Origin of the sequence: Megamonas hypermegale (assembly GCF_900187035.1) — a bacterium.
In the GTDB taxonomy this organism is placed as follows: domain Bacteria; phylum Bacillota; class Negativicutes; order Selenomonadales; family Selenomonadaceae; genus Megamonas; species Megamonas hypermegale.
Genome location: NZ_LT906446.1, coordinates 749,728 through 807,398, shown reverse-complemented (window position 1 = coordinate 807,398; position 57,671 = coordinate 749,728). Strand labels below are relative to the sequence as shown.

Here is a 57,671-nt window from a genome sequence, read left to right as displayed (position 1 = left end):
TTATCGCAAACGGAAACTTTGATTTCAGTATCATCTGTATTATAAAATTTATCCAGTATGAAATCATTATTTTGATTTAAATAAGTTTCAATTATACAGTTTAATGGGTCTACAATCCAATATTCTTTTACTCCTGCTTTAGCATATATTTCTTTTTTTCTAAATCTATCATTATGAGCGGTAGACGGAGATAATACTTCAACTACTAAATCAGGTGCTCCATAAATTCCATCTTTTTTTCTAATACTAGGATTACAAACAATCATAACATCAGGAATAAATCTATTTTTTTCATCAATAAATACATCTACTCCATCACAATAGGCACGACAAGTTTTACCTTTTAAATATGTCCAAAATAAACCAAATATATTACCTAAAACTATATTATGTTCCAATCTTGGTCTAGGTGACATCATAAAAACTTTACCATTAATAAGTTCAGTTTTTATTTCGTCTTGAGTGTTTTCGTAAACTAAATTATTGTTCATAGTAATTCACTCCTTTTATTATAATTATACTAGTTTATTAGATTAACATATTAAATTTTGTAAAAGAACCTAACCATTAAAAATTAAGGTTAGGCTCTTTTTTTAGGATATGAATAAAATATGATTTTTATAATTTAACTTATAAAGAAATATAATGACCTCTACAGGCTATAATCCATAAGTCTTCACCAACAATATTATAGACTAGGCGATTTTCTTTATCGATACGTCTACTCCAGACATTTTTATATTTTAAAGGTTCTGGTTTTCCTATTCCTTCAGACAATCCATTTCGTTCTATATCTTTAATTAAATCATTTATTTTCTTTAAAGTTTTTTTGTCTTGAAATTGCCAGTACAAATAATCATCCCACGCTCGGTCAGACCAAAGTTTATTCATCTAAATCAACCTCAATTAAGTCATGTTTTTGACCTTTTCCAGCTTCTAATTGTTTTATTCCTCTATCAATCATAGATAAATATTCAGCATTTTGAACAATTTTCATAAGGCGATTATATTTCTCAAGGCTTAAAATTACTACATTTTTTTCAGCTTTACGAGTAACAATAATTGTTTGATTATTATCTGTAGCTTCATCGCAGTAAGTTTTGAGTTTGCTTCTAATTGTAGAATAATTTACAGCTAACATATTAAACACCTCTTTCTATAATTTATTGTACAATATTTAGTACGCTTTTTCAATGAAAATAAATATAAAGATTCTGTTTATGTAATAATTAGATAAAATTTTGATTTTAAAAGTAAAATGATAATGAGATTATAATAATCTCTGTAAAATATATTTTGTTGAAATAATATTTTTTATCGAAAAGTCTTTTGATATGGTGTTTTTTGGGATTTTAAAGAAATTTTACATAGCTTAGAAAAAGTTTTGGCAAGTAAGAAGAAATATGATATGATTATGTTAAGTTTAAATTTAGGAGGACATTCTAATGGATGAATTAAAAAATAATTCCGTTATTGAAGATGATAGCGAAGGCACTGTTGTTGTAATCACTGATGAAGACGGCAACGAATACAACTATGTAGAAGAAATGGTTTTCCCTGCTGGTGAAGATGAATATGCTATTTTAGTAAGTATCGATGGTGATGAATGTGGTTGCGGTTGCGAAGAAGAACATATTCATGACGAAGAATGCGATTGCGATGAAGAAGTTGATGTTATTCTCGCTAAAGTTGTAAAAGATGAAGATGGCGAAGTAGAATACATCGAACCAACTGATGAAGAATTTGAAATAGCTCAAAAAGCATATGAAGAATTAATGGATAAATTAGAAGCTGACGAATAATCTTTTTGTTAATATATGCTGATATAAGAAGGTACCTTTTTGGTATCTTCTTTTTTATGAAATTGATGAGGTGAAAAATGAATACAATTAGTGATTTAAAAAATTCTTTCGTTATTGAACTTTTATTTGAAGATGAAGTAAAAAGACCTACATCAAATGCTGTATTGCGCGTGGCAAAAGAAGTTTTTGGTGATATTGAAGCGGTCAATCGAACAAGTGATTTAACGAGTTTTTCTATAAAAGAATATACAGCTTTTAAAGGTGATGGCAAATTTGAACCTGTTTATTTAGGCATGGGAAAAGTTGTCGATTTTAAACAAGATAGTATTTCTGAATTTGAACGCAGTCAGATTTGGAACGTAGAAAATAGTGAAGAACTTTTATCTAAATGCAAATATTCCATTAAAATATTTGATGCAGGAGCTTCAGGACAAATTCCACAGCAACGCGCTATCATGCTTATGCAGTGGTTAGAAATTGCATTATCTTTATTTCCTACTTGTAAATTAGTATGGGTTAAAACTGCTGGTAAGTTGCAAATTCCACAAGCTATAAAGAAATTCAAACAACAGGGAATTGGTAGATTTATTTTCAGTATGATAAATATACGTTTCTTTAATGTTCCTGATAGCAATGAGTTTATCGTTGATAGCATGGGATTAAATGGCGTTGGTTTAAGTGATGTACAATTTCATTTTAAAGGCGTAAATCCAAATAAAGTTGCCAATCTCGCTTATAGTTTAATCTGGTATTTATTGAGCAGTGAAGAAAATATCATTCGCGATGGAGATACGATTGATGGCATGGATGACAATGGCAAAATGACGAATACTGTGCAATGGAAATGTCGTTATGAAGACTCTATTATCGAGCCACTTCGCTCTGTTCTTGATATTGAAATGGGTAAATTTGCCGCAGGTGATAGAAGCGAATAAAAAGCAGGTTATTTTAACCTGCTTTTATAGTTTTAGCTATAAATTTTTTCAAAATAGATGATTAAAATTATACCTGTATTGATGTAAATTAGCATTTGCTTTATAATTTATTGTAGAAAGAGTGATGATATGCTAAAAAAAGCGGAATTGCCTGAATGTCCTGTAGCTATAACAGTACAATTGATTGGCAGTAAGTGGAAAATTTTAATCATACGCAATTTAATGCAACGACCATGGCGCTTTAATGAATTAAAACGAGATTTAACGGGTATCAGCCAAAAAGTATTGACGGATAGTCTTCGTTCTATGGAATTAGATGGAATTGTCAAGCGCAAAATTTATCCTGAAGTTCCACCACATGTAGAATATTCTTTGAGCGATTTAGGCAAAAGTATGGAACCTATCATTGAAGCTATGGCACAATGGGGCATTAATTATAAAAAAATTTTTAGTAATATGGATACGAGCAAGGACTGAACATTATCGCAGTGTTCAGCCTTTATCTTTTTTTGATATCGTGTTATATTAGTAAATATTTGTTAACTATATGTAATATTAAACAGGGGGTGAATTTATGCAACTTAAAAGACTTGAAGCATACGGTTTTAAGTCTTTTGCCGATAAATTAGAAATAGAATTTGATAAAGGTATAACGGCAATTGTCGGACCAAATGGCAGTGGAAAGAGCAATATAACTGATGCTATTCGCTGGGTACTCGGTGAGCAAAATGTGCGAAATTTGCGTGGCAATAAGGCAGAAGATATCATTTTTACGGGTAGCAGTACAAGGCGACCGCTCGGTGCGGCAGAAGTTTCTATCACATTTGATAATAGTGATGGCAGATTGCCTCTTGATTTCCAGGAAATAATGATAACAAGACGAATTTTTCGTTCTGGTGAAAGCGAATTTTTAATCAATAAAACGAAGTGTAGATTAAAAGATATTTATAATTTATTCGCTGATACGGGACTTGGTAAAAATTCCATGAGCGTTATCAGTCAAAATAAAGTCGATGAAGTTTTAAATACGAAACCAGAAGATAGACGTTATTTCTTTGAAGAATGTGCTGGTATTACAAAATATCGCGACCGCAAGAAAGAAGCTTTGCGCAAACTCGATAATACGCAGAATAATGTTGTGCGTTTAAATGATATAGTCAGCGAAATTGAAAAGCAACTCGGTCCACTTAAAGAACAATCAGAAAAGACACAGCGTTATAATACGATAAATAAAGAATATAAAGATTGTCGTTTAACACAAATCCTCTATAAATATGAAAGCCTTAATAATGAAAATAAAAAGTTTGAAACTGAAATAAACGATTATGAAGCTAAACGCGCTACGCTGGAAGCTAGTGTATCCGTTTCAGAAGCAGAAAAAATAGCTAAGCAAAAAGCAATCACTGATTTAGAAAAGAAGTTGCGCAGTTTGGGTGAAAACAATCAAAAAATTCATGAAGAAATCGAACGCAGTAAAAATCAATCTACATTATTGCAAGAACGCATTCGTCAAAGTTGTCAATCTCAACAGCGTTTGGAAGAGAGACAAACACAAACTTCTGATGATTTGAAAATCGCTAAAGCTGATAGTGAAGAGTTGAAGCGAAAAGTTGCCATTGCTAATAATACGGCTGATAAATTAGAACAGTTGTTGCAAAATGAAAATGCAGAATTGCAAAAATTAGAAGATGCTATAAAAGATAAAGAAAATGAATTAAAAGCAAGGCAAGAACAGGAAAATAAGCATCGCAAACAAATTGAAGAGCAAAATCAAAAATTATTGTTATTGCAACGCGATTTAAGCGATATTGAGCAAAATATTGAAAATCAACATAGCGCACATAAGCATGCAATTAATGAAAAAATAGAAAAAAATACTGCTAAGGAATTGCTTTTAGCTGATATAGATAAGACAAAAGCTAAGTTACAGGCAAAGCAAGATGGAATATCATCCCAGCAAGATAATTTAAAAGAATTGACTGCTGAATGTAAAGAAGCGGAAGGTATAATGGCGGAAATGCGCCAAAATATACGCATGGCAGAAGAAAAAGTTAAGTTCTTCCAAGATATGCAATCTTCATATGAAGGTTTTGGCAAAGCTGTAAAACGCGTGTTAAAGGCTAATGAGCCATGGCGCAAAGGAATTTGCGGTGCTGTAGCTGAACTAATTCATGTAGAAGACCCATTTATCACTGCTATTGAAACAGCTTTGGGCAATGCTATGCAAAATGTCGTTACGAATGATACAGAAACGGCGAAAGCGGCAATCAATTATTTAAAGAAAAATAAATTAGGTCGCGTTACTTTTATGCCACTAACGACAATTCAAGAACATAGAAGTAAACGAACTGAAATCGAAGCTGGCAAATATGGCTTTATCGCTTATGCTGATGAGCTTGTCGATATAGATAGTGAATATAAGGTAATCACTAAATCGCTACTCGGTCGAATTTTAGTAGTTGATGATGTAGATAATGCGTTAAAACTGGCTAAATTGTACGATTATCGCTTGCGTATCGTAACGTTAGAGGGTGAATTATTGCAACCTGGCGGGGCTATTTCTGGTGGGAGTTCTCAAAGCAAAGAAGCAGGATTTTTACATCGTGCAGGAGAACTGGCAGAATTAAAAGATTTTCTCACAAGTGAACGAAAAGATTTAAAAGAACGCAAAGCAAAATATGAAGATGATGAAGCTAAGCGCCAAGCTTTAGCAGAAAATATAAATTCATTGCAAAAAGATTGGCAAGAACTCTCATTATTATTAGCACAGAAAGATGTAGAGTTAAAACAATTAGAGCTTTGGTTTAATGAACAAGAAAATGTTTTGAAATCCATTGATAACCGCATTTCTGCTTTAATAGTTAAAAAGACAGCATTAGAAGTGGATATCGAAAATCAAACGGCAATCATCGCCGAAATGAAACAAACTATTGGCGAAAATAAAGTTTCATACGATGATATTCAAAGCGATATTGAAAGTTTAAAAACGGATACGAAAATCAAGCAACAAAAAATCATGCAAAGACAGATTAGCTGTACAGAAGCTCGACAAGAAGTAATTCGTCATAATGATAAGATAAAAATATTATTAGGGCAATGTGAGCGATATCAGACATTTTTAGAAGATAGCAATAAGGAAATGGCTAGCTTGCAAAAAGTAATTGATGACAGTTTAGCAGAACTTAAACAACTCGAAAATTCAGCTATTAATCTTGAAAAATTAAAAACTGATGGCAAAAATGAATACGATATGCTCTATAAGCGTCAATTAGGCTTTAGAAGTGAATTGTCTGATATGGATGAAGAACGAGCTAAAATTGCTGATAAGGTAAATGTGCTCAAAGATAAAATTCATAAATGTGAAATAAATACGGCGAAATTAGAAACAGAAATCAAACAGTGCATTAATCAATTACAAGAAGAATATTCTCTTTCACCGGAAGAAGCTTTAATTCATCGCTTAGATATTGAAGAAAATGAGCTTAAATCAAAGCTGAAAAAATTAGAAAAAGAATTAAAAGCAATTGGTGCAGTAAATCCAAATGCTATAAATGAATATGAATCTTTGAATGAACGATATACATTTATGACAAAGCAAATTGATGATTTAATCAAGGCTAAAGAAGATTTACTTAAAATCATCGAGCAGATAGATAAGACGATGTCGAGTCAGTTCGGTACTGCTTTTGAGCAGATAAAAATTAATTTTAACAATATATTTAAGCAACTTTTTGGCGGTGGCAGAGCGAATTTAATACTCACGAATAAAGATGATATCTTAAATTCAGGCATTGAAATCGAAGTAGAACCACCTGATAAGAAACCACAAAGTTTGGCTGTTCTCTCTGGCGGTGAAAGAACACTCACTGTTATCGCATTGTTATTTGCATTTTTCACATACAATCCTGCGCCATTTAGCGTATTAGATGAAATTGACGCACCACTTGATGAAGCAAATGTAAAACGTTTCGCTAAGTTTTTGAAAGAATACGCTCAAAATACACAGTTTATTTTGGTTACACACCGCAAAGGAACGATGGAAGCTGCTGATGTCATGTATGGTGTAACCATTGAAGATGCAGGTGTATCAAAATTGATTTCTGTAAGATTAGAAGATTATAAGGAAAGAGGCTAAATCTATGGGATTTTTTAGTAAATTAAAAGAAGGACTCACTAAAACACGTAAAACATTAACTGAAAAAATCGAAAAAGTCATTATCGGTTATGCTGATATAGATGATGATTTATTAGATGATTTGGAAGATGCTTTAATTCAGGCAGATGTAGGTGTTAAAACTTCCCTTAAATTGATGGATGATGTTCGTGCTGGTATTAAGAAAAAAGAAATTAATACACCTGAAGATTTAAAACCGTTTTTAATCAAACGCATTACAGAAATGCTCAATGAAGGTAATGATGAAACTCGCATTGCACAAAGTGGGCCGACTGTAATTCTTGTAATCGGTGTAAACGGTGTAGGCAAGACTACAACAATTGGTAAACTCGGTCAATATTATAAAGAACAGGGAAAATCTGTGATGTTTGCTGCTGCTGATACATTCCGCGCTGCTGCGATTGACCAATTAGAAATCTGGGGACAACGTGTAGGCGTTCCAGTTATCAAACATGAAGAAGGTTCTGACCCAGCGGCTGTAGTATTTGACGCTGTAAAAGCTGCCACAGCTAGAAAAATAGATATGCTCATCATTGATACAGCAGGTCGTTTGCATAATAAAGCAAATTTAATGACGGAATTAAATAAAATTCAGCGTGTAATCAAGCGTGAAATCGCTGATGCACCACATGAAACTTTGCTTGTACTCGATGCTACAACTGGTCAAAATGCTATAAATCAAGCAGAACTTTTCACTAAAGCTGCACCGATTTCTGGTTTGGTTTTGACAAAACTTGATGGCACAGCTAAAGGTGGCGTAGTAATCGGACTTAAAGCTGAATTATCTATGCCTGTAAAATGGATTGGCGTTGGTGAAGGCATTGATGATTTACGTCCATTTATCGCTAATGATTTTGCTGCTGCATTATTCGATATCAAAAAAGAAGATTAATTTGAAATAGGCTATCACTAATATGTGGTAGCCTATTTTTTATATTGTTGTAAAAACAACATACATGATGCTTGATGTTATTTATAATAAAAGTAATATTATATTAAGCGAGGGAATTTTATGTATATATTTGAAGTATTATATAAAGAACATGAAAATATTCATGCTTTTACTGATAAATTAGAACAAATGGCAATTAATTTCATGGAAAAAAATGAGATTTCTTTTGAAGCGTATGAAGAAGCTATTAATTTTATTAAAACGTATGCGGATAAACGTCACCATCAAAAAGAAGAACAAGTATTATTTAAAGCTATGTTAGAAAATCTCGGTGAAATGGCTAATAATTTGATAAATCATGGAATGATAGTTGAACACAATTTAGCTAGATTATATGTATGGGAATTGGAAGAGGCTTTAAAAGCATATAAACAAGCGCCAACCACTGTTTTAAAATTGAAAATTTTAACGACTATTATGTCTTATGTCTATTTGTTACGTCGCCATATTCATAAAGAAAATAATGCTGTATATCCGTATGCAAAGAAAAACTTGCCTAAAGATTTAATTGAAAAATTGGATTTAGAAGCAAAAAAATACGATGGAGTATTGTAAATAAAAAAACTGCAATAAATTAAGGTATTAATCACCTTGTTTATTGCAGTTTTTTATATTGTTAATTATTTTCCCAATAGAGATATACACCGAGTAGTCCTTTTTTCAATGATACCCAAATTGTATTTTCACGGCTATTAACTTCATTGCTGACAGCATACGGAAGATTGTTATTAAGCATCACTTGGTCAAGTGGCCAGTAAACACCGTTTATGCTAACACCGCTACATTCACCGGATAACGGCAATAAAGATATCGCTTTTGGTTGCTTGTTAAAACGCAAAGTAATATTATCTTCATCACGCAAGAAGAACATCACTTCATTTTGGTCAGCAACACAGCCACGAATTTTATCTTTATTAAAGCCTTGTAGACTGAAAACAGCGCTGAAAGCATGGTCAAAACGACCGCCCCAAGCACCTGTCATAATGACAACGGCTTCATTATACTCTGCTTTTATCATTTGCAAGGCTAATTGTGTATCAGTTACATCTTTTTTAGTAGGGACTTTAGTGATTAAAGCACCGTTATCCATAGCCCATTGCCAACCTTCAGAAGATGCACTATCGCCATCGCCGACAAGTTGGCAAGGCACACAACCAGCTTCTTTACAGATATCTACACCGTGGTCTGCACACCATAACGGTCTATTTTTTATGATTTCTTTTAACCAACTTTTTGATGGAGCTTGTCCACCACTAACTAATACAACTTGATTTTTAGGGATTTCGTAATTGAATACAGCTTGAAGCTGTGGTAATTCTAAAATTTTAGTCATTAATTTGAACCTCTTTATAATCATTTGATGTTGTTGTTATAGATTTTTTAAATTCACGCGGTGATTGTTTGAATGCTGTTTTAAAACTGCGACAAAATACAGAGTAATCTTTAAAACCACAATCAAAACAAATCTGCGTCAAGGGTTTACCATTTTTTATATATTCTTTAGCTGCTAAAAGCCGTTTATTTAATATATATTGATGGATACTGTAGCCCGTTTTAGATTTAAAACGACGCATTAAGTAGTATTTGCTGACAAAAAATTGTTTAGCTATCTGTTCAATATTGAGTTCACTGTATAAATTTTGATTGATGAAATTGAGCACCGCTAAAATATTTTCATCATATGAAACAAGATGCTTTGTATTGATATTTTTGTTATCATTGATGATTGCACGATTTAATAATATCATAAATTCTAAAAAGATTATTTTAGTATAAATTTTATTAGCAAAAGCGGTATCTTTAAAAGAAGCTTCTAATTTATTTAATTGCAATAAAATATCATTTGTTTCAATATTATCAAGGTGCATTACATAGGAATGATTTTGTTTAGCATAATTAAAGCAGTGCGCAAGATTGCTATCTGTACTACTTTGTTTTTCTAAAAAACCAGGATTTATATAAATAACAATTCGTTCATATTGCGTATTTTCATCAACAATAGGATAATGAACGCTATTGTGTGGAACGAATATCATATCATATGGAAAAAGTTGATACGATTGTGCTTCAATTACATAAGTAACTTTTCCACTTAAAAATAAGATGATTTTATCAAATTCATGATAATGTGCTTTAAATTTTAATTTTTGTATATCCTTTAAATGAAATATTTTTAAATAAGATGTTAGATATCCCTTTTTTTCATATTGCATAGTACACCTTCTTTAGTATATAAATATAATAATAGATAATCAGATATTTTGCAAAAGATTGTTTTATAAAGGGTTGAATTAATAGGCAAGAGTTATCTTTTCTGTTAAAATAGATATAATATCAAATATAAAAGGAACGAATTATATTGAACGAGGAACGAAAAAACGAATTAAAAGCAGCAATAGAAGCTATATTATTTGTATCAGGTGAAGCAGTGCCAACTACAAAACTTGCTAATACTTTATCGATATCGAGCATTGAACTCGATGAATTAATCGTTTCATTGCAAGAAGATTTACAGAAAGAAAGTAGTGGACTTGCACTTATAAAAATAGCGGGCGGTTATCGTTTATGTACTAAGGCAAAGCTTGCGCCTTATTTACAAAAATTCACCCAGATTGTCGATAAAAAATTATCACAACCATTGCTTGAAACATTATCTATTGTAGCATTTAAACAACCTGTAACAAAACAAGAAATCGAAGAAATACGTGGCGTTAATTCTGATAAAATTTTGCGCCGTTTAGTAGAACGCGATTTAATTCAAGAAATCGGACGAAAAAAAGTTATCGGCAGACCAATTTTATATGGAACGACAAATTTATTTTTGCAATGTTTCGGATTAAACGATTTAAAAGATTTGCCAGAATTGCCAAGTACAAGCTATGCAGAACGTGAAAAAATTTATCAAGAATCAAATCTATTTTCAAATATGGAAATCGAAGACAAAGAGAAAGAAAGCACTGAGGAGTAAGCTCTCAGTGTTTTTAACTTTGCATAATGAAAAGTTTATAATAATTAAATTCATTTATAAGTAATAGCTTTTAATAGTAATAAATAATGTATTCAAAAACATTTTTTTCTTGACAATATCTAATATAAACTTTATAATGGAGACACTTGAGACGAGCTCCGGTATCTCTACGGGGACCGGCGCGGGAAAAAAGATTTCTCCATTAAATTGGAGGAGGCTTTTTTTTTGAAAAATTTTAAAACTATTGATGAACAAATTCAAATTCTTCTTGAACGTGGTTTAATAATTAACGATATAGAAAAAGCTAAGCTGTATTTGCTTTCTCAAAATTACTACAACATTATCAATGGTTATGCCAGTTATTTTCCTCGTGATGGTGAATATGCTACAGTGCATAATAGACTTCGTAAAGAATTTAATCACTTAGATAATAGATTAAAGAGTATTTCCATTAATGATATTCTTGATAAACTGAGATTTCCTTTGGATTGGCATAAAAAAACGAATAAGATAACATATTAATAAATAAAAGGAGCAAAATACCTCAATAAAGGTTTTTGCTCCTTTTATTTATTGTACACGTTTAAACATTTTTTCTAAATCGTAAGTGCTGAATTTTATAATGGTTGGTCTGCCATGTGGACAGGTATAAGGTAAAGTCGTATGTGCCAATTCGTTTAAAATAATTTTCATTTGGGTGATATTCAATATATCGCCAGCTTTAATAGCGGCTTTGCATGCAGTCATGGCTAAGCAAGAATGACGAATTTCTTGCGGTGTAGGTGCGTGAAGTTGCATCAATGAATGAAGTATCTCGCGAAAAATCGATTCTGCATCGCTTTCTTTGATATCAGCTGGTATTTCTTTTAATCTGATTTGATTTTGTCCAGCGAGTTCTACATTAAAGCCAAGTTCGTATAATGTCTGTTGATATTTTTCAACTAAATCAATTTCTTGACTGCCTACATCTAAGAATAAATGAACTAATAACGGTTGAACTGCTATCTTATCCGTTTGTTTAGCGAATTTATCATATAAAATGCGTTCATGTGCCGCATGCTGGTCAATTATATACATACCACCATTTGGTCCCTGTGCCACGATGAAACAAGCATCTATTTGACCTATTGGGATTAAATTGCTTGCTTCTTTGACATCTACTTCACAAGAATTTGATTTCATTTGTGGTGTATTATTATCAGGTTCAGCAGAAAAATCAAATGAAGCTTTATCCTCTTTTACTTGATTAAAAGTATTTTCTTTTGTTGAAGTAGTTATCGATGGATGTAGTATTTCTTGTGCCTTGTGAAAATCCTGCATAGATTGTTTTGGTTTTGATGAAAATTCACTTGATGTAGAATGATTTGCTGTAAATAAAGGTGTTTGTTTTGGAGTGATTTTTGGTGGAATTGATGGTTTTTCCTCTATATGCAGTGCTTTATCTGCAATCGGTACAGCAAAATCGCTTAATTGTTGATTATTGCTAGGTTTAATCGCTTCTAAAATAGCCGTATACACAGCTTTAAATAAACGGCTTTCATCTTCAAATTTCACTTCTGCTTTTTGCGGATGAACATTTATATCTATTGTACGTTTATCCAATTCGATATTTAATACAACAAATGGATAACCAGATTTCGGCAAAAGTGAATGATAGGCGTTGTCAATCGCTTTATAAATAACACGGCTGGTGATAATACGCCCATTTACAATTAGAGTTTGCCATGAGCGAGAACTGCGAATGATAGCTGGTTTAGTTATAAATCCAGTTATTTTTATGTCTTCATCAATGTATTCTACTGGTAACAATTCTTCGCTAACTTTTGCGCCATAAATACATTCAATAGCATCGTACAGTGAATTATTGCCAGGTGTAGTTATTGTCATTTTATTGTTGTTAATCAATTTAAAAGCGATATGTGGTTTAGAAAATGCTAATTTAATGATGAAGTCATTTATTTTATTAGCTTCTGTTGTAGTCGTTTTGAGAAATTTTTTACGTGCTGGTACATTAAAGAATAAATCTTCTACTTTTATCGTTGTACCGATATTGCAACCAACATCCTCAATTTCATCAGTACGACCACCATTCACTTTTATCACTGTACCTAAATCGGCATCTTTGGGACGAGTCATCAAACAAAAACGAGATACAGCGGCAATAGATGGAAGCGCTTCGCCACGAAAACCTAATGTATTTATCTCCATCAAGTCATCTACTTGCTGAATTTTGCTCGTAGCATGGCGTAAAATGCAAAGGCGTGCGTTTTTATTGTCCATACCTATACCGTTATCTGTAACACGCATAAAAGAAGTGCCACCTGCCATTATTTCTATTTCAATTTTATCGGCTTGGGCATCTATGGAATTTTCTACTAATTCTTTAATAACTGAAGCTGGTCTCTCAACGACTTCACCAGCAGCTATTTTATCAACTGTAACATCGTCTAAAATATGAATTGTCATAGATTATCCTCTTGTTTCGCTTGTTGCTGAAGTTCATATAATTTATTCATAGCATCAAGCGGTGTCATACTCATTAAATCCAATTCTTTTAATTGAACAGAAATACTAACACCAAATAATGTAGGCATTTCTGCTACCTGTAAAAATTTCAATTTATTTTGATGTGTTTCTTTATCAGCTTTAGGCTGTGCATATTCTATCGTTTCAGGTTCAGATTTTTCTATAGTGACTTTTGGTGCGACTTCGACTTCATTTGTATTATCTACATTTGAAGTTTTATTTATATTTGTATCATTTTGTTCTAAATCAGCTAAAATATGTTCAGCTCTTTTTATCACATTGTTAGGTAAACCAGCCAATTTTGCTACATGAATGCCGTATGATTTATCGGCGCTGCCTCGAATAATGCGGCGCAAGAAAGTAACTTCTGTGCCTTTTTCTTTTACTGCTATGCAGTAATTTTTTACATGTACATCATCTTCAAGGTCAGTCAATTCATGGTAATGTGTAGCAAATAATGTTTTAGCACCGATATTATCGCGAATGTGTTCAATGACAGCTCGCGCAATACTCATGCCATCATATGTGCTCGTACCGCGTCCGATTTCATCTAAAATGACAAGACTATCTTTAGTCGCGTATTTTAAGATATGCGCTACTTCATTCATCTCTACCATAAAAGTGCTTTGACCGCTGACTAAGTCATCACTAGCACCAATACGGGTAAAAATTTTATCTACAGGGCAAATTTCAGCTTCTCTTGCTGGAATGAATGAGCCGATTTGTGCCATCAAAGTGAGAAGTGCTGTCTGGCGCATATAAGTTGATTTACCAGCCATATTTGGCCCAGTGATAATCATGATTTCATTTTGTGCATTATCAAGGCAAGTATCGTTTGGTACGAATAAATCACGTGATAAAATTCGCTCTACGAGTGGATGGCGTCCATCTTTGATATTTATAACGCCACCGTCCACTAATTTGGGTCGAATGTAATTATATTCTGTAGCTGCTTGTGCTAAGCTCACTAGTACATCTAAAATAGCTATTTCATGTGCTGTATCTTGAATGGAGCTGATTTTTGTCTTTAAAACTTCTCTAATCTGTGTAAATAAATTGTATTCTATCTGTACAATTTTTTCTTGTGCACCGAGAATTTTTGTTTCAAATTCTTTTAATTGCGGTGTGATATATCGTTCAGCATTAGCTAATGTCTGCTTACGGGTATAATAATCTGGAACTTTTTCTGTTGAGCTATGGCGGACTTCAATGTAGTAGCCAAAAACTTTATTATAGCCAATCTTTAATGATTTTATGCCAGTTTTAGTTTTTTCGTCCTCTTCCATTTGCTGTAATAAACGTTTGCTATTGCGAGCAATATTGCGGTATTCATCAAGTTCAGCATTGTAACCGTCTTTTATAAAACCACCTTCACGAATGGAAAATCCTGGGTCTTCTACAATAGCTCTATCAATCAATTGTACTAAATCATCATAGAGAAAAATCTTACTATCGATTTTTTGCAACAATGAAGCTGATAATTTTGTTAATTGTTCTTTTACAGCAGGAAGCACACGCAATGAACTTTTTAGTGCATTCATATCACGAGCGTTAGCACTGCCAATTTCCATGCGTGTCAAAAGGCGTTCAAAATCATATATGTCTTTCATTATTTCACGCAAATTATTGCGAGCTGAAAATTCATTTACGAGATTTTCTACAGCATCAAGACGAGCGTTTATGCGTTTTTTGCTGAGCAGTGGATATTCAAGCCATTTACGAAGCAAACGGTTTCCCATAGCTGTTCTAGTAAAATCAAGCACATCGTAAAGAGTATCTTTTTTACCACCATCACGCAAATTGCGAGTTATCTCTAAATTGCGCAAGGTATACGTATCGATAAATAGAGATTTAGAAGCATCTAAATATGTCAAACGGTTTAAATGGCTTAAATCCGTCTTTACTGTATCATGTACATAATCTAAAAGCGTAGCTACAGCTTTTTTTACCATCTCATTTTCAGGACGATTTTGAGCATCAAAATGCTGAATTATGCGGTCATCAATATTATTGGATACGCTATCTAATTCATTTACAAGACAATTTGACAAGCGCAAATCTAAGAAATCGTGCAACTGTTTTTCATATGAAAATGGTTTTATAAGTAAAAGTTCAGGCATCATTAAACGGTAGAGTTCATCTAATAATAATTGACAACGGTCTGCTCCATCGTATATGCCATAAAAACATTCACCAGTAGTGATATCCGCTCCAGCTAATACAATTTGCTGATTTTCTTCATATATTAAAGTGATGTAGTTATTTTTATTGCCACTCAAAGCTGATTCACTCATGACTGTGCCTGGTGTAACGATTTTTATAACTTCGCGTTTTGTGAGTCCTTTAGCTTTAGGGTCACCGATTTGTTCGCAGATTGCCACTTTATAGCCACGATTTACGAGCTTATTTATATACGGTTCAGCAGAATGGTAAGGCACTCCACACATTGGAATGCCTTCACCTGCTGTACTTCTTTTTGTCAAAGTAAGTTCTAACTCTTTGGAAACGAGCAACGCATCATCCATGAACATTTCATAAAAATCGCCTAAGCGAAAAAATAAAATTTGGTCTGGATGAGCATTTTTTACAGCTTGATACTGTTGCATCATTGGAGTGAGTTTCAAAATTTACGCCTCCAATTCGCCTTTTAATACCCAAGTCTGCGGATGAGTTATTTTTACTTTTACTAAATCGCCCACTTTTTCATCTTTATGTTGCCATAAAACGATTTTATTTGTACGTGTATGGCCAGTGTAAACTGTTTTATCAGTTTTACTTGGACCTTCTACCATTACTTCTACAGTTTGATTTAATAGTTTTTCATTTATTTCAAGGCTGATTTCATTTTGTAAATCCATCAATTTATGCAAACGGTCTTTTTTAATCGCTTCGGGAACTTGATTTTTCATTGTAGCTGCTGGAGTACCAGAACGTTTAGAATAAACGAAAGTGTATGCTGCATCATAGCGAATTTCTCTTAAGAATTCGAGCATTTGCGAAAAGTCTTCATCTGTTTCACCTGGGAAACCTACAATTAAATCAGTGGTGAAACTAGCGTTTGGAAAATCACGACGAATTTTAGCGATGAGTTCTTTATAATAAGCAGTAGTATAACCGCGGTTCATTGCTTTAAGCATTTTATCTGTACCATATTGTACCGGCAAATGGAAATGTTCACAAACGTGTTTGCTATTTTTTATTGCTGCAATTACTTTATCAGTTAAATCGCGAGGATGAGAAGTCATATAACGAATGCGTTCAATGCCTTCAATTTTATCTACCATAGTTAAAAGGTCGGCAAAATCAGCATCATTTCTATCTTTACCGTATGAATTTACATTTTGTCCAAGCAGTGTTACTTCTTTTACACCGCTTTGTACCATTTTTGTGATTTCAGCTACAATTTCTTCTGGTGCACGGCTACGTTCACGACCGCGAACGTATGGCACGATACAATAAGTGCAGAAATTATTGCAACCGTACATGATAGGCACATACGCGAATAATGAATCATTTTTTGCTGGTTCAACATTTGGTGGCATATCATAATCACCAGCTAATTTAACGATATGACCGCGAGATGTGTAAATTTCTTCTAATACAGCTGGTAAATCATACATTTTATTTGTACCTAACACGAAATCGACATGTGGTGCTTTTTTAAAAATTTTGTCGCCATCTTTTTGTGCCATGCAACCAGTTATGCCAAGTATTAAATTTGGATTTTGTTGTTTTAAATGTTTTATTTCACCGATTTTACCATAAATTTTCTTTTCAGCATTTTCACGCACACAACAAGTATTTATTATGATAATATCTGCATCTTCCATCTTATCTGCTGGTTTATAGCCCATACGTTCTAATTGTCCAGCAAAGCGTTCACCATCAGAAAAATTCATCTGACAGCCATAAGGTAATATTTTATATAGTAATTGTTTATTATCTAGCAAAAGATACATCCTTTCTATAAATAATCTAAAACAAATTTAAATAACTAAGATAAGAATAGCCACCAGCTAATTATTACTGGTGGCTATCTCCACAATAAAACAATTATATCATTTTCTAAAATGGACTTCAATACTTAGTCATTAAGAAGCTTTTTGGTATAATTTTACAAATAAAATGTATTAGTATCATTTAAATTAATTATCTATTGTTAAATCAAAAATCATAAATAAATTTATTTTATAAAAATCAGTTCCTTTAAAATGGATATTTTTATATATTTATACTACAAATGTATATTCTTAAAAGAAAAAATATAGATAAAAATTTATTTTGAATATTTCATTGACAAGATGTATGACTTTGGTATAATTATACGATAAAGATGTTAGAGTGATATATTGAATGATGAAATGTGTATTAGGAGTGATTTATTAGATGAAAAAAAATATGAAAAAAGATATTTTGGTTATGGGTTTTGCCATGTTTGCCATATTTTTTGGCTCAGGCAATTTGATTTTTCCGCCGATTATTGGTTTAGCATCAGGTGAACAAGTTGGTTGGACAATAATTGGACTTGCACTTACAGGTATTTTATTTCCAATGATGGCATTGGCATCTGTAGGAAATGTTGGCTATGGCTTGCATGATATGATGAAACATGTCAATAGTTGGTGGCATTATTTATACATGGGTTTAGGTTTATTAGTCGTTATCTTCGGTACAATTCCAAGATGTGGCGGTGTTGCATTTGAATCTGGCATGCAGGGAATTTTTGGCGAATTACCACTTAGTGCAAGAATAATTTTTTTAGCTGTATTTTTTGCTGTATCGTATTATTTTGCTATGAACCGTTCTACTGTTATTGATAAAGTTGGTAATTATTTAACACCATTATTGTTAATAACATTATTGGCGATTATCGTTTTAGCCGTTGTAAGTCCTATCGATACATTACATAGCAGTTCAATTTCAACAGCAAAAGACTCTTTCTTAAATGGATTTTTTACAGGATATAATACTGGTGATGTTGGTACAGGCATATTATGCGCTGGTATGTTTATTGCTGCTTTTCGCGAAAAAGGCTATCGCACTAAACAAGAATACAATAAAATGATGCTCGGTATTATTATTGTAGGTTTTATTTTATTGTTCATCGTTTATGCAGGATTGGCATATTTAGGAGCTCAAGGCGTAAATTATTATGGTTTAGATGTAAATGCTACATTCTTATTAACTGATTTAGTAAAAAATTTGGCTGGCTATGAAGGTAGCTGTATTTTATCTATCGCTGTTATTTTAGCTTGTTTAACTACTGCTATTGGCATGATTGCAACTACTGGTCAATGGATAGAAGGATGGTCTAACGGTAAAATTTCTTATAAAATGGCTTCATTGATGATTACGCTTGCTATTTTCATGATATCTTGCCTTGGTGTAACTAATATTCTCAAAATTTCTGGTCCTATTTTCATGATATTGTTCCCAATGTCTGTTGTATTGACTTTCTTGGGATTGGGTAAAAAATGGGTACCGAATGATGGAGCTTGGAAAGGTGCTGTATGGGTAGCATTTATAATGTCTTTATTTGATGCTTTAAATTTAGCTGTTACAACAGGCTTATTAAATATAGATATTTCTGGATTAATAAGCGTTATCAATCAAATTCCATTAGCAAAACAAGGCTTTGCTTGGCTAATCCCAACTATTTTAGGCTATATCATCGGTGCTAGTGTTTATAAACTCAAGAAAAAAGAAAGCATCGCTTATGAAGTATGGAACAATTAAATTCAATTAAATCTGTGGAGAATATTTTATGAAGCAAAATAATATTATTTATGAAAATGGAAAGATTTTCACATCAGATGAAGCCAATCTTCATGCTGACAGTATGGTTGTAGAAAACGGATATATAAAGTGGATAGGAAAAAAAGAAGATAGACCGAATTTTGATTATCCTGTAGTAGATTTAAACAATGCTTGTGTATTACCAGGTTTTGTAGATGCACATATGCATCCTGTAATGCTTGCTGATTTTAGCAAAGAAATATCTGCTCTACCTCCAAAAGTAAATTCAATAGCTGATTTAATCAAAGAAATAAAATTAAAAGCCAATCAAATGAAAAAAGATAAAAAAGACGGCTGGATTTTGGGCTGGGGCTATGATGAAGGGAAATTTGCTGAAAAACGCTCGATAACTCGCTGGGATTTAGATGAAGGAACGACAGATTTTCCAGTATCCATTATTCGCACATGCGCGCATATAAGATGTGTAAATAGTAAGGCATTAGCTTTAGCGGGAATAACGAAAGATACGAAAGACCCCGAAGGCGGTCATATTGAGAAAGATGAATTTGGCGAACCTACTGGCATTTTAGAAGAAAATGCTAGAAATTTAGTTTTGCCTTATATCCCTGAATTAAATGAAGCTGAACAAGTCCAAAATTTAGTGGATTTAGGGGATTTATTGACTTCACAAGGCATTGTTGCCGTCTGTGATATGGGCAATTTGGATAAATACGATAATTACAATTATTATAAAGAAGCTATCGCTAAAGGTTTTAAGCAAGAAGTTGCCATGTATTATATGTGGGATTTCTTCATGAATGATAAAAATTTTGCAATCAGCAAAGAAAAACAAAATAATGATAATCAAGTATTCGTAGCTGGTTTAAAATTAATCAGTGATGGCAGTGTATCTGGTAAAACTGCTTGGATGGATAAACCTTACTTAAATAGCGATAGTTGTGGTATCAGTGTATGTTCTGATGAACAATTGGAAACGGCAATCGATTTTTGCAAACAAAATAAATGTCAATTATCTGTACATGCTATGGGAACAAGTGCTATAAAACGCATAGTAGATAGAGTTTATGCTGAAAAAGATTGGTTAAATGAAACTAGACCATATGTGAGAGTAGAACATATCACTTTGCCTAGCCAAGATAGTATCAATAAAGCTGTAGAAAAAAATATCGGTTTTGTAACGCAACCTATTTTCTTATATGCTGAAATAGAAAGTTATCTGCAAAATCTCGGCGAAGACACCATGAAAAAATGTTATCCAATAAAATCTTTGCTAGAACAAAACGTAAATTTATGTTTTTCAACTGATGCACCTGCCACATCTTGGGCTATACCATCAGACCCATTTAGCTGTATAAAAGGTGCTGTCACTAGAAAAGCATATGATGGCACTGATTGCGGAGCTAATCAAATTATTGATATGGAAACGGCAATAATCTTATACACAAAAAAATCAGCTCAAATAGCAGGTTTTAAAAATCTTGGTCAATTAAAAACAGGATATAAAGCTGATTTTATAACATTAGATAGAGATATCTTCGCTATTGCACCTGAAGATGTGGATAAAGTGCAAGTCGATAAAACGTATATCAATGGTGAATGTGTTTTTACTAAATAAATGTTTATTTAATAAATAATAAGAAAGAATTTCATGGTATCTTAATATCATGGAGTTCTTTTTTTGTTAGATTAATATAATTGATATATTTGTAAAAATTAGCTTATTTTTGGCAAAAGTATAGAAAATAACTACAGCTTGCTATATAATATTAGAAATACGGTTTTTATTTTTAACTATTTAAAATAAATTTATTACGTATTGTATATTAAGATATAGAAGGATTTATAATATTTTTTATTATAAATTTGAAAGGAAGTTCTTTATGAATTCAAAAAATGAAAATTTAGCCATGTTATGTGATTTCTATGAATTTACAATGGGAAATGGTTATCTGAAAAATAATTTACATAATAAAAATGTGTATTTTGATGTATTTTTTCGTAACATTCCAGATGATGGTGGTTTTGCAATTGCAGCAGGTCTTCAACAAGTAATCGAATACATTGAAGATTTGCACTTCAACGAAGAAGATATTGAATATTTCCGTTCTAAAAATCTCTTTAGCGATGATTTTATCGATTATTTAAAAAACTTTCATTTCACAGGTGATATTTACGCTGTACCAGAAGGAACTTGTATTTTCCCTCGTGAACCAATCATGACAATTAAAGCTCCTGCTATTGAAGCCCAGATTTTAGAAACTTTTGTACTTTTAGCATTAAATCACCAATCTTTGATTGCCACAAAAGCAAACCGCATTGTGCGCGCTGCACAAGGTAGAGCCGTATTAGAATTCGGTTCTCGCCGTGCTCAAGGTGCTGATGGTGCTGTAAAAGGTGCTAGAGCTGCATATATCGGTGGTTGCGCTGGAACTGCTTGCACACTTACAGATGAACTTTACGGCGTTCCTGCTGGCGGCACTATGGCACATGCTTGGGTTCAAATGTTTGATAGTGAATATGAAGCATTTAAAGCATATTGTGAAATTTATCCACACAATGCTGTATTGCTCGTTGATACGTATAATACTTTAAAAAGCGGTGTACCAAATGCTATCCGTGTATTTAAAGAAATGCTCGTTCCTCAGGGAATTACTAATTTTGCTATTCGCCTTGATTCTGGCGATATTTCCTATTTATCTAAACAAGCTCGTAAAATGCTCGACGATGCAGGACTTACAACTTGCAAAATCGTAGCTTCTAATGCACTTGATGAACATTTAATCCGTGATTTAATAATGCAAGGTGCACAAGTTGATACTTTTGGTGTCGGCGAACGCATGATTACATCTAAATCTGCGCCTGTTTTTGGCGGTGTATATAAATTAGTTGCTGTTGAAGATGAACAAGGCAATATCATTCCAAAAATCAAACTCAGCGAAAATACTGCAAAAATCACTAATCCACATTTCAAAAAAGTTTATCGTTTATACGATAATGAAACTGGCAAAGCTATTGCAGATGAAATTTGCTTACATGATGAAGTCATCGATAATACAAAACCACATGTTATCTTTGACCCAATGGCTACTTGGAAACAAAAAACTCTCACTAATTTTACAGTTAGAGAACTTCAAGTACCTATTTTCAAAAATGGTAAACGCGTATACGATAGTCCATCTATCGATAAAATCCGTGACTATTGCAAACGCGAAGTTAACTCTTTATGGGATGAAGTTAAACGTTTTGAAAATCCTCATCGCTACTATGTTGATTTATCTCAAAAATTATGGGATATCAAAAAAGAATTATGCGTTGCAAACTCTATGAAATAATCTTTTAATAAATAAAGGCATTTACTTTTATGTAAATGCCTTTTTATTTTATCGGGAATTTATTTTCTGCTAATTATCAATCCAATTAAAATTAATATCGTGCCAATTATTTGACCTGTGACTAATGTTTCATCGAGTAAAATATAAGCAAACCATAAAGAACAAACTGGTAATAAATATTGATAAAGTGCTGTTCTAGTTGAACCTATTTGACCAACTGCATATACCCAAATGATGTTGCATAGCCAAAGTGCAAATATGCCTGAATAAAAAACACTTATCCATGCTGAATTAGATAATGAACTAAAATCTATAGTTCGCATTTCTGGAATAGCTAAAATAAAGAATACTACGGCAGATATACTTATTAAATAACTTACTATTTGGCAACTAGAATAATTATTTAATAAATCTTTAGCATAAATTGTATAATAAGCATTAGAAAATTGACCGAAAACAACAATGAGTGTACCTATTAAATGATAATTAGAAAAGCTTATTTCTTTATTGGAACTAAAAATAATACTTAAAACTCCACTAAAAGATAAAATAATTCCTATGGTCATCATTTTAGAAAGTGGTATTTTCTTAAAAATGCGATTTAACAAAACTACAGCAAGAGGCATAATAGCAGAAGCTAGTGAAGCATTTCCTGCTGTTGTTTTAGATAATCCATATGTCAAACATATTTGTGTAAAGCAAAAACCGCATAAACTCAATAATATTAATGCTTTTAAATCATGCCAAGGCATCTTTTTATATGTGTGGGTTTTATAAAGCCATAACCAACAAAGAATACTAGCAATACTAAGACGTAAAGCATTATAAGTAAATGTACCAATTTCTGATATACCTATTTTTATCACTGAATTATTTGATGACCAAATTAAAACGACAACTAACATACTTATTTCTAAAAAATATTTACGAATATATTCAAATTTTCTCAAAACAAATAACCTTCTTTTGCTTATATATAAAAGCTATAAATTGGCTTTTATTATATACTCATGATATTATTTGTCAATAATTAAATGAGGTAATTATTGTTTTTAACTAATTTTGCATAAAAATACTATAAGGTAAAAATTTTATCGGGGTTTTATGTATTTTTATAACACAATTATTTAATATAATACACAATATAGTCTTACCTGTAATTTCATTAAGCATTAAGAGCATTTATTTTATTGATATTTAGTTTACTCACTAAATGAGTAGAAATATCCTAGTAATAAAATTTTATTTAATAGACTTAGAATGATGAAATTATATTTTGAGTGCTATAAAAGTGCTATTGATTTAATCTTTTTTGACTTTTCAATAATCATTCTCACTTTTTTGATAAACAAAATCCTTTTATTTCAAGGGTTTTTAAGCTTTTTAAAATAATTAATCAAAAAATCAAAAAAAGGCTTGATTTTTTTTTTGAAATTAACTACAATAATAACTGTGAGTTGGCACTCATCAATATAGAGTGCTAACAAAATAAAAATATGTATGAAATACTATTATATATAGGAGGAATATACAATGATTAAGCCATTAGGCGACAGAGTTGTTATTAAAGTTTCTGAAGGCGATGTTAAAACCGCAAGCGGTATCGTTTTACCTGACACTGCTAAAGAAAAACCACAAGAAGGCGTAGTAGTTGCTGTAAGCGAAGGCAAATACGTTGATGGCAAAAAAGTTGCTTTAGACGTAAAAGTAGATGACAAAGTTATCTTCTCTAAATACGCTGGTACTGATGTAAAAGTTGATGGAACAGATTATTTAATCGTTAGAGATAGCGATATCTTAGCTGTAATTGAATAATTTGCAGAAACTAAATAAACTTAACTTTAAATGTATATCCTAGGAGGTTCTTTTTAAATGGCTAAACAAGTATTATTTGGCGAAGAAGCTCGTCAGGCTCTTGGTAAAGGCGTTGACGCACTCGCTAATGCTGTAAAAGTTACACTTGGCCCAAAAGGCAGAAATGTTGTTTTAGATAAAAAATTTGGTGCTCCAACAATCACTAACGATGGTGTTACAATCGCTCGTGATATTGAACTTGAAGATCCATTCGAAAATATGGGCGCTCAGCTCGTAAAAGAAGTTGCTACTAAAACTAACGATATCGCTGGTGATGGTACAACTACTGCTACATTACTTGCTCAGGCTATGATTCATGAAGGCATGAGAAACGTAGCTGCTGGTGCTAACCCAATGATTATTAAAAAAGGTATCGAACAGGCTGTTGCAACTTTAGTTGAAGAAATCAAGGCCAAAGCTGTAAAAGTTGAAAGCAAAGAAGCTATTGCACAAGTTGCTTCCGTATCTTCCGCTGATGAAGAAACTGGTAAACTTATTGCTGATGCTATGGAAAAAGTTGGTAAAGACGGTGTTATCACTGTTGAAGAATCCAAAGGTATGCAAACTAACCTTTCCGTTGTAGAAGGTATGCAGTTTGACCGCGGATACATTTCTCCATACATGGTTACTGATACTGATAAAATGGAAGCTGTTATGGATGATCCATATATCCTTATCACTGACCGCAAAATTTCCGCAATCGCTGACATTCTCCCTATCCTTGAAAAAGTTGTTAAACAGGGTAAAGAACTCGTTATCATTGCAGAAGATATCGACGGCGAAGCTCTTGCAACTCTCGTTGTAAACAAACTTCGTGGTACTTTCAAAGCTCTTGCTGTTAAAGCTCCTGGCTTTGGTGACCGTCGTAAAGCTATGCTCGAAGATATCGCTATCTTAACTGGTGGTCAAGTAATCAGTGAAGAACTCGGCCGTAAACTCGATAGCGTTGAACTTTCTGACCTCGGTCATGCTCGTCAAGTTCGTGCTTCTAAAGAAGAAACTACAATCGTTGATGGTTATGGCGATAAAGCTGAAATCGCTGCTCGTGCAGAACAGATTAAAAAACAAATCGCTGAAACTACTTCCGATTTCGATAAAGAAAAATTACAAGAACGTCTTGCTAAACTCGCTGGCGGCGTAGCTGTAATTGAAATTGGTGCTGCAACTGAAGTTGAAATGAAAGATAAAAAACTTCGTATCGAAGATGCTTTAAATGCAACTCGTGCAGCTGTTGAAGAAGGTATCGTTGCAGGTGGCGGTACTACATTCATCGACATCCAACCAGCTCTTGAAAAACTCGAAGCTGAAGGCGATGTTAAAACTGGTATTGAAATTGTAAAACGTGCAATTGAAGAACCAGTTCGCCAGATTGCTAACAATGCTGGTCTTGAAGGTTCCGTTGTTGTAGAACATGTTAAATCTGCTGGTGCAGGCGTTGGTTACAATGCTCTTATCGGCAAATATGAAGACATGATTGCTGCTGGTATTGTTGACCCTGCCAAAGTAACTCGTAGCGCTCTTCAGAATGCTGCAAGTATTGCTGCTATGGTTCTCACTACAGAAACAATCGTTGCTGATAAACCAGAAAAAGCTGAAGTTCCAGCTGCTGGTGCAGGTATGGGCGGCGGAATGCCTGGTATGATGTAATTTAAAACATCTTATCAAAAATCTAAATAAACAAATTAAGCCTAGTGAATTTTCACTAGGCTTTTTTTATAAAATCTTAAGCTTTATTTTTAGAACTAAAAATTACAGTTCCAATAACACCTGCTATAACTCCTCCGACTGCTACTCCTATAGTTTTTAAATTATCCGACAAAGTATCTATAATACTATTTTCTTCAAAACTTCTTTTTTTATAATGTTTTTTACAATAAGTTGCTTCCATCCATTGAATAAAATTAAATAAATATTTCATGCAAGTATTAGCTACATTTTTATCAATGTTAATTCCATTTTCATGTGTCGCTATATTTCCTTTTTTACGAATGTAATGAAGTTCATTAGTTAATTTTGTACTAATAATACATGAAAATTTTTTATTAGACATTAAATCATACAAATTATTTTGAGAAATATTTTCAGAAATAAGCTTTATATCAGTATGATATACCCATCTAATAGCCATCTCTAATGCTGTTCTGATTTCTTTTACACAAGATACAGGTGTATCTGTTCTCCAACGTTTTTCTGCTTCGATACAGATAGAAGCAAAATTTTTAAATTCGGGTATTTCTTCCAAATAATTAAAATTTGCCATGAATATTGTCTTTCCTTTCAAAATATGTAATTTATCATAAAATTTTCATAGAACTTTAAGTTATATTATATACAATTTTTGTACATTATAAAATATAGAAAAGGAGATGATTTTATGATATTTATTTCTATGCTATTTCTAGGTGCTTTAATTGGTTTTGTCGGTGCTGGTGGTGCAGGTGTCACGATTACTTTGTTAACTGTTGTATTTGATGTACCAATTCATACAGCATTAGGAGTAGCACTTGCTTCAATGGTATTTACTATGATTTCTGGTGTAATCAGTCATCTGCGTGAACATGAAGTTGTTGTAAAAACTGGACTTGTAATTGGCTTAGGCGGTATCGTCGGTGCTTTTTTAGGTGCGGAATTCTCTGATAAAATCCCAGAAGACATTCTTAGCATTTGCACTGCAACGATGATTATTTTATCTGCTATTATTTTATATGTTAAGGTTTATCAAGCTGATTTTATGGATAAACATATACATATTCGTCCTGAACAGTTAGCAGGTAAAAAGTTTTATATTTACGGCATTATAACGGGTATTATAAATGGATTCTTATCTGGTGCTTTTGGCATTGGTGCAGCCGCATTTATTCAAATTACATTGCTTGTGATTTTTGGCGTTCCACTTTTGAAGTCCATTGGAACGTGCATGCTAATCATTCTACCTATATCAGCATCAGGTGGACTCGGTTACCTTGTAAACGGAAATCTTGATTTTCCAATTTTTATTCAAACTTTATTAGGTTTAATGATTGGCGCATTTATCGGTTCGAAATGTACTCATCTTGCACCACGTCCATTTTTAAAATTCTGCATAGTGGCAATGCCTGCAATCGGTGGATTAATTTTATTGTTGTTTCATTAAAAATAGAAATTTAATATTGAAAATATATACGAAAAAACCAGCTTGTTAAAATTATAAGCTGGTTTTTTATAGGAATATTGTTGAATTTAAATCCGCCAAAAGTGTTTTAAAAATATAAAAGAAAGATACAGAATATAAATTGTTATAATAAATCAATAAAAATCTATGATTTGAATATATTGACTTGAAGCCGACTTCAAATGGTATTATGAAATCAAGCATGACAATCTAAGGAGTTGATATTATGACTATAAAAGAAGTAAGTGAAAAATACGATATCTCCGCTGATACAATCAGATATTATGAACGCATTGGTCTTTTACCGCCAATTCCGCGCAAATCAAATGGCATTCGCGATTTCGATGAAGTTTCTTGTAATTGGATTGAATTTGTAAAATGCATGCGAAGCGCTGGCGTGGAAATAGAGGCACTCATCGATTATATCAAATTATTCTATCAAGAAGGCACAGCCGAAGCGCGCAAAGAAATATTAAAAGAACAACGTGACCGCCTGCAAAAGAAAATAGATGTGATGAATTTAGTCATTGAACGTCTTAATAAAAAAGTAGACCGCTATGAAGAAATCATCATACCAGCTGAAAAGAAATTAAAAGAACAAACCATTAAAACAAATGATAATATTGATTGCTAAACGGATTAAAATCATGTATAATTATTACAATAATTTATAAACTTATATTAAAAGAAAGAGATGATTTATGGAACCCGATAGGAAACAGACAGATGACGATAATATTATAAAGGAGTATCACGAGGAAATTATCACTAAAGCTTGGTCTAAAAGATTAAAAACCATTGTAGCGATAACAACTCTGATTTTAGCTGTAGTTGGCACGCTCGCTTCATTTAAAGCTGCAAGCCTTGGCAATCAGGTGGTAATCAGTCAAAATGAGGCATTCAACTACTGGTCACATTATCAAGCAAAAACGATAAAAAAGACTACGCTAGAAGCTGAACTTTATAATATTGAAATTGAATTGGCAAAAACTGATTTGACAGATAATCCTAAATTACAAGAAGAGCTCTATGCCAAAAAAGAAGCTTACAAGCAGAAAATTGCTCAATATAAAGCAGAAGAATACACATTATCACAAATGGCAAAATCAGCTGAACAAAAACATCTCGCTACGAAAGAGATATCAGCAAATTTTGGTAATGCTTTAATCTTTTTACAAATAGGCATTTTATTATCTTCGCTCACGGCAATCAGCAAGATAAAATACTATTGGTATATAGGTGCTGTAACTGGATTTATCGGCTTTAGCATCTTTATCGGTTCATATTATAAATATTTGACATTATGATAAAAGGCAGGTACAAAAAGTACCTGCCTTTTATTTCTAATAAATATATAGTGTATAATAATATTAGCTTATCACGGAAAATCAATTTAAATATATAGGAGATTATCATGTTTAATAAAAAACAACTACAAGTCATAAATGAACTCGATAAAAATATTTTGTTATGCGCTGGAGCTGGCACCGGTAAGACAAATGTTTTATCATACCGCGTTGTCAATATATTACAAAAACAAAAAGCAAAACCAAGCGAAATTCTCTGTCTTACATTCACTAATAAAGCTTGTCGAGAACTGAAAAATCGCATCAGCTCTCAATTAGATTTTGAAACGGCAAAAGATATCACAATACGTACTATTCATGGCTTTGCTTATCAAATCATCACGATTTCAGCCAAAGCTAAGCATAAAACATTCCAGGAATTTGTCATTTTTGATGATGAAGACCAAAAAGCTTTAATCCGCCAAATTTTACAAAAATATCCTAAAGGAAAAGCCTTGGATATCCAATATATAGTAAATTGCATTGAACAGCTAAAACAAGAACGTGCCTTACAGCATCTACATAATGATATTCAAGCAGATTACACTTCATTATATCAGCGTCATTTGCAATTCAATAAAACATTCAATCAACAAAAAAGCGATAGTCTAACGAAGTTCTTCCAATTTGATGGCATAAATATAATTGTAGCTTATGAGCATGCTCTGCAACAGATGAACGGACTTGATTACAAAGACTTAATCGCTAATGCTTATCGATTATTGCAAGATGAAGCAACACGTGAAAAATGGCATGAAAAATACAAATACATCATGATTGATGAAATGCAAGACACAAGCATTTTTGAATACACCATGCTACATTATTTATTTGCCAATCGCAATATCATGCTTTGCGGTGATGAATTTCAGACGATTTACGAATGGCGTGGTTCTAATCCAGAACGCATTTTAAATGATTTTTGCAAAAACTATAAACCAATCATCATAAATTTCACGGAAAATTATCGTTCGACAAAATTATTATTAGAAATGGCTTACAATACATTACAAAATCTATTTCAAAAAGATGTGATAGAACATTCCTATGCTAAGAATATGATTTCAAAAAGCAGTGAAACAGGACATAAAATCCACTTTCAGCAATTTAAAAACACATATGAAGAAGCGCGCTGGATTTTCAATAATATAATACAATTACTGCCTCAAATAGAAAGTTTATCTGAAATAGCCATACTCGTCCGCCAAAACAAATACTTATACACCTTGGCAAATCATTTAACAGTATTAGCGAATAACTACAATCAAAAGTATCAAAAAAATATATTGGATTTCATTCAAATCGACAGTATAAAGTTCTTTAAACGACAAGAAATAAAAGATGTCATATCCATTTTAAAATATCTCATCAATGCTGATGATTATTTAAGCTTGCAACGCATATTGATTAACCTCATTCCGAATATCGGCATAGGAACAATCAGACAAATCAATTCAGAAGAATATTTAAATGCAGGGCTTCGCCTATCTGATTTTATTAACGCTAATTTCACCAATGAATATTACGAACCATTTGCCGATTTAATACAAGCTTATTTCACTAAAGACATCATCGTTTTCGATATAGAAGGTACGGGAACGGATATCTTCACAGATAATATAATTCAGTTATCTGCTGTACGCATTCATAAAGGTAAAAGAATAGATAGCTTTAACGAATACTTAAAATCAGAAAAAAGCGTAGGTGATTCAGAAAAAGTTCACCATATTTCAGACGATTATCTCGCTAAAAACGGTAAAAATCCTCAAAAAGTATTGATGAAATTCACCGAATTTATAAAAGATGCCATAATCACAGGTCATAATATACGCGGCTATGATATGGATATCTTAAACCAAAATTTGATACGCCGCGGACTGAGCCCAATAAATTTTGAACATATAAATTTTGATACGCTCGATTTAGCACGCCGTTTTTATCCTAATTTGCCTAATCATAAATTAGAACACCTAAGCAATTTATTTAATTTAGACACAAAATCAAATCACGATTCATTTGATGATGTACTAGCAACTTGGGATTTACTGCATAAAATGCTAGAAGAAAAAATCATTCCAACATCTAAAAAACGCCAAGAACTTTTGAGTAAACAAAAACAAAAATTCATAAAACCAGCTGAGCTTTTAATCAATTTACGTCAAAAAATAACGGCAGATATCTCTTTAAAAGATTTAATAGTACAGATTGTAAAAGATTTTGATTTAACGAGAATTTACCGAGCTGAAACGATAGATGGAAGAAACCGTATTGAAAACTTGCGTACACTATATAGAATTGCTAAAAAGGAATTATCCAATCAATCAGGCATAAACGGCATAAAGGAATTACTACAATACGCTACATTATCCAGCAGTGATTTAGATGCACTTACTGTTGAAAAACCTAAAATTCCAATCATAACGGTACATCAAGCAAAAGGATTGGAATTCAAATATGAATTTCTCGCTGGTATGAATGATGATATATTCCCATCATATTTCAGCACACAAAATGGTTATATCACAGAAGAAGAAAAGCGTTTATTTTATGTAGCTATAACTCGTGCTAAAAAGAGATTATATATATCGTGCTCAGGCAAAAAAAGTCGTTTACTCACTAATATTCCAGAACAATTTATTGATAATACTACAACAAAGTTTTAGTTAGACGAAAAGACCAATATATTAAATATTGGTCTTTTTTGCATAATATATATAAATTTTTTGAAAAATATATACAAAATAAACAAAACGATTTATAATTTATAAAGTGAATATTTTTTGTATTTTATAAATTTAATATATATTATATTTGGAGGATTATTTTATGAAAGTATTGATTATTGGTGGTGTTGCCGCAGGAACAAAAACAGCGGCTAAATTAAAACGTGCCGACCGCAGTGTTGATGTTACACTTATCGCTAAGGACAAGGATATCTCATATGCTAGCTGTGGATTACCTTATTATGTAGGTGGCATAATTGAAGATAAATCTGGTCTTATCGTGAACACTCCGCAGAAATATGCAGCTATGACAGGCGTAAATGTCGTAACTGGCATAGAAGCTTTTAAATTAGATAGTGAAAATAAAACCGTTTTAGCTAAAGATGTTGATACGGGTGAAGTAAGTTCATACACTTATGATAAACTTGTAATCGCTACAGGTGCTTCACCAGTTGTTCCGCCAATCACTGGTATAGATAAAGCTGGTGTATTTAAATTACGCTTACCTGACGATGCAGTAAATATGCGCGATTATTTGAAAAATAGCAATGTAAAAAAAGCTGTCGTTGTAGGTGGTGGCTTCATCGGTTTAGAAGCAGCTGAAAACTTGCAAGTACAAGGCGTTGAAGTAACTGTCATTGACTTTGCTTCACAAATCATGCCAAATGTAATCGACCCTGAAATCGCCGCTTTCGTACAGAAACATCTGCAAAAACAAGGTATTCGTATAATGACTGGTGTTGCAGGTCAAGAAATTCTCGGCGATAGTGCTGTACAGGGAATTAAAACAACGGCTGGCGAATTATCCGCTGATTTAATCGTATTATCTGTAGGCGTGCGCCCAAATACTGCATTTTTACAAGATACTGGTATTGAAATGTTTAAAGGCACTATACTTGTAAATGATAAATTACAGACAAGCTTAAACGATGTATATTCTGTAGGCGATTGCGCTATGGTAACAAATCGCTTAACGCATGCACGCCAATGGTCACCTATGGGTTCTAGTGCTAACCTTGAAGGTCGTTTGCTCGGTCAAATTTTAACTAATATAGATAAAGAATATCCTGGTGTACTCGGTACCGGTATCGTAAAATTGCCGAATATCAACTGCGCTCGCACTGGTCTTGGTGAAAAACAAGCGCGCGATGCAGGTTATGATGTAGAAACTCTAATGGCAGTTGTCGAAGATAAACCAAATTATTATCCTGATGCTGATGCTTTTATCACAAAACTAATTGCAGATAAGAAAACACATAAAATTCTCGGACTTCAAGTAATCGGTCAAGGTGCGGTCGACAAAATGGCAGATATTGCCGTTACTGCTATTTCACTCGGTGCAACATTAGAACAATGTGAATGTATGGATTTTTGCTATGCACCGCCATTTTCTACAGCAATTCACCCATTTGTACAAACAGTGCATATCATGCTCAATAAATTAAACGGTTATTTAACCAGCATTACGCCAGCTGAATACTTAGCAGGCAAAGCTGACGGTTATCGCGTAATTGATGCCAGCTTAAAACCTAGCATTCGCGGTGCTCTTTATGTTGACCTTGCTAAAGTAAACGGCCCAATCGAAGGCTTAAATAAAGATGATAAATTATTACTCGTTTGCGCTAAAGGTAAACGCGCATACTTTTTACAAAATCGCTTGAAACATTTTGGCTACACTAATACATTAGCATTAGAAGCTGGGCTTACTTTCAGTGATGTAAAAGTAAAGACAACAGCTAAATTGACACCTGAAGAAATAAAAGCTGTAAAAGCATTAGGATTTTTACAAGATAAAACAACTGGTGATAAATTCAATGGTCGTGTAATCACAAGAAACGGTAAAATCACCGCCAATGAAAGCAAAGTAATCGCTGAAGCAGCAGAAAAATTCGGCAGTGGCGAAATCACTATGACAACTCGTTTAACAGTAGAAATTCAAGGTGTTCCATATGAAAATATCGAACCACTTCGCGAATACTTAATGCAAAATGCAGGACTTGAAACAGGTGGAACAGGTTCTAAAGTTCGCCCAGTCGTTTCCTGTAAAGGTACAACTTGCCAATACGGTTTAATCGATACTTTTGCATTATCTGAAGAAATCCATCGCCGTTTCTATAAAGGTTATCGCGATGTAAAATTACCGCATAAATTTAAAATTGCAGTTGGCGGTTGCCCAAATAACTGTGTAAAACCAAACTTAAATGATATCGGTATCATCGGTCAGCGTATTCCGCAGATTGATTATGCAAAATGTCGCGGTTGTAAAGTATGTATGGCTGTAAATTCTTGTCCAATTAAAACTTTGCAATTAGTAGATGGCAAAATAAATATTGATGATAAACATTGCAATCATTGTGGACTTTGCGTAAATAAATGCCCATTCCATTGCTTTGATAACGCTTCTGATGGATATCGCATCTATATTGGCGGTCGTTGGGGCAAACGCGTTAAAGAAGGTAGAGCACTCAGCAAAATTTTCACATCTAAAGAAGAAGTATTGAGCGTAGTAGAAAAAGCTATCTTGTTATTCCGTGAACAAGGTATAACAGGCGAACGCTTCTCTGATACAATTGATAGAATTGGCTTTGAAAATGTTGAAGCACAACTTTTAGCTAATGATTTACTTGCTCGTAAACAAGAAAACCTTGCAGCACAAAAACATCTCGTTGGTGGAGCTACTTGCTAATAATACTAAAAACCCCATGAAAATATAAATTCATGGGGTTTTCTATTTATAGATACCAAAATAATTATATCAATTAAAAATTAACTTCCGAATTGGACAAATTAACTATAGTTATGTATAATCGCTAAGAGATATAATTTTAAAGAGGTGTTTATAATGTTTAAATCCACGAAAAAACAAATTGCAATCATCTTATTAGCTTTAATCACTTTATTAGTTACAATGTCCACTGTTTTAGCTAATACATATATCGGTTCAGCTAAATCCGATAAATTTCATTATCCTAGCTGTAGATATGTAAGACAGATTTACGATGAAAACAAAATTTACTTTGGTAGTAGAGAAGAAGCATTGAATAGTGGCTATATTCCTTGCAAAGTATGCCGTCCATAAATCAAAACCACCACTTAAATTGGTGGTTCTATTTTATTAGTACTGAATAGGATAAATAAATTGTTTGCGTAATAAATTATAATATATGTTATAATATAAAAAATATTTTATTTAAAACAAATATTAATAATAGGAATGATTATTTTGAATTCAATAATAGATAAATTAATTACAAAAAGTCAAGAAGCTTTTATATTAGCAATAGAACTGTATAATAAACCTACAATAAAATATCGTGTCGAAGGTTTTAGCTTTTTTATTTGTAATGCCTGGGAATTAATGTTAAAAGCCAATTTGATAAATAAATTTGGTAATAATAGTATATATTATAAAGATAATCCTAATCGTACAATAACTTTAGAAAACTGCATTTCTAAAATTTTTACTAATAATAAAGACCCATTACGCATAAATCTTGAAAAAATAATCGAATTAAGAAATATTAGTACACATTTTATAACTGAAGAATATGAGCAAATTTATATACCTTTATTTCAAGCTTGTGTAATAAATTATACTAATAAACTCTTAGAATTTTTCAATATAGACATTACTGAACAACTAAATTCTAACTTTTTAACTTTAGCAGTTAAATTATCTGATATAAAAGAATCCGATATACAGGCAAGATACCCTAAAGAAATTGCTAATAGATTATTAAAATCTTTTGCAGATATAAATGAAAATATTCCTAAAATAAATAATTCTAATTTTGCTATCACTATACGACATGATTTTGTTTTAACAAAAGATAAAAAACACGCAACAACTACTTTTTCTATTGCAAAAACTGCAGAACAAGTTGCATATATATTAAAAGACTCTAAAGACATGCAATTATCGTGTCCTTATAATACAAAACGCTGTATTGAAATTATCAATAGTTGGATAAAAAAAGATAATTTAAACTTTATAAATCCTAACTGTAAAAACGAAGAAAAAAAGCATACTTTTAATTCTTTTCATTTCAGTTTATTTGTAAAATTCTATAACCTAAAAGAAAATAATAAATATTGTTATAAATATACTAGAAATAAGCAACCCAACTATACATATAGTAATCAAGCTCTAGATTTAATTTATACTGAAATAAAAAAAGACCCTGAAAACATTATTCAGAGTCTAAAAAAATCATTAAAAAAATAAGTCAACCCCAGGGGCAAAGGAAATTCTAAGCAAATGCCTACTCCTATTCAGGAACCCAGCCTTATCCATCACAAGTTGACTTTATATTTTCATTATATCAAATAACTACTATAAGTCAATGTTTCTTTTTATAAAAACTATTATTTAATATTAACCTAAACTGATGTCTTAAATCTAAAAAATATAATAAACACTTATGTAAAACCCCATGAAGGTGCTAGCTTCATGGGGTTTTGGTGTCCATATGACAATTTATCATGTTTTGCCTATATTTAGTATAGCATATTGTATAGATTTTGCAATAATAATTAATCATGGCAATAAAATGGCAAGAAATGCCTTTTTTATCTATTTCATACTAAATCCATACACTTTAATATATAAAGCCAGAAAGTCAATGAAAACGCGCTTCCGAGAGTTGTTACCATGACTGCTCCAGCGGTGAGTGTGCCATCGTGTCCCATGTTACGCGCCATTATATAGCAGCTTACTGTAGTTGCAGAGCCCAGCATTATCAATGCTGCTACGAGTTTGCTTTGTGTAAATCCCATGTATATAGCAATCGGCATGAATATGGCTACAAAACCGATTAATTTCATAACGCTACAAGTTATAATCGGTTTTATATTTTGGCTAAAGCTTTGGAATTTAAATGCTGCGCCCATAGCCATGAGTCCGAGCGGTGTTGCAAGTACACCTAAAAAAGAAACTGTTTTATCTAAGATTACAGGTGTTGGAATTTTTAATAAAGACCAAACAGCACCGACAACAATACCTAAAATAATTGGATTTGTTATAATGCCTTTTATAGTTTTTTTCATCAATGCAGGTGTGAGTGAACTTTGTCCAGGCTTTAAGAGCGCTAAAACGATGACCGCCATAATATTATATAACGGCACTGTGCCGATAATCATAAGCGATGCCATGCCGTAATCGCCATAAATATTCTGTACGAAAGCCATGCCGATGATGGCGGCACTACTGCGATAAGCTGCTTGCACAAATTCGCCTTGTGAAACGCTATGACGAAATGGAATAGAAATGATGAACGCTAAAGTGATACTTAAAAAAGTGGCGATAAAACAAAATAATACATATGAAGTATCCCATACAGTTGTAAAATCTGCTGTACTGATATCTTCAAATAAAAGTGCTGGTAGTGCTACTACAAAGACAAATTTATTCATCTTTGTGATAAAGGCTTCATCAAATAATCCGATTTTGCGGAAAATCATACCGAGAACCATCATTAAAAATACTGGTATAGTAGCATTTAAACTAAAAATTAAATTATCCATAATAATCCCTTCTTTAATTGAGATAATACAAATTTTATCACAATAAACAAAATTAATAAACATGGTTATAAATGAATATTATTTTATATATAAATAAGTTTATATATTATTTATAGTATACAGTTGTTTTATTTCATAAAAGAGAGTAAAATCTTATTAGTTTTATTTTAAATTAAGAGGTGTTTTCGTGGTAACTAATTTAAATACATTAGATTTAATTGAAGCAAAAGTTTTAAAGGGTGAACGCCTTTCTAAAGAGGACGGACTCAATTTATTTGCCTCTAATGATTTAGCACGTATCGGTTATCTTGCTGATTTAGTACGCAAACGCATTAGCGGAGATTACGTTTATTATAATGTGAATTGTCATTTAAATTTGACTAATATGTGTACTGCATTATGTGATTTTTGCGCTTTTGGCTGTGAAGAAACGGATAAACGCGCTTATGCCATGACAATGGACGACATTCGTGCAAAGGTTAAAAGAGCATGCCTTGACCCTAATATGAAAAATCTGCATATCGTGAGCGGTCTTCATCCTCATTGGCCGTTTTCTTATTATGTAGATGTAATAAAAATGTTAAAAAAAGAATTTCCACAACTTCATTTAAAAGGGTTTACAGGTGTAGAAATCACGCATTTTGCCAAAATCAGCGGTAAATCCATTCGCGAAGTATTACAAGAATTAAAAGACGCAGGGATTGAAGCAATGCCAGGCGGTGGAGCAGAAATTTTAAATGACCGCATCAGAAATAAGCTCTGCCCTAATAAAGCTACAGCAAGTGAATGGTTAGAAGTTTCACGCGTAGCACATAGCCTTGGCATTAAAACAAATGCTTCCATGCTTTATGGTCATATCGAAACGATAGAAGAACGCGTTGACCATTTAATCACGTTGCGCAATCTTCAAGATGAAACAGGCGGAATTCAGACTTTTATTTGTTTCCCATTCCATCCTGCTAATACAAAACTCGGTCAAAGTGTACAGCGCACAAGCGTTTGGGACGATTTAAAAACAATGGCTATTTGTCGTTTAATGCTCGATAATATCCATAATATTAAAGCTTATTGGGTAATGCTCACTTTGCCAATTGCACAATTAGCATTAGGTTTTGGTGCAAACGATATTGATGGTACTATCAGCGAAGAAAAAATCATGCACGATGCGGGAGCAAATTCGCCAAAAGCTTTGACACGTGATAATTTAATTACACTAATCAAGCAAACAGGCAGAATACCTGCTGAATGTGATTGCAATTTTAATATAATTAGAACGTTTTAATTTAACAGTAAAGGATTTTTTTATGTCAATACAAACAACAGCTATACAAAAAGCTAAAAATGGTGAACGTCTTTCTTTTACTGAAGCACTTTATCTTTATGAAAATGTCGATTTAATTGATTTGGCAATTTGGGCAAGACAGGCAAAAATCCGCCAAAGCGGACAAAAAGTCTATTACAATATAAACCGCCATATCAATTTATCTAATATATGCACTGCCTCATGTCCACTATGTGCTTTTTCCTGTGAAGAAGGCGATAAACGCGGTTTCATGCTCACAAAAGAAGATGTCATCGCTAAAATAAAAAATACGATTGCTACAGTGCCAAATCTCACAGAAATTCATATCGTAAGTTCACTTCATCCGCACAATGATTTCAATTATTACATTGAAATATTAAAGACGATAAAAGAATTATTGCCAAATGTGCATATTCAGGCATTTACACCAGTGGAAATAGTTCATTTTGCTAATATCAGTGGTAAAACGATTGATGAAGTATTATCTATTTTAAAAGAGGCAGGACTTGATTCATTGCCTGGCGGTGGTGCTGAAATATTAGATGACGAAGTGCGCAAGATAATTTGCCCGAATAAAGCTACAAGCGAGCAGTGGATTTACACCATTAAAACAGCGCATAAAATGGGCATGAAAACGAATGCTTCAGAACTTTATGGCCATGTTGAAACGATAGAACAACGTTTAAAACATCTATTCACTTTGCGCGATATTCAAGATGAAACGGGCGGTTTTCAAGCGTTTATATCGTTCCCATTCCATCCAGCAAATACAGCTTTTCCAGATATAAAGCCAATCACTTCATATGAAAGTTTAAAATTCATCGCGATATCTCGTCTTGTTTTAGACAATATTCCGCATATAAAAGCTTTCTGGATGATGCTTACACTGCCTATAGCTCAATTTGCTTTAGCTTGCGGTGCTGATGATTTAGATGGCACTGTTGAAGAAGAAAAAATAATTCATGCTGCTGGAGCGCATACTGGTCAAAAAATGACGACAACTCAACTTGAACAGATAATTCGCACGGCTGGTTATATTCCTGTTCAGCGTGATTCACTTTATAATGAAATAAAAAATGATTAATATTAATGAGGTTTTATCATGACAAGACTTTCTGATGAAGAAGCCATAGAGCTTTTAAAACACGGTGATATTTTAGAACTTGGCAAACAAGCTAATGAAGTTCGTCAAAAATTTCACCCTGGCAATACAGTCACTTTTATCGTTGACCGCAATATAAATTACACAAATGTATGTATCAATGAATGCCGTTTCTGTGCTTTTTTCCGTCCTGAACATCATAAAGACGCTTATCTTTTGCCGATGGAAACAATTTTACAAAAAGTAAAAGAAACACAAGAAGCTGGCGGTACTCAAATCATGCTTCAAGGTGGATTACACCCATCTTTGCCATTTGATTACTATATAAATATGATTAGCACAATCAAAAACGCTTATCCAGATATAGTCATTCACTCTTTTTCACCAGCTGAAATACTTCACTTCGCTAAGATTTCTGGCAAATCCATAAAATATGTATTAAGTGAATTGCACAGCGCAGGACTCGCTTCACTTCCTGGTGGCGGTGCTGAAATTCTCGTTGACCGCGTGCGCAAAATGGTAAGCCCGAAAAAAATCATGACTGATGATTGGTTAAATGTAATGAAGACGGCTCACAGCATCGGCATGGAAAGCACTGCAACAATGGTACTCGGTCTTGGCGAAACCATCGAAGAACGCATCGAACACATGCGCCGTATCCGCGAATTGCAAGATGAAACAAGCGGATTTAGAGCATTTATAATGTGGACATTCCAGCCAGGCAATACAAAACTTGGCGGTAATAAATTCTCTTCTTGGGAATACTTAAAAACCTTGGCTGTAGCTCGCTTGTATTTTGATAATATCAGCCATATTCAAGGCTCTTGGGTTACACAGGGACAACAAATCGGACAGATTACACTGGCTTTCGGTGCTGATGATTTAGGCAGTATCATGTTAGAAGAAAATGTCGTTCGCGCTGCTGGTACAGCTTATCAAATGTCTATTGAAAAAATGGTACGCACAATTCAAACAGCAGATAAACAAGCCGCACAACGCGATACTGAATACAATATAATTCGTCGTTTTTAAATAATAAAATAAGGAGTTTTTCATATGAATATACCAAAAGCAGACTTTGCCATCATCGGTGGCTCTGGTACACTTTCTAGCAATTTTCCACTTGGAGCAAAATGTGATGATGTAAAAATAATCGAAGATAATATGATTTTTGACACACCATACGGCAAAACTACAGCACTTCGTTTATTCGAAGTTGCTGGAACACGCGTTTTAACTTGCAAAATGCACGGTTGGCGCACTGGTGTAAGCCGCGCTGATGCTTCCCGCCAATTATTCTGGACATTCCGCGAAGCTGGAGTAAAACGCATTTTCTCCGAAGGTGGCGTAGGTACAGTCAATAAATTGCTCGACACAAGAGATTTTCTCATTCCTGATGATTATCTCGATTTATCCGTACGCAAAGATGTAGGCTTAGAAGGAAAATATCTGCTCGTTATGCGCGATGCATTATGTCCACAAATGCGCGCTGAACTCATAAAAAATACACGCAAACATTTTTCTGGTCGTATTTTCACACGTGGCACTTATGCAAACACAGACGGCCGCCATTTTGAAAGTCCTGCTGAAATTGCCATGATGAATGGTCATGCCGATATCGTTGGTCAATCCATTTGCCCAGAAGTTTACCTTGCCCGTGAAATCGGTGCTTGCTACGCAGGTCTTTATTATGTAGTAAACTACGGCGAAGGTATCCGCAAATCATGGTCTCATGATGAATTAGAAGATATTTTCTACGATGATGCTCCAATGATTAGCAGAATTTTACTCGATACAATACGCTCTCTTGCCACTAAAGATAGAGAATGTGAATGTCTTTCCTTGCGCAAAGAAACTTTATTAAAAGGCATTTACGATGATTAATTTCATTTGATATAAGAAATACCCTTGAACGATACGTATTCAAGGGTGTTTTTTTATAAATCTTTATTTAATTCTATAACACCATAATGAATTGGTGCGTACTTCCCACCGCAAATTTTCTCAAATCCCAAACGGGCAAATTCTAAACTACGACTGTTTTCTTTAAAAACAACGCGATATTTAGCAACGCGTTTTGCTTCATTAATAGCTTCAAGCGAAACAGGGTCATTATCTGCTAATTGGCGAAGTGGGCTGAGATTTTTGCTATCTAATAATGCATGGCGGAACATCGGGTCAAAATAAACGATATCAAAACTATTATCTGGTTGTGCTTTTAAATACGATAAATAATCCTGATTGATAACCTCAATATTGTCCATTGCCGATTTTAAATCGTAATTTGTTGGCAAATACGTCTTTAAGCCTTCTTTCACTACTAAACTAATCAATGGATTTATTTCAAGCCCAACGACTTTACCCTTTTCTCCTACACCATAACTGCTTACAATAGCATCAGCTGCAAAGCCAAGTGTACAATCTAAAATGCGCATGCCTTTTTCTACCTGCATGGCATCTAACATATTATCATTGCCACCGTAGCGAAGTCGCTTCACCCTTACTTGTGCCATATTAGGATGAAAAAACATCTCACCTTCAGGCAAATCCAATATAAGGCTATCCTGCTTTACTATTAACACAATATCAGTATTATATCTTTCTTTTAACTTAGATATACCGGCTTTATCTCGTGGAACATACTTTATCTTTAAAAAATCCGCTATTTTCTGCGCGCGTTTTATCAAATCATCATTAACTTTACGAATTGTCGTTACAATTGCCAAGAATAAAATCCTCCTAATAAATAATATCTTTATTATAGAAGATATTTTTTCATCTGAAAAGCTTCATCACCATAAAATTTCCCTTTCTGTTTCTTTATAAGTAATTTCCTATTAATTAATAAATATAAATAGATTATTTTTATATTGAATTATAGATATATTTTATCAATAAACTTATTTTCTTTTATGATAATTTAATATAAATAAAGTATTATTAGTTTAATTTATATATTATTTATAGATAATAATATATTTATAAATAATAATTTTAGATATTTAAAAATTCAGTATAATATTTTAACCTAAAAAGCAATTTTCAAGTCAAAATTTTTATGGTAATATATTTAATGTAATTCAACTACCTATTTCATAAAAAATAGGAAGTAAAATTTTAATAAAATCATCAAAAATAATCAATTTTATTTTAGAGCTTCTAGTAGCTTAATACAGCGATTTTTTATTTCTTTGCGATAAATCATAAGCGGTAATAAAAAATAATTGCTTAAAATTGCTCTTATTATTAAGTTTATTTACAATTAAATATATGATATTATAGTATAACTTATATAAATTAATAATAATTATCTATTTTACAATAAATATTTAAATATATTATTTATTAATTCATATTATATATTTTTATTTATATGCTTATTAAAAATATTTTATAATAGGTATTTATGTATTAAGAAAAAGATGATTAAAAAACTAAATTAAGGTGATATATTATGGAAAATTTTCAAATGACAGAAGGTAAATTTTTAGCAACAGGAAATTACCTTAAACAAGAAGAAATCAATGAAAATACACTGCTGTTAAATTACAAAACATTATTGGCTAGATACTTGTCACAAGGTGAACCTTCAGAAGATACTCTGCGCAATTATTATTCGGCAATAGACCAATATATAACGTGGTGTTTAGAAAACAAATGCCATCCACTGGAAATTACAGAATATCAATTTATGTATTATAGAGATTATTTATTAAAAGCAAAAATGAAAAAAGGTAGCATAAAATCAAAATTAAATGCTATCAAACAATTTTATAATATTGCAGTGAAATTAAATTTGATAAAAACTAGTCCAGCCAAAGATGTAGGCGTAAAAGCGTATGAACCAAACGAAATTTCTCCATTAAAATTTTTGACAATTGAGCAGCTAAATCATTTGCTAAATATCATTCCTAAATATGATGGAAAACATGTGGACTACCTACGCGATAGAGCTATAATCATGCTAATGGCACTTGAAGGCTTGCGCACAGTGGAAGTTTATCGAATGTCTGTAAGCGATATAAATTGGGATATGAAGACAATTTATATTCATGGTAAAGGGCATAATGATTTTATTTATCCTCGACAAGATGTATTTAATATTTTAAAAGAATATCTCGATATTCGTCCTTTTGATATCTCTAAAATAGATAAATTGGGTGAACCTGTTTTTACAGCTGTTTCAAATTACAGCAAAGGCAAGCGAATGGATAGACGTGGTATTCGCTACAATATAGATAAATGGCTAGATAAAGCAGGCTATAAAAAAGCAGGTATCAGCTGCCATATGCTGCGCCATACTTGTGGAACTTTGATATATTCAAAAACAAAAGATTTACAGATAGTAAAAGAAGTTTTAAGGCACAGTGATATCAATATAACCAGCAAATATGCACATGTTTACAATAATATGGATAAACGTTACACGTCTATAATTAATTTAGATAATGAAAAAGATTGATTTTATGAAATAATAATTTTCTATGTATAATAATTTAGTTATATATAACTAAATTGGTAACAAACGGTAACAAAAAGAAAATAGTTCTCTATAAAGTCTTATAAATAAAGGTTTTTTCCCGTAAAATAAAATAAGTCGACACACTTTTGACCATAAAAGTTTATCGACTTTACTCTCTCTTATTCCCTTATAACGCTAAAGATTTATCAATTTCTAATGATAAAAGCTTTTTCTTCTTCAATAACTGGAATTTCTTCTGCATCAAATGTTTCTACATTGATAATGAAATTACCTTTTTTGATGATATTTACAAATTCAGTGATAACGCTATCTTCTCCCTGTACTTCTAAATGTACAGTACCATCTGCCATATTTTTTACCCAACCAGTAAGACCTAATTTGCTAGCGTTTTCCATTGTAAAGAATCTAAGACCTACACCTTGTACTCTACCAGTTAAAATAGCTTTGTAACGTTTGACATCTGTCATAAAAAAGTCTCCTTTGTTTTATAATAAGATAATCTATCAATAAGTATTTTTTATCTTATTGATAGCCTAAGTATAGACCTTTTAAGAAATTTTTGCAAGAGGTTAATCATATATATATTATTTTTCTATGAAAAACTTAGTATTTATAAGTTGTATTATCAGTAAATTAAATGCTATAATAAGAACATGAATAATTATTATTCATTAAAGTTAATTTTTGATTAAATAAGGAAGTGTTTTAATATGATAAAAGGATATATCGGTACGTATGATACTCCTAATACTAAAGGTATTTATCAATTTAATTTTGATGAACAATCTGGTAAAGTTTTCGATATGAAATCTTTTTATCCAGTAAATGATGCTAAATGCGTTGTTTTAGCTAAAGATAAATTAATCATAACCATGAATAAAGATGGTAAAAGTGGTATTGGTTTATTAAATGAAGATACAGCTAAATTACTCGATGAAGCTTTATATGAAAATAAAACACCTTGCTTCATTAAATATAGTGATGGTTATATATATACAGCTAATTATCATGATGGCGTTGTTATGGTATATAAATTACAAGGTGATAAATTAACACTAATTAAGCAAATCACTATTCAAGAAAAAGCTGGTTGCCACCAAGTAATTTTATATGGCGATTATATACTTGTTCCATGTTTATTATTGGATGAAATACGCATTTTTAAACGCAGCGAAGATTTTAAACTTGTAAAAGTATGGAAATTTCCACAAAAAACAGGTCCACGTCATGGAGTTTTTAATAAAGAATACAATCGTTTCTATTTAGTCAGTGAACTTAGCAATGAATTTTTTGCTTACTCTGTAAATGATTTAAATTTTGAGCTTATCACCAAAATTAACTTATTAGAAAAATATCCTACAGAAGGTGCTTCTTCAGCAGCTATACGCCTCACTAAAGATGAAAATTATATCTATATTTCTACACGTGGTGCTGATTTACTGAGTGTAATCAAAGTAAAAGATGATATACAATTATCACAACAAATAAAAAGTGGCATACATCCACGAGATTTCTTATTAAGTTATGATGAACAGTATTTATTATGTGTAAATAGGGATAGCGATAATCTGATTATATATAAATTAGATAGGAAAACGCGAATGATACAAGACGAAATAGCAGATATATCTGTACCTCATGGCGTTGGTATTGCTTTAGAAAATATTGAGTTATAAATTTGAAAGAGAGATTAATATGAATAAAACATTTACGATATTCGGCGGAACAGGAGACTTAACGTTTCGCAAATTAATGCCAGCACAATATAATATAACGGCATCTAATGCACCAGAAAAAGATTTTCGCATTGTAATTATCGGTAGACGCGATTATACTACTGAAAAATATTGCGAACTCATTAAAGATTGGGTAAAAAAATTTGCTAGAATGCCATATGATGAAGATACTTTTAATCATTTTTGTCAACGCATAACATATTTTAAAATGGATTTTTCTAATTTAGAAGAATACACTCGATTAGCAAAATTTTATGCTGAAGAAAATCTTACAGAATATATTTTTTATTTTGCTGTAGCTCCACGCTTTTTTGCTGTAATAGCTCATGGTTTACGTTCTGTAGAAAACGCTGATAAAGGCAAAGTTATTCTTGAAAAACCTTTTGGCGAAAATTTAGAAGCTGCTAAAAAATTAAATGAACAATTAGAAGCATTTTTCCCAGCAGAAAATATTTATCGCATTGACCATTATTTAGGTAAAGAAATGGTTCGTAACATCCAAACTATTCGCTTTACCAATCCAATTTTTGCCAATCTCTGGAACTCCCAATATATTGAATCAGTCCAAATTTCAGCTTTTGAAGATTTAGGTATCGGTTCACGTGGCAATTATTACGATACAAGCGGTGCATTAAAAGATATGGTACAAAACCATTTATTCCAAATTTTATCCATTGTAGCAATGGAATGGCCAGAACAATTTTCAACTCAAGCTATGCATGATGCACAATTACGCGTTTTAAAATCACTTCGCAAAGTGGAAGATATTCGCGATAATATGGTTTTAGGACAGTATAAAGGTTATCGCCAAGAAAAAAATGTAGCACTTGATTCTAATACTGAAACATATGCTGCACTTCGCTTATTTATCGACAATGAACGCTGGTGGAATACTCCATTTTATATACGCACAGGTAAAAAATTAAAATGTCGTGAAATGGAAATAGCTATTGTTTTCCGTCAAACATTTATTGCTGCACCACAAAATATTTTAATAATAAAAATTCAACCAAATGAAGGCGTTCATTTACAATTCAATGTAAAAAAACCTGGTGATACTGATGAAATAACACAAGCTAAGATGAATTTCATTCAAAATTCTTCTTATATAAATAAAATAAATACACCTGAAGCTTATGAAAGATTAATCATGGCTTGTATTCGTGGAGAACGTTCTTGGTTCTCTCAATGGGACCAAATAGAAATTAGCTGGGAATTTGTTGAACACTTAAAGGATTTATATCATTGGAATAAATTACCGATTTTTTCATATGAACCAGGCAGTGATGGTCCTGCTGAAGCTGAAAATCTTTTAAAACGATTTGGTCATAGCTGGATATTCTAAAATTTATCTATAAAAAAAGCTACTGTTGAAAACGATACCAACAGTAGCTTTTTGCATTTCATATATTATTTTTTAAATACTGTAGATTTAAAGTAAACAATAGTCCAGAAAATAGTGATTATGATACCAGCAGGATAAGTGATGCTTGTTGGCAATCCAAAGCCTTCAGGAGCTTGCAAAATATAAGTGAATGTAACCATTGTCATAAAGATTGCAGGAACAACAGCGATTAAATGTTGCCAACTGCCTTTATACTGTTTCCAAAGGTACATAGCACCTGTCCAAAGAGCAATCATTGCTAATGTTTGATTTGCCCAAGAGAAATAACGCCAAATTATATCAAAATCAATTTGAGATAAGATACCGCCAATAGCGAGAAGTGGAACAGCTAAATACAAGCGTTTAACATAAGAAACTTGGTCAATTTTAAACCAGTCTGAAATAGTATAACGTGCACTTCTGAAAGCCGTATCACCAGAAGTTATTGGACAAGCAATAACGCCAATCATTGCCAAGATACCACCAACTGTTCCCAATGTACCAAAGGATACATCATATACAACGCCACCAGGACCGGCACTAGCAATAGCAGCTGCTAAACCACCAGTTGTTTCATAAAATGCAATACCAGCAGAAGCCCAAATAAGAGCGATAATACCTTCAGCAACCATAGCACCATAGAAAACTACACGTCCATTTTTTTCTTCTTTCATGCAACGTGCCATAAGTGGAGATTGTGTAGCATGGAAACCAGATGTAGCACCACAAGCAACAGTGATAAACATTAATGGCCAAATAGGTAAATCTTTTGGATGAAGGTTTTGAAGTGTCATTTCAGGCATTTGCCATCCACCGAGAATAATACCACTAGATACACCAACTGCCATAATAATTAAGCAAGCACCAAACAATGGATAAATCTTACCAATAATTTTATCAATAGGTAATAAAGTTGCTAAGAAATAATAAATGAGTACGACGATTAACCAAAAAGTAACATTTAAAGAATCTGGTGTAAGTTTTGCGAGAAGTAGCGCAGGACCTGTCATAAATACAGTACCTACAAGAACCAACAATACAACAGAGAATATACGCATTACTATTTTCATAGTATCGCCAAGATAGATACCTACGATTTCTGAAATACTTTCCCCATTATGGCGAAGTGAAATCATACCAGAAAGATAATCATGTACAGCACCAGAGAAAATAGTACCGATTACAATCCAAAAATAAACAACTGGACCCCAAAGAGCACCTGCAATAGCCCCAAAAATTGGACCAAGACCAGCTATATTCAACAATTGAATCATAAAAACTTTCCAAGTAGGCATCGGTATGTAATCTACACCGTCATTATGCGTTATAGCAGGAGTTGGTTTTGTTGATGGTTTAAAAACCTTTTCTACAAATCGACCATAAATTAAGAAACCTAAAATGAGAACAATTAAACTGACAAAAAAAGTAATCATATGCAATGCACCTTCTTTAATGGATTTATAATAAGATAGCTCCGGAACTATACTTAATAAATAACGAAAAACGATATACTTTGTTAAAAAAATAACTTTTATCCATTTATCAAAATATTAATTTCATTTATTGTCTATGTAAATTTATAATACTTTTATGTAACTTTGTTAAGTTTTTTTATAATTTTTTTAATATTTAAATTAAATATAAACTAATATATTACCATATCTATATACATAAAATGAAAAAGATAGGCAGAAATTCTTCTGCCTATCTTTTTCGTCATTTTTATGAAAAGCTTTCAAAGTTTTTCTATTATTACATATTAGTTTCTTCTGTTGATACTGGTCTTTTTGTGTCTTTATTATCCTGGAAAGAGTTTTTAAGCGGTTGCATTGGGCTAATAGTAGAAATAGCATGTTTATACACCATCATTTGTTTTCCGCCAGCATCAAGAATTACTGTAAAATTATCAAAGCCTTTTACATTGCCGCGTAACTGAAAACCATTTGTCAAATGAATGACTACACCTACATTTTCTTTTCTAACTTGATTTAAAAATACATCTTGTAAATTAATAGATTTATTTGGCATAATGCTCCCCCAATTATATTTTGATACCATCTATTCTACATCACTAAAAAAATTCCTGCAATCTTTTATTACAGTTGTCAACAAATTTTCATAGCTTAATTTGTCAGCATCATACCATTTTATATAAGGCATTTTTTTATACCAGGTAATTTGACGTTTTGCAAAATGACGTGTAGCCTTTTTCATTTCATCAACAGCTACCTCTAAATTCATATCACCATTTAAATATGCAGCAATTTCTCGATAACCAATTCCCTTCATAGATTGCCAATCAACTTGAGCACCATTATCCATTAATTGTTTAACTTCATCTATAAAGTTATTTTCCATCATTATATCGACACGCTTGTTTATTCTATCGTATAAATTTTGACGTTCTCGATTAAGGCCAACGATAAATGTATCATAAACAAGTTCGCCTGTTTTTTCATATTGACTACTTTGAGAAACACTTTCTTTACCTAAATGATGTACTTCTAAAGCTCGAATTACACGATTAAAATTATTGACATGAAGGCGGGCTGCCGTCTGTGGGTCAACTTCCTTTAACATATCATGTACATATTGCTTACCATGCGTAGTTGCTAATTCTTCTAAATGGCTACGATAAGCATTATCTCCCGAAGTTTTATTAAATTCATATCCTTCAACGAGTGATTTTACGTATAAACCTGTACCACCTGCTAAAATAGGTATTTTACCTGTTAAATTAATTTCATGAATTAATCGTTTAGCAATTGTATGAAAATCACTTACATTGAAATTTTCCCAAGGTTGTAGAATATCTATTATATGATGCTTTACGCCCGACATTTCTTCCTGCGTGGGTTTGGCCGTTCCAATATCAAAGCCTTTATACACGAGCATACTATCACCGGAGATGATTTCTGTCTGTAAAACTTTAGCTAAATCGATACTGAGTTGAGTTTTTCCCACTGCTGTCGGGCCTAATATTACAATTAATTTTTCTTTTTTATTCATTATAAAATTTATATTTTTTACTTATGCATATATTCTAGGTCTAAAGATTGACCTGGTTTAACGATTTTTACAAAGCAATGTGCAATGCTTTCTGCATAAGATTTGAAGATTTTTGGTTCCTGTTCGATTATTGGCCAAGTATTATAATGAATAGGAATTACATATGATGTTTTTAACAGTTGTGCTGCTTTAGCTGCATCTTCAATGCCCATAGTGAAGTTATCACCGATTGGCAATATTGAATAGTGAATTTTTTGTTTTTCACCGATGAGTTTCATATCGCTGAATAAAGCAGTATCACCTGAATAATATACAACTGTATCATCATTAAAATGAATGACAAAGCCACAAGCTACGCCACCAGGCACACCACTGCTGTGCAGTGCAGGAACCATAGTTACTGTACCAAAGGAGAACTGAGCACTGCCGCCTAAGTTCATGCCATGTACATTATCATAGCCATTAGGGAATAAATTAATAATTTCAGGAATGGCGATAATCATTGGATGATTTTTTTCCGCGATTTTCAAAGCATCACTAAAATGGTCTTCATGTGCATGTGAAACGAGAATATAATCACATTCAATGTCTTTTGGTTTAACTGTTGCTTGTGTGTTGAAAGTTAAAAATGGGTCAAATAATAATTTTTCATGTCCAGTATCAAGCATAAAACAAGCATGTCCATAATAGTTAAAAGTAATCATGTACTAACTCCCCTTTCGTATATACCTATACATAAAAATTTAAATAGATAATAATTCTTTTTTATGTCGTGCATTTGCCAACATTTCTTCAGCATTTTCCATTGAAGCTTGTGTAAGCTCTGTTCCCGAAGCCATGCGAGCAATTTCAGCAAGTCTTGCACCATAATCAATCTCTGTGATATTGGTAAAAGTCTTATTATCTTTTGTTTCCTTGTGAATATAAAAATGTGCATCCGCCATAGCTGCTATTTGAGGAAGATGTGTTATGCAGATAACTTGTCGATAGCGAGAAATGCGTGCTATTTTTTCCGCCATCATCTGTGCAGTTTTACCACCAACACCACTATCCACCTCATCAAATACCATAAGTTCTACATCATCTTTTTGTGCTGTTATAGTTTTTATGGCTAAAGCTATACGCGATAATTCACCGCCTGATACGATTTTTTGTAAGAGTTTCATATCTTCACCCAAATTTGCGGAAAATAAAAACTCAACATCATCAGCACCATTTTCGGAAAAATCATCATTTAACCATAAATTTACTTTCATTCTAGCATCTGGCATAGATAAAGATTTTAGTTCAGTTATAATATCATCTGTCAATTTAGTAGCACTTTGTTCTCGCAATTTATGCAAAGTAGCTGCTTCCTGTTTTAATTCTTGAGTAAGATCTGCTACTTCTTGTTCTAATTGCGCTAAATTAGCATCGTAATTTTCGATATAAGATAATTCATCTTTAGCTTTTTCACAATAAGCTAAAATTTCTTCAATACTAGAGCCATATTTTCGACGCAATTTATTTATTTCTTCCATACGCGATTGCATGGCATCGAGTTTTTGTGGACTATAATCTATCTTTTCACCAAAATCACGAATTTCATCTGCACTATCTTGCAACTGAAAATACGCATCTTCTACACTTTGATGTACTTTTGCCATATTTTCATCATAATGAGCTAAAGACTCTGTATCTTTACGTAATTGTGCCAATGAACTTAAAATATTTCCCCCTTCATATAATAAATTATACGCATTTTGAGAAAGGAGCGATATTTTTTCAGCATTAGCGAGAACTTTAATCTGTTCTTCTAATTTTGTATCTTCATCAACTTCTAATTTAGCATTTTGAATTTCATTGATTTGCCAATTAAGCATATCTAAACGCTGTGCCATTTCCTGCGTATTCGTCTTGCTTTTTGCCAATTTTTCTTTTAATTCCAGCCAATGATAATAAATTTGTGCATAAACAGCTTTTTGTCTATTTATCGCTCCATTGTCATACTCATCAATTAAATTTAATTGCTTTTGTGGTTTTAAAAGTGCTTGATTAGCATGTTGACCATGAATATCCACAAGCATCTCACCGAGTTGACGCAAAATGGCAAGTGTTGTATGGCAATTATTTATCTGAATAATATTTCTACCACTGGCTAAAATCTGTCGTGTGATGATTAATGTATCATCTTCTATTAATATATTATTTTTAAGCAAAAAATATTTTATAGCTTGTTCATTCATTATAGAAAAAACAGCTTCTACGCGCATAAAATCGGCATTACTTCTAATAACATCGAGGTTACTGCGATGACCTATGACCATGCCGAGTGCGCCTAGCAAAATTGATTTGCCGGCTCCCGTTTCACCGGTGAGAATATTAAGCCCACGATTAAACTCTATCTGAATGTGCTCAATCAAGGCAAAATTCCAAATCGACAGTGTCTTTAACAATTAAAAACCCCCAAATTAACCAAGCATATCTCGAAGTCTTTTCATGATGTCTTCTACAGCAGAAATTGGTTTAATTACTACTAATATATTATCATCACCAGCAACTGTTCCGATAATCTCTGGCCATTTAGCATAATCAAGTGTAGAGGCAACTGCATTAGCAGCACCTGGTAAAGTTTTCACCACAATGATATTTTCGCTATAATTCAAACTTATTACAGAATCGCGGAATAAATTTAACATGCGATTTTTCGAATAAATTAATTCCTTATCTGTAGGATAAGCATAACGATAACGACCATCTCCTGTAGGTACTTTAATAAGCATTAATTCTTTAATATCACGTGATACAGTCGCCTGAGTTACAACAATGTGCTGTTTTTTTAACGCCATTGCCAAATCTTCTTGTGTTTCAATTACATTATGTTCAATAATTTCTCTTATTCTTGCATGTCTGGTAGCTTTCATTCACTTATTCACCGACTTTCTCTATCCAGCATAAAGCTGGAGCATTATTATTATGATTTATCATTTGATACCAGCCTACTGTAAAGTACTTTTTCGCTAAAGAACTGGCAAAATCCTTTATTAATTGACTTTCTTTTAACCCTTCTTCATGTCCAGGATATACAACAACAGCTATATGCCCATGTACATTTAACTTATTTAGCATTATCTGCAACGCTTTTAAAGTCGTTTCAGACTTAGTTGTAATAGCGTGATTTCCACCAGGTAAATAACCTAAATTAAAAATCACTAAATCAAGATTATCCTCAACATGCGTTTGCACTTCATCATGTGAAGCTTGAATAAAATTAACTTTAATATCTGTGCGTATACAGGAATTTTTCATCTTTTCCTTAGCATTATAAAGAGCTTCTGCTTGAATATCAAAAGCATATATATCTGTATTTGATTGAGCATTCTGTGCCAAAAATAAAGTATCATTACCATTGCCAGCTGTTGCATCAACTATAACTTTAGCTGTATTTAAAGCTTCTTTTAATAAAATATGTGATATTTGAATAGAATTACTTAATGTCTGCATAAAACCAGCCTTTCATTAACAGAATAATTTACTCATAAAAGTCTGGTAAAAATTCTTATCTTCAAAACGAATGATTTGCGCAGGGAAATTAGCCTTCTGAATGAGAATTTCATCATTTGGCTCAATATCAATGCTTTCTTGCCCATCTAATGTTAAATTAACACTGCGCTTACTCATGCTAATAATATTGATTATATCTAGTTTTACCTGTTCACTTTCATCAATTACCATTGGACGAATAAAACAAGCATGTGGACAAATAGGTGTAACGATTATACCTTTTACTTTTGGATTGACAATAGGACCACCAGCAGAAAGAGAATAAGCTGTTGAACCTGTTGGTGTAGAGATAATCAATCCATCAGCTTTATAACTTGTCACTGTATAATCATTAATCGAAAGATTAAAATGAAGCATACGCGATACACCGCATTTGCTAACTACAATATCATTTACAGCACTACCTACATATTTAATTTCATTTTCACGTTTAATAAAAGCTGATAACATCAAACGCTGTTCAATCTTATATTCTTTTTTTACTATCTTAGTGAGTTTGGCTTCAATTTCACTTGGTTCAATATCAGCTAAAAATCCTAAATGTCCAATATTTATGCCACAGACGGGAACTCCATCTTTAGCTAAACGACGACACAAACCCAAAAGAGTTCCGTCTCCTCCAATACTGATTGCCATATCCAGATTTTCTCTATCTATATCTGGTACAATTAATTCTTCATGATAGAAAAATTTTCCTTCACGCGGTGGCAATATTAGTTGTATATCATTCTTTTGAGCAAATTTAATAACTCGCTCTAAAATTTCTCCGGCACCTGATTTAGTTATATTAGGATGAATAGCTATTTTCAAGATTTTCTGCCTCCTCTATTTGTCTAATTGAGCATGTGCCTTTGTTACTATATCTTTTATTAAATTATCATCTATATTACTTTGATGTACCTTATCTAAATCAAGCAATATCAAATATTCAATATTACCTTCTGGCCCTTTTACTGGTGAAAAAGTTAATTCGCGTGGCACAAAATCAAGTTCTGTACTCAATTTTACAATTTTTTCAATGACTTCTTCATGAACTTTCGGGTCGCGTACTACACCTTTTTTACCGACTTTTTCTTTACCTGCTTCAAATTGCGGTTTTATAAGTGCCACGATTTTTCCATCAGGAGCAAGTAGTGTCTTAGCTACAGGCAATACTTTATCTAATGAAATGAATGCTACATCAATTGAAGCAAAATTTATAGGTTCGCCGATATCTTCCGGTGTAACATAGCGAATATTAGTTCGTTCCATATTGACAACACGTTCATCAGTACGCAAAGACCATGCCAATTGACCATAGCCTACATCAATAGCAAAAACCTTTTTAGCACCATTTTGTAAAGAACAATCTGTAAAACCGCCAGTAGAAGCACCTATATCTGCCACTACTAAATCTTTTAAATCGAGTTTAAATTCTTTTATAGCTTTAGCTAATTTTAATCCACCACGACTTACATAACCTATACTATCACCTAAAATACGGATTTTAGCATCTTCTTTTACCATAGTACCGGCTTTATCAATTTTTTGACCATCTACTAATACCAATCCAGCCATTATGGTTGTTTTAGCACGTTCACGACTAGGCGCGAGATTTTGTTCAGTTAATAAAACGTCTAAACGTTTTTTAGCCATTTATTTATCACTTCCATTTATAAAGTTTTTAACTGCATTAACAATTGATTTGCTATTTAAATTACATTCATCAAGAATTTCTTGACGAGTACCTTGCTCAATAAATTTATCTTTTATACCAAGGCGAATTACTGACACATCATATATATTATTATCACTTAACAACTCTAAAACAGCACTGCCAAATCCTCCTGCTAAAATTCCTTCTTCTACAGTCACAATAAATTTAACCTTGCGAGCTGTAGCTAAGATTAAATTAGCATCTAATGGTTTGATAAAACGAGCATTAATCACAGAACAATTTATCTTTTCATTTAAAAGTTCTTCTCTTGCTTTTATAGCTTCTTGTACCATAGAACCAACAGCTATAATTGCTATATCATCACCTATGGACAATAATTCACCCTTGCCTTTTTCCACTAAGCTAAATTCTTCTTGAATTTCCACGCCACAAGCACTGCCACGTGGATAGCGAATAGTACACGGGCTATTGTATTTTATCGCGCTATAGAGCATTTGGCGCAATTCATTTTCGTCTTTTGGTGCCATACAAACCATATTAGGAATTTGTCGAATATATGCCATATCAAAAACACCATGATGTGTCGGTCCATCTTCACCGACAAGTCCTGCTCTATCAAGGCATAAAACAACTGGTAAATTCTGCAATGCTACATCATGAATAATCTGGTCATAAGCGCGCTGTGAAAAGGTTGAATAAATAGCTACAATAGGATGTTTACCCTGTGTTGCTTGACCTGCTGCAAAAGTAACAGCATGTTCTTCAGCAATACCTACATCAAAGAAACGACTTGGATACAGTTCAGAAAACTTTTGCAAACCTGTACCAGACGGCATAGCAGCTGTAATAGCTGTAATATTTTTATCCTGTGCCGCTAAATCCACAAGTGCTTGACTGAAAACTGCTGTATAAGTTGGAATAATGCTATCCGAAACTATTGGTTTTCCTGTAGCAATATCAAATTTACCAATACCATGGAATTTATCTGGATGACGTTCTGCAGGAATATAGCCTTTTCCTTTTTTAGTCTGTACATGCAATAGGACAGGACCATCCATATTTATTTTTATTTTTTCTAAAACATTAATTAAGTCTTCTAAATTATTTCCATCAGTTGGCCCAATATACGTAAATCCTAAACTTTCAAAAAAACCACCTGGTACAATGGCATTTCTAAAGCCGTCTTTCACATAATTAGCTGTTTTTAACACAGAATTACCAATGCGCGGTATGCTGCTTAAAATTCTATGCACATCTTTTTTAGCACGACGATATTTTTCATTAACGCGAATTAAAGATAAATATTCTGATAAAGCACCTACATTTGGTGCAATAGACATTTCATTATCATTTAAAATAACAATCATCTTACGTTTAGAAATTCCTGCATTATTAAGCCCTTCTAAAGCTTCTCCACCTGTCATTGCTCCATCACCGATAACAGCAATGACATTATAATTTTCGTGGTTTAAATCTCTAGCAACAGCCATACCAAGTGCTGCTGATATTGATGTACTTGCATGACCTGCACCAAAGGCATCATATATGCTTTCAAAACGATTAGGAAAACCCGTAATTCCATTTTTTTTACGCAATGTTGAAAATTTATCTCGCCTACCAGTTAAAATCTTATGTGTATATGCTTGATGACCAACATCCCAAACTATTTTATCGCGCGGACAAGAAAAAACCTTATGCAGTGCTAATGTAAGTTCTACTGTACCAAGACACGGTGCTAAATGACCACCATTTTGTGAAACTGTTTTTATAATTAACTCACGAATTTGCGTAGCCAATGCCTGCATTTTTGGTATTGATAGATATTTTAAATCAGCAGGAGATTTAATTTGCTCTAAGATATTCATAATCCAACACTCTTTCTTAATTTATTTTTTACGTGAAATCAAATAATCCACTATTTCACGCAAAAAATCTGCTTCAGTGCCAAAATCTTTTAATGCTTCTTTAGCATTATCTACTGCTTTTTGAGCCAAATCCTTTGCTGATTGTAAACTACCTAGTGTAACGTAAGTGGATTTATGATTTTTTTCATCGCTACCTACTGGTTTGCCAATAGATGCTTCATCACCTGTAACATCTAAAATATCATCGGTGATTTGAAAAGCCAATCCAAATTGACGTGCATATTCAGTCAATGCTTCAAGCTGTTTATCAGTTGCATCACCTAAAATCGCTCCAGAACGAATGGCAGCACAGAATAATGCACCTGTTTTTGCTCTATGCATCTTTTGCAAGGTATTCATATCAATATGTTTACCTTCTGATTCTAAATCAATTACTTGACCACCAACCATTCCCTCAGGTCCTGCTGCATGGCTTATTTCTTTTACTATTTTTAATTTTTTTGCCACATCAACATTAGGGCTATCGGCTATCACTTCAAATGCCAT

At 32.7% G+C, this 57,671-nt stretch carries 51 protein-coding genes (2 of these 51 only partly in view); 27 read left to right on the top strand and 24 right to left on the bottom strand.

Features of this window, described 5'->3' with window-relative positions:
• The 3 genes from CKV65_RS03790 to CKV65_RS03780 all read right to left on the bottom strand — a co-directional run.
• A protein-coding gene (locus tag CKV65_RS03790) for a Uma2 family endonuclease (RefSeq protein WP_036254418.1) crosses the window boundary here: on the bottom strand, positions 1-491 show its 5' portion. 49 nt of this gene lie to the left of the window's left edge; the window shows 491 of its 540 coding nt (coding positions 1-491); it begins with the start codon at positions 489-491; the stop codon falls past the left edge of the window.
• 139 nt (positions 492-630) lie between these two features.
• Positions 631-891: a Txe/YoeB family addiction module toxin gene (locus CKV65_RS03785; RefSeq protein WP_027889588.1), complete on the bottom strand. Its 261-nt coding sequence runs from the start codon at positions 889-891 to the stop codon at positions 631-633.
• Positions 884-1,141 carry a type II toxin-antitoxin system Phd/YefM family antitoxin gene (locus tag CKV65_RS03780; RefSeq protein WP_027889589.1) on the bottom strand — a complete coding sequence of 86 codons (258 nt, stop codon included), beginning with the start codon at positions 1,139-1,141 and terminating at the stop codon, positions 884-886. The genes CKV65_RS03785 and CKV65_RS03780 overlap by 8 nt, the downstream gene beginning before the upstream one ends.
• 304 nt (positions 1,142-1,445) lie before the next feature.
• On the opposite strand from CKV65_RS03780, the gene CKV65_RS03775 reads away from it, so the two are divergent.
• The 6 genes from CKV65_RS03775 to CKV65_RS03750 all read left to right on the top strand — a co-directional run bounded on the left by CKV65_RS03775 (position 1,446) and on the right by CKV65_RS03750 (position 8,418).
• Positions 1,446-1,802 (top strand): DUF1292 domain-containing protein, encoded by a 357-nt coding sequence (locus CKV65_RS03775; RefSeq protein WP_027889590.1) that lies wholly within the window; start codon positions 1,446-1,448, stop codon positions 1,800-1,802.
• A 77-nt stretch (positions 1,803-1,879) separates the two neighbouring features.
• A complete protein-coding gene (locus CKV65_RS03770; RefSeq protein WP_051177575.1) occupies positions 1,880-2,737 on the top strand; it encodes a DUF4261 domain-containing protein in 858 nt (285 codons plus the stop codon).
• Positions 2,738-2,866: 129 nt separating this feature from the next.
• Positions 2,867-3,214, top strand: coding sequence for a winged helix-turn-helix transcriptional regulator (locus CKV65_RS03765; protein WP_027889592.1), 348 nt, complete (start codon positions 2,867-2,869; stop codon positions 3,212-3,214).
• Between the two features lie 97 nt (positions 3,215-3,311).
• Positions 3,312-6,872, top strand: a complete 3,561-nt coding sequence (gene smc / locus CKV65_RS03760; protein WP_027889593.1) for a chromosome segregation protein SMC — start codon at positions 3,312-3,314, stop codon at positions 6,870-6,872.
• Between the two features lie 4 nt (positions 6,873-6,876).
• Positions 6,877-7,803, top strand: coding sequence for a signal recognition particle-docking protein FtsY (ftsY, locus tag CKV65_RS03755; protein ID WP_027889594.1), 927 nt, complete (start codon positions 6,877-6,879; stop codon positions 7,801-7,803).
• Between the two features lie 120 nt (positions 7,804-7,923).
• A complete protein-coding gene (locus tag CKV65_RS03750) occupies positions 7,924-8,418 on the top strand; it encodes a hemerythrin domain-containing protein (RefSeq protein WP_027889595.1) in 495 nt (164 codons plus the stop codon).
• 61 nt (positions 8,419-8,479) lie between these two features.
• On the opposite strand, the gene CKV65_RS03745 is transcribed toward CKV65_RS03750, so the two are convergent.
• Complete coding sequence (locus tag CKV65_RS03745) at positions 8,480-9,196, bottom strand: thiamine diphosphokinase (RefSeq protein ID WP_027889596.1); 717 nt, start codon at positions 9,194-9,196, stop codon at positions 8,480-8,482.
• The gene (locus CKV65_RS03740; protein WP_027889597.1) at positions 9,189-10,076 is read right to left on the bottom strand and encodes an AraC family transcriptional regulator; all 888 of its coding nucleotides are present in this window, start codon (positions 10,074-10,076) and stop codon (positions 9,189-9,191) included. Before CKV65_RS03740 ends, CKV65_RS03745 begins: the two co-directional genes overlap by 8 nt.
• A 146-nt stretch (positions 10,077-10,222) precedes the next feature.
• Between CKV65_RS03740 and scpB the strand changes: the two genes are divergently transcribed.
• Positions 10,223-10,831, top strand: coding sequence for an SMC-Scp complex subunit ScpB (scpB, locus tag CKV65_RS03735; RefSeq protein WP_027889598.1), 609 nt, complete (start codon positions 10,223-10,225; stop codon positions 10,829-10,831).
• A gap of 225 nt (positions 10,832-11,056) precedes the next feature.
• A complete protein-coding gene (locus tag CKV65_RS03730) occupies positions 11,057-11,353 on the top strand; it encodes an Abi family protein (protein ID WP_027889599.1) in 297 nt (98 codons plus the stop codon).
• A 48-nt stretch (positions 11,354-11,401) separates the two neighbouring features.
• On the opposite strand, the gene mutL is transcribed toward CKV65_RS03730, so the two are convergent.
• From mutL to miaB, 3 genes are read right to left on the bottom strand one after another with little or no spacing between them, the layout of a single operon-like run.
• A complete protein-coding gene (mutL, locus tag CKV65_RS03725) occupies positions 11,402-13,297 on the bottom strand; it encodes a DNA mismatch repair endonuclease MutL (RefSeq protein ID WP_027889600.1) in 1,896 nt (631 codons plus the stop codon).
• Positions 13,294-15,981 carry a DNA mismatch repair protein MutS gene (mutS, locus tag CKV65_RS03720; protein WP_027889601.1) on the bottom strand — a complete coding sequence of 896 codons (2,688 nt, stop codon included), beginning with the start codon at positions 15,979-15,981 and terminating at the stop codon, positions 13,294-13,296. Before mutS ends, mutL begins: the two co-directional genes overlap by 4 nt.
• Positions 15,982-15,984: 3 nt before the next feature.
• Positions 15,985-17,316: a tRNA (N6-isopentenyl adenosine(37)-C2)-methylthiotransferase MiaB gene (miaB, locus tag CKV65_RS03715; RefSeq protein ID WP_197695393.1), complete on the bottom strand. Its 1,332-nt coding sequence runs from the start codon at positions 17,314-17,316 to the stop codon at positions 15,985-15,987.
• A gap of 427 nt (positions 17,317-17,743) precedes the next feature.
• On the opposite strand from miaB, the gene brnQ reads away from it, so the two are divergent.
• The 3 genes from brnQ (at position 17,744) to CKV65_RS03700 (ending at position 22,446) form a co-directional block, all read left to right on the top strand.
• A complete protein-coding gene (brnQ, locus tag CKV65_RS03710) occupies positions 17,744-19,093 on the top strand; it encodes a branched-chain amino acid transport system II carrier protein (protein ID WP_027889603.1) in 1,350 nt (449 codons plus the stop codon).
• 28 nt (positions 19,094-19,121) lie between these two features.
• Positions 19,122-20,729 (top strand): amidohydrolase, encoded by a 1,608-nt coding sequence (locus CKV65_RS03705; protein ID WP_027889604.1) that lies wholly within the window; start codon positions 19,122-19,124, stop codon positions 20,727-20,729.
• A gap of 265 nt (positions 20,730-20,994) precedes the next feature.
• A complete protein-coding gene (locus tag CKV65_RS03700) occupies positions 20,995-22,446 on the top strand; it encodes a nicotinate phosphoribosyltransferase (RefSeq protein WP_027889605.1) in 1,452 nt (483 codons plus the stop codon).
• A gap of 59 nt (positions 22,447-22,505) precedes the next feature.
• On the opposite strand, the gene CKV65_RS03695 is transcribed toward CKV65_RS03700, so the two are convergent.
• Positions 22,506-23,396, bottom strand: coding sequence for a DMT family transporter (locus CKV65_RS03695; RefSeq protein WP_027889606.1), 891 nt, complete (start codon positions 23,394-23,396; stop codon positions 22,506-22,508).
• 583 nt (positions 23,397-23,979) lie between these two features.
• On the opposite strand from CKV65_RS03695, the gene groES reads away from it, so the two are divergent.
• Both groES and groL read left to right on the top strand, forming a co-directional pair.
• Positions 23,980-24,261 carry a co-chaperone GroES gene (groES, locus tag CKV65_RS03690; protein WP_027889607.1) on the top strand — a complete coding sequence of 94 codons (282 nt, stop codon included), beginning with the start codon at positions 23,980-23,982 and terminating at the stop codon, positions 24,259-24,261.
• Positions 24,262-24,318: 57 nt separating this feature from the next.
• Positions 24,319-25,947: a chaperonin GroEL gene (gene groL, locus CKV65_RS03685; RefSeq protein ID WP_027889608.1), complete on the top strand. Its 1,629-nt coding sequence runs from the start codon at positions 24,319-24,321 to the stop codon at positions 25,945-25,947.
• A 76-nt stretch (positions 25,948-26,023) separates the two neighbouring features.
• Here groL and CKV65_RS03680 read toward each other — a convergent pair whose 3' ends face one another.
• Complete coding sequence (locus CKV65_RS03680; RefSeq protein WP_027889609.1) at positions 26,024-26,560, bottom strand: DUF4145 domain-containing protein; 537 nt, start codon at positions 26,558-26,560, stop codon at positions 26,024-26,026.
• A 114-nt stretch (positions 26,561-26,674) separates the two neighbouring features.
• Here CKV65_RS03680 and CKV65_RS03675 point away from each other — a divergent pair, with 114 nt between their 5' ends.
• The 7 genes from CKV65_RS03675 (at position 26,675) to CKV65_RS03645 (ending at position 35,745) form a co-directional block, all read left to right on the top strand.
• A complete protein-coding gene (locus CKV65_RS03675; RefSeq protein ID WP_027889610.1) occupies positions 26,675-27,433 on the top strand; it encodes a sulfite exporter TauE/SafE family protein in 759 nt (252 codons plus the stop codon).
• Positions 27,434-27,677: 244 nt separating this feature from the next.
• Positions 27,678-28,085 (top strand): MerR family transcriptional regulator, encoded by a 408-nt coding sequence (locus CKV65_RS03670; RefSeq protein WP_027889611.1) that lies wholly within the window; start codon positions 27,678-27,680, stop codon positions 28,083-28,085.
• 67 nt (positions 28,086-28,152) lie between these two features.
• A complete protein-coding gene (locus CKV65_RS03665) occupies positions 28,153-28,758 on the top strand; it encodes a DUF4337 domain-containing protein (protein ID WP_027889612.1) in 606 nt (201 codons plus the stop codon).
• 107 nt (positions 28,759-28,865) lie between these two features.
• Positions 28,866-31,460 (top strand): 3'-5' exonuclease, encoded by a 2,595-nt coding sequence (locus CKV65_RS03660; protein WP_036254420.1) that lies wholly within the window; start codon positions 28,866-28,868, stop codon positions 31,458-31,460.
• Between the two features lie 163 nt (positions 31,461-31,623).
• The gene (locus CKV65_RS03655) at positions 31,624-34,206 is read left to right on the top strand and encodes an FAD-dependent oxidoreductase (RefSeq protein WP_027889614.1); all 2,583 of its coding nucleotides are present in this window, start codon (positions 31,624-31,626) and stop codon (positions 34,204-34,206) included.
• Between the two features lie 156 nt (positions 34,207-34,362).
• Positions 34,363-34,599, top strand: coding sequence for an Ada metal-binding domain-containing protein (locus tag CKV65_RS03650; RefSeq protein WP_027889615.1), 237 nt, complete (start codon positions 34,363-34,365; stop codon positions 34,597-34,599).
• A 144-nt stretch (positions 34,600-34,743) separates the two neighbouring features.
• Positions 34,744-35,745, top strand: coding sequence for a DUF3644 domain-containing protein (locus tag CKV65_RS03645; protein ID WP_027889616.1), 1,002 nt, complete (start codon positions 34,744-34,746; stop codon positions 35,743-35,745).
• Positions 35,746-36,098: 353 nt separating this feature from the next.
• Here the strand turns inward: CKV65_RS03645 and CKV65_RS03640 are convergent, their stop codons facing one another.
• On the bottom strand, positions 36,099-37,043 hold the full coding sequence (locus tag CKV65_RS03640) for an AEC family transporter (protein WP_027889617.1): 945 nt from the start codon (positions 37,041-37,043) through the stop codon (positions 36,099-36,101).
• Between the two features lie 187 nt (positions 37,044-37,230).
• Between CKV65_RS03640 and mqnE (CKV65_RS03635) the strand changes: the two genes are divergently transcribed.
• Genes mqnE (CKV65_RS03635) through CKV65_RS03620 form a run of 4 tightly spaced genes read left to right on the top strand, consistent with a single transcriptional unit; the run spans position 37,231 to position 41,332 of the window.
• A complete protein-coding gene (mqnE, locus tag CKV65_RS03635; protein WP_036254422.1) occupies positions 37,231-38,325 on the top strand; it encodes an aminofutalosine synthase MqnE in 1,095 nt (364 codons plus the stop codon).
• Between the two features lie 22 nt (positions 38,326-38,347).
• Positions 38,348-39,430: an aminofutalosine synthase MqnE gene (mqnE, locus tag CKV65_RS03630; RefSeq protein ID WP_027889619.1), complete on the top strand. Its 1,083-nt coding sequence runs from the start codon at positions 38,348-38,350 to the stop codon at positions 39,428-39,430.
• Between the two features lie 18 nt (positions 39,431-39,448).
• Entirely contained in the window at positions 39,449-40,480 is a 1,032-nt protein-coding gene (mqnC, locus tag CKV65_RS03625; RefSeq protein ID WP_027889620.1) for a cyclic dehypoxanthinyl futalosine synthase, read from the top strand.
• Between the two features lie 24 nt (positions 40,481-40,504).
• A complete protein-coding gene (locus tag CKV65_RS03620; RefSeq protein WP_027889621.1) occupies positions 40,505-41,332 on the top strand; it encodes a phosphorylase family protein in 828 nt (275 codons plus the stop codon).
• A gap of 53 nt (positions 41,333-41,385) precedes the next feature.
• Here CKV65_RS03620 and CKV65_RS03615 read toward each other — a convergent pair whose 3' ends face one another.
• On the bottom strand, positions 41,386-42,174 hold the full coding sequence (locus tag CKV65_RS03615) for a class I SAM-dependent methyltransferase (RefSeq protein WP_027889622.1): 789 nt from the start codon (positions 42,172-42,174) through the stop codon (positions 41,386-41,388).
• Positions 42,175-42,902: 728 nt separating this feature from the next.
• Here CKV65_RS03615 and CKV65_RS03610 point away from each other — a divergent pair.
• Positions 42,903-43,910: a tyrosine-type recombinase/integrase gene (locus CKV65_RS03610; protein ID WP_051177577.1), complete on the top strand. Its 1,008-nt coding sequence runs from the start codon at positions 42,903-42,905 to the stop codon at positions 43,908-43,910.
• 206 nt (positions 43,911-44,116) lie between these two features.
• Here the strand turns inward: CKV65_RS03610 and CKV65_RS03605 are convergent, their stop codons facing one another.
• The gene (locus CKV65_RS03605) at positions 44,117-44,398 is read right to left on the bottom strand and encodes an acylphosphatase (protein WP_027889624.1); all 282 of its coding nucleotides are present in this window, start codon (positions 44,396-44,398) and stop codon (positions 44,117-44,119) included.
• Between the two features lie 243 nt (positions 44,399-44,641).
• Between CKV65_RS03605 and CKV65_RS03600 the strand changes: the two genes are divergently transcribed.
• Together CKV65_RS03600 and zwf are read left to right on the top strand one after the other, a co-directional pair.
• Entirely contained in the window at positions 44,642-45,607 is a 966-nt protein-coding gene (locus CKV65_RS03600) for a beta-propeller fold lactonase family protein (protein WP_027889625.1), read from the top strand.
• Positions 45,608-45,626: 19 nt separating this feature from the next.
• Positions 45,627-47,012 (top strand): glucose-6-phosphate dehydrogenase, encoded by a 1,386-nt coding sequence (gene zwf / locus CKV65_RS03595; protein WP_231922711.1) that lies wholly within the window; start codon positions 45,627-45,629, stop codon positions 47,010-47,012.
• A 65-nt stretch (positions 47,013-47,077) separates the two neighbouring features.
• Here the strand turns inward: zwf and CKV65_RS03590 are convergent, their stop codons facing one another.
• The 11 genes from CKV65_RS03590 to CKV65_RS03540 form a co-directional block, all read right to left on the bottom strand.
• Complete coding sequence (locus CKV65_RS03590) at positions 47,078-48,484, bottom strand: carbon starvation CstA family protein (RefSeq protein ID WP_027889627.1); 1,407 nt, start codon at positions 48,482-48,484, stop codon at positions 47,078-47,080.
• A gap of 319 nt (positions 48,485-48,803) precedes the next feature.
• Entirely contained in the window at positions 48,804-49,079 is a 276-nt protein-coding gene (gene hfq / locus CKV65_RS03585; protein ID WP_027889628.1) for an RNA chaperone Hfq, read from the bottom strand.
• Between the two features lie 30 nt (positions 49,080-49,109).
• Positions 49,110-50,060 (bottom strand): tRNA (adenosine(37)-N6)-dimethylallyltransferase MiaA, encoded by a 951-nt coding sequence (miaA, locus tag CKV65_RS03580; RefSeq protein WP_027889629.1) that lies wholly within the window; start codon positions 50,058-50,060, stop codon positions 49,110-49,112.
• 17 nt (positions 50,061-50,077) lie between these two features.
• Positions 50,078-50,764 (bottom strand): metal-dependent hydrolase, encoded by a 687-nt coding sequence (locus CKV65_RS03575; RefSeq protein WP_027889630.1) that lies wholly within the window; start codon positions 50,762-50,764, stop codon positions 50,078-50,080.
• Between the two features lie 39 nt (positions 50,765-50,803).
• The gene (gene recN, locus CKV65_RS03570) at positions 50,804-52,495 is read right to left on the bottom strand and encodes a DNA repair protein RecN (protein WP_027889631.1); all 1,692 of its coding nucleotides are present in this window, start codon (positions 52,493-52,495) and stop codon (positions 50,804-50,806) included.
• A 15-nt stretch (positions 52,496-52,510) separates the two neighbouring features.
• On the bottom strand, positions 52,511-52,963 hold the full coding sequence (argR, locus tag CKV65_RS03565; protein ID WP_027889632.1) for an arginine repressor: 453 nt from the start codon (positions 52,961-52,963) through the stop codon (positions 52,511-52,513).
• 4 nt (positions 52,964-52,967) lie between these two features.
• The gene (gene mnmM / locus CKV65_RS03560) at positions 52,968-53,543 is read right to left on the bottom strand and encodes a tRNA 5-(aminomethyl)-2-thiouridylate-methyltransferase MnmM (RefSeq protein ID WP_027889633.1); all 576 of its coding nucleotides are present in this window, start codon (positions 53,541-53,543) and stop codon (positions 52,968-52,970) included.
• A gap of 15 nt (positions 53,544-53,558) precedes the next feature.
• Positions 53,559-54,413, bottom strand: coding sequence for an NAD(+)/NADH kinase (locus tag CKV65_RS03555; RefSeq protein ID WP_036254424.1), 855 nt, complete (start codon positions 54,411-54,413; stop codon positions 53,559-53,561).
• Between the two features lie 15 nt (positions 54,414-54,428).
• Positions 54,429-55,238 (bottom strand): TlyA family RNA methyltransferase, encoded by an 810-nt coding sequence (locus CKV65_RS03550; RefSeq protein WP_027889635.1) that lies wholly within the window; start codon positions 55,236-55,238, stop codon positions 54,429-54,431.
• Positions 55,239-57,125, bottom strand: a complete 1,887-nt coding sequence (gene dxs, locus CKV65_RS03545) for a 1-deoxy-D-xylulose-5-phosphate synthase (protein WP_027889636.1) — start codon at positions 57,123-57,125, stop codon at positions 55,239-55,241.
• Between the two features lie 21 nt (positions 57,126-57,146).
• Positions 57,147-57,671 carry the 3' portion of a polyprenyl synthetase family protein gene (locus CKV65_RS03540; RefSeq protein WP_027889637.1) on the bottom strand. Its footprint extends 354 nt past the window's final position, so only the last 525 of its 879 coding nucleotides appear in the window; its start codon lies beyond the right edge, outside the window; the stop codon is at positions 57,147-57,149.

Bases quoted from the DNA above. Each gene is read 5' to 3' on its own strand.
- CKV65_RS03665 (WP_027889612.1), top strand. From the start codon at position 28,153: ATGGAACCCGATAGGAAACAGACAGATGACGATAATATTATAAAGGAG.
- CKV65_RS03750 (WP_027889595.1), top strand. From the start codon at position 7,924: ATGTATATATTTGAAGTATTATATAAAGAACATGAAAATATTCATGCT.
- smc (WP_027889593.1), top strand. From the start codon at position 3,312: ATGCAACTTAAAAGACTTGAAGCATACGGTTTTAAGTCTTTTGCCGAT.
- CKV65_RS03605 (WP_027889624.1), bottom strand. From the start codon at position 44,398: ATGACAGATGTCAAACGTTACAAAGCTATTTTAACTGGTAGAGTACAA.
- CKV65_RS03740 (WP_027889597.1), bottom strand. From the start codon at position 10,076: ATGCAATATGAAAAAAAGGGATATCTAACATCTTATTTAAAAATATTT.
- argR (WP_027889632.1), bottom strand. From the start codon at position 52,963: ATGAAAGCTACCAGACATGCAAGAATAAGAGAAATTATTGAACATAAT.
- CKV65_RS03610 (WP_051177577.1), top strand. From the start codon at position 42,903: ATGGAAAATTTTCAAATGACAGAAGGTAAATTTTTAGCAACAGGAAAT.
- CKV65_RS03575 (WP_027889630.1), bottom strand. From the start codon at position 50,764: ATGATTACTTTTAACTATTATGGACATGCTTGTTTTATGCTTGATACT.
- CKV65_RS03775 (WP_027889590.1), top strand. From the start codon at position 1,446: ATGGATGAATTAAAAAATAATTCCGTTATTGAAGATGATAGCGAAGGC.
- ftsY (WP_027889594.1), top strand. From the start codon at position 6,877: ATGGGATTTTTTAGTAAATTAAAAGAAGGACTCACTAAAACACGTAAA.
- CKV65_RS03600 (WP_027889625.1), top strand. From the start codon at position 44,642: ATGATAAAAGGATATATCGGTACGTATGATACTCCTAATACTAAAGGT.
- groES (WP_027889607.1), top strand. From the start codon at position 23,980: ATGATTAAGCCATTAGGCGACAGAGTTGTTATTAAAGTTTCTGAAGGC.
- CKV65_RS03670 (WP_027889611.1), top strand. From the start codon at position 27,678: ATGACTATAAAAGAAGTAAGTGAAAAATACGATATCTCCGCTGATACA.
- CKV65_RS03780 (WP_027889589.1), bottom strand. From the start codon at position 1,141: ATGTTAGCTGTAAATTATTCTACAATTAGAAGCAAACTCAAAACTTAC.
- miaA (WP_027889629.1), bottom strand. From the start codon at position 50,060: ATGAATAAAAAAGAAAAATTAATTGTAATATTAGGCCCGACAGCAGTG.
- CKV65_RS03770 (WP_051177575.1), top strand. From the start codon at position 1,880: ATGAATACAATTAGTGATTTAAAAAATTCTTTCGTTATTGAACTTTTA.
- dxs (WP_027889636.1), bottom strand. From the start codon at position 57,125: ATGAATATCTTAGAGCAAATTAAATCTCCTGCTGATTTAAAATATCTA.
- miaB (WP_197695393.1), bottom strand. From the start codon at position 17,316: ATGTATCTTTTGCTAGATAATAAACAATTACTATATAAAATATTACCT.
- groL (WP_027889608.1), top strand. From the start codon at position 24,319: ATGGCTAAACAAGTATTATTTGGCGAAGAAGCTCGTCAGGCTCTTGGT.
- CKV65_RS03765 (WP_027889592.1), top strand. From the start codon at position 2,867: ATGCTAAAAAAAGCGGAATTGCCTGAATGTCCTGTAGCTATAACAGTA.
- mutL (WP_027889600.1), bottom strand. From the start codon at position 13,297: ATGACAATTCATATTTTAGACGATGTTACAGTTGATAAAATAGCTGCT.
- CKV65_RS03675 (WP_027889610.1), top strand. From the start codon at position 26,675: ATGATATTTATTTCTATGCTATTTCTAGGTGCTTTAATTGGTTTTGTC.
- CKV65_RS03700 (WP_027889605.1), top strand. From the start codon at position 20,995: ATGAATTCAAAAAATGAAAATTTAGCCATGTTATGTGATTTCTATGAA.
- hfq (WP_027889628.1), bottom strand. From the start codon at position 49,079: ATGCCAAATAAATCTATTAATTTACAAGATGTATTTTTAAATCAAGTT.
- CKV65_RS03650 (WP_027889615.1), top strand. From the start codon at position 34,363: ATGTTTAAATCCACGAAAAAACAAATTGCAATCATCTTATTAGCTTTA.
- CKV65_RS03620 (WP_027889621.1), top strand. From the start codon at position 40,505: ATGAATATACCAAAAGCAGACTTTGCCATCATCGGTGGCTCTGGTACA.
- mnmM (WP_027889633.1), bottom strand. From the start codon at position 53,543: ATGCAGACATTAAGTAATTCTATTCAAATATCACATATTTTATTAAAA.
- mqnC (WP_027889620.1), top strand. From the start codon at position 39,449: ATGACAAGACTTTCTGATGAAGAAGCCATAGAGCTTTTAAAACACGGT.
- CKV65_RS03590 (WP_027889627.1), bottom strand. From the start codon at position 48,484: ATGATTACTTTTTTTGTCAGTTTAATTGTTCTCATTTTAGGTTTCTTA.
- zwf (WP_231922711.1), top strand. From the start codon at position 45,627: ATGAATAAAACATTTACGATATTCGGCGGAACAGGAGACTTAACGTTT.
- CKV65_RS03550 (WP_027889635.1), bottom strand. From the start codon at position 55,238: ATGGCTAAAAAACGTTTAGACGTTTTATTAACTGAACAAAATCTCGCG.
- CKV65_RS03680 (WP_027889609.1), bottom strand. From the start codon at position 26,560: ATGGCAAATTTTAATTATTTGGAAGAAATACCCGAATTTAAAAATTTT.
- CKV65_RS03660 (WP_036254420.1), top strand. From the start codon at position 28,866: ATGTTTAATAAAAAACAACTACAAGTCATAAATGAACTCGATAAAAAT.
- CKV65_RS03785 (WP_027889588.1), bottom strand. From the start codon at position 891: ATGAATAAACTTTGGTCTGACCGAGCGTGGGATGATTATTTGTACTGG.
- CKV65_RS03745 (WP_027889596.1), bottom strand. From the start codon at position 9,196: ATGACTAAAATTTTAGAATTACCACAGCTTCAAGCTGTATTCAATTAC.
- CKV65_RS03705 (WP_027889604.1), top strand. From the start codon at position 19,122: ATGAAGCAAAATAATATTATTTATGAAAATGGAAAGATTTTCACATCA.
- mqnE (WP_027889619.1), top strand. From the start codon at position 38,348: ATGTCAATACAAACAACAGCTATACAAAAAGCTAAAAATGGTGAACGT.
- brnQ (WP_027889603.1), top strand. From the start codon at position 17,744: ATGAAAAAAAATATGAAAAAAGATATTTTGGTTATGGGTTTTGCCATG.
- CKV65_RS03640 (WP_027889617.1), bottom strand. From the start codon at position 37,043: ATGGATAATTTAATTTTTAGTTTAAATGCTACTATACCAGTATTTTTA.
- CKV65_RS03655 (WP_027889614.1), top strand. From the start codon at position 31,624: ATGAAAGTATTGATTATTGGTGGTGTTGCCGCAGGAACAAAAACAGCG.